Origin of the sequence: Breznakia sp. PF5-3, assembly GCF_029504745.1 — a bacterium.
Taxonomy (GTDB): domain Bacteria; phylum Bacillota_I; class Bacilli_A; order Erysipelotrichales; family Erysipelotrichaceae; genus Breznakia.
In genome coordinates, this window is the sequence record NZ_JAQFIQ010000011.1 from 1 (window position 1) to 54,606 (window position 54,606).

The 54,606-nt window shown below is 29.7% G+C and carries 50 protein-coding genes, 1 pseudogene, 1 CRISPR repeat array and 1 riboswitch; of the genes and pseudogenes, 34 read left to right on the plus strand and 17 right to left on the minus strand.

What is annotated here, in order from left to right; translation table 11 throughout:
• From M2475_RS03920 to M2475_RS03930, 3 genes are all read left to right on the plus strand, one after another.
• On the plus strand, positions 1-951 hold a 951-nt coding region (locus M2475_RS03920; protein ID WP_277489703.1), incomplete at its 5' end, for a papain fold toxin domain-containing protein.
• A gap of 13 nt (positions 952-964) precedes the next feature.
• Positions 965-1,669, plus strand: a complete 705-nt coding sequence (locus tag M2475_RS03925; RefSeq protein ID WP_277489705.1) for a hypothetical protein — start codon at positions 965-967, stop codon at positions 1,667-1,669.
• A gap of 269 nt (positions 1,670-1,938) precedes the next feature.
• Entirely contained in the window at positions 1,939-2,184 is a 246-nt protein-coding gene (locus tag M2475_RS03930) for a hypothetical protein (RefSeq protein WP_277489707.1), read from the plus strand.
• Between the two features lie 255 nt (positions 2,185-2,439).
• On the opposite strand, the gene M2475_RS03935 is transcribed toward M2475_RS03930, so the two are convergent.
• From M2475_RS03935 to M2475_RS03955, 5 genes are all read right to left on the minus strand, one after another.
• Entirely contained in the window at positions 2,440-2,916 is a 477-nt protein-coding gene (locus M2475_RS03935) for a hypothetical protein (protein WP_277489708.1), read from the minus strand.
• 10 nt (positions 2,917-2,926) lie between these two features.
• Entirely contained in the window at positions 2,927-3,694 is a 768-nt protein-coding gene (locus M2475_RS03940; protein WP_277489709.1) for a hypothetical protein, read from the minus strand.
• Between the two features lie 142 nt (positions 3,695-3,836).
• Positions 3,837-4,715 carry an HNH endonuclease gene (locus M2475_RS03945; RefSeq protein ID WP_277489710.1) on the minus strand — a complete coding sequence of 293 codons (879 nt, stop codon included), beginning with the start codon at positions 4,713-4,715 and terminating at the stop codon, positions 3,837-3,839.
• A gap of 222 nt (positions 4,716-4,937) precedes the next feature.
• A complete protein-coding gene (locus M2475_RS03950; protein ID WP_277489711.1) occupies positions 4,938-5,330 on the minus strand; it encodes a ParB N-terminal domain-containing protein in 393 nt (130 codons plus the stop codon).
• A 52-nt stretch (positions 5,331-5,382) separates the two neighbouring features.
• Positions 5,383-5,832: a hypothetical protein gene (locus M2475_RS03955; protein WP_277489713.1), complete on the minus strand. Its 450-nt coding sequence runs from the start codon at positions 5,830-5,832 to the stop codon at positions 5,383-5,385.
• A gap of 172 nt (positions 5,833-6,004) precedes the next feature.
• Between M2475_RS03955 and M2475_RS03960 the strand changes: the two genes are divergently transcribed.
• Both M2475_RS03960 and M2475_RS03965 read left to right on the plus strand, forming a co-directional pair.
• On the plus strand, positions 6,005-6,508 hold the full coding sequence (locus tag M2475_RS03960) for a hypothetical protein (protein WP_277489715.1): 504 nt from the start codon (positions 6,005-6,007) through the stop codon (positions 6,506-6,508).
• 20 nt (positions 6,509-6,528) lie between these two features.
• Entirely contained in the window at positions 6,529-7,566 is a 1,038-nt protein-coding gene (locus tag M2475_RS03965) for a hypothetical protein (protein ID WP_277489716.1), read from the plus strand.
• Between the two features lie 18 nt (positions 7,567-7,584).
• On the opposite strand, the gene M2475_RS03970 is transcribed toward M2475_RS03965, so the two are convergent.
• A complete protein-coding gene (locus M2475_RS03970) occupies positions 7,585-8,040 on the minus strand; it encodes a GAF domain-containing protein (RefSeq protein WP_277489718.1) in 456 nt (151 codons plus the stop codon).
• Positions 8,041-8,221: 181 nt separating this feature from the next.
• On the opposite strand from M2475_RS03970, the gene M2475_RS03975 reads away from it, so the two are divergent.
• From M2475_RS03975 to M2475_RS04015, 9 genes are all read left to right on the plus strand, one after another.
• Positions 8,222-8,761 (plus strand): DUF402 domain-containing protein, encoded by a 540-nt coding sequence (locus M2475_RS03975; RefSeq protein WP_277489719.1) that lies wholly within the window; start codon positions 8,222-8,224, stop codon positions 8,759-8,761.
• A gap of 1 nt (position 8,762) precedes the next feature.
• Entirely contained in the window at positions 8,763-9,971 is a 1,209-nt protein-coding gene (locus tag M2475_RS03980) for an aminoacyltransferase (protein WP_277489721.1), read from the plus strand.
• An 8-nt stretch (positions 9,972-9,979) separates the two neighbouring features.
• Positions 9,980-10,420, plus strand: a complete 441-nt coding sequence (tsaE, locus tag M2475_RS03985) for a tRNA (adenosine(37)-N6)-threonylcarbamoyltransferase complex ATPase subunit type 1 TsaE (RefSeq protein WP_277489722.1) — start codon at positions 9,980-9,982, stop codon at positions 10,418-10,420.
• Positions 10,420-11,004, plus strand: coding sequence for a tRNA (adenosine(37)-N6)-threonylcarbamoyltransferase complex dimerization subunit type 1 TsaB (tsaB, locus tag M2475_RS03990; RefSeq protein ID WP_277489723.1), 585 nt, complete (start codon positions 10,420-10,422; stop codon positions 11,002-11,004). The genes tsaE and tsaB overlap by 1 nt, the downstream gene beginning before the upstream one ends.
• Position 11,005: 1 nt before the next feature.
• Positions 11,006-11,455 carry a ribosomal protein S18-alanine N-acetyltransferase gene (gene rimI, locus M2475_RS03995; RefSeq protein ID WP_277489728.1) on the plus strand — a complete coding sequence of 150 codons (450 nt, stop codon included), beginning with the start codon at positions 11,006-11,008 and terminating at the stop codon, positions 11,453-11,455.
• Positions 11,452-12,465 (plus strand): tRNA (adenosine(37)-N6)-threonylcarbamoyltransferase complex transferase subunit TsaD, encoded by a 1,014-nt coding sequence (gene tsaD / locus M2475_RS04000; protein ID WP_277489732.1) that lies wholly within the window; start codon positions 11,452-11,454, stop codon positions 12,463-12,465. The genes rimI and tsaD overlap by 4 nt, the downstream gene beginning before the upstream one ends.
• A gap of 49 nt (positions 12,466-12,514) precedes the next feature.
• Positions 12,515-13,147, plus strand: a complete 633-nt coding sequence (locus tag M2475_RS04005) for a redox-sensing transcriptional repressor Rex (RefSeq protein WP_277489734.1) — start codon at positions 12,515-12,517, stop codon at positions 13,145-13,147.
• Positions 13,148-13,149: 2 nt separating this feature from the next.
• Positions 13,150-14,532, plus strand: a complete 1,383-nt coding sequence (asnS, locus tag M2475_RS04010) for an asparagine--tRNA ligase (RefSeq protein ID WP_277489736.1) — start codon at positions 13,150-13,152, stop codon at positions 14,530-14,532.
• Positions 14,533-14,670: 138 nt separating this feature from the next.
• Positions 14,671-16,098: a hypothetical protein gene (locus tag M2475_RS04015; RefSeq protein WP_277489737.1), complete on the plus strand. Its 1,428-nt coding sequence runs from the start codon at positions 14,671-14,673 to the stop codon at positions 16,096-16,098.
• A gap of 13 nt (positions 16,099-16,111) precedes the next feature.
• Here M2475_RS04015 and M2475_RS04020 read toward each other — a convergent pair whose 3' ends face one another.
• The 7 genes and pseudogenes from M2475_RS04020 to M2475_RS04050 all read right to left on the minus strand — a co-directional run.
• Positions 16,112-16,489, minus strand: coding sequence for a GNAT family N-acetyltransferase (locus tag M2475_RS04020; protein WP_277489738.1), 378 nt, complete (start codon positions 16,487-16,489; stop codon positions 16,112-16,114).
• 10 nt (positions 16,490-16,499) lie between these two features.
• Entirely contained in the window at positions 16,500-17,726 is a 1,227-nt protein-coding gene (locus M2475_RS04025; protein ID WP_277489739.1) for a LacI family DNA-binding transcriptional regulator, read from the minus strand.
• Between the two features lie 64 nt (positions 17,727-17,790).
• On the minus strand, positions 17,791-18,897 hold the full coding sequence (locus M2475_RS04030; protein ID WP_277489740.1) for a metallophosphoesterase: 1,107 nt from the start codon (positions 18,895-18,897) through the stop codon (positions 17,791-17,793).
• A gap of 53 nt (positions 18,898-18,950) precedes the next feature.
• A complete protein-coding gene (locus M2475_RS04035) occupies positions 18,951-19,400 on the minus strand; it encodes a DUF1307 domain-containing protein (protein WP_277489742.1) in 450 nt (149 codons plus the stop codon).
• A gap of 55 nt (positions 19,401-19,455) precedes the next feature.
• Positions 19,456-20,193: an amino acid ABC transporter ATP-binding protein gene (locus M2475_RS04040; protein ID WP_277489744.1), complete on the minus strand. Its 738-nt coding sequence runs from the start codon at positions 20,191-20,193 to the stop codon at positions 19,456-19,458.
• 1 nt (position 20,194) lies between these two features.
• Positions 20,195-20,890 (minus strand): amino acid ABC transporter permease, encoded by a 696-nt coding sequence (locus tag M2475_RS04045; RefSeq protein ID WP_277489780.1) that lies wholly within the window; start codon positions 20,888-20,890, stop codon positions 20,195-20,197.
• A 39-nt stretch (positions 20,891-20,929) separates the two neighbouring features.
• Positions 20,930-21,739, minus strand: a pseudogene (locus M2475_RS04050) (transporter substrate-binding domain-containing protein); the annotation flags it as partial.
• Between the two features lie 65 nt (positions 21,740-21,804).
• Positions 21,805-21,971: riboswitch (Lysine riboswitch) on the minus strand.
• Positions 21,972-22,155: 184 nt separating this feature from the next.
• Here M2475_RS04050 and guaA point away from each other — a divergent pair.
• The 3 genes from guaA (at position 22,156) to M2475_RS04065 (ending at position 25,569) form a co-directional block, all read left to right on the plus strand.
• Positions 22,156-23,697 carry a glutamine-hydrolyzing GMP synthase gene (guaA, locus tag M2475_RS04055; protein ID WP_277489745.1) on the plus strand — a complete coding sequence of 514 codons (1,542 nt, stop codon included), beginning with the start codon at positions 22,156-22,158 and terminating at the stop codon, positions 23,695-23,697.
• Positions 23,698-23,975: 278 nt separating this feature from the next.
• On the plus strand, positions 23,976-25,106 hold the full coding sequence (locus M2475_RS04060) for a DUF262 domain-containing protein (protein WP_277489746.1): 1,131 nt from the start codon (positions 23,976-23,978) through the stop codon (positions 25,104-25,106).
• Positions 25,090-25,569, plus strand: a complete 480-nt coding sequence (locus M2475_RS04065) for a HEPN domain-containing protein (RefSeq protein WP_277489747.1) — start codon at positions 25,090-25,092, stop codon at positions 25,567-25,569. Before M2475_RS04060 ends, M2475_RS04065 begins: the two co-directional genes overlap by 17 nt.
• Positions 25,570-26,073: 504 nt before the next feature.
• Here M2475_RS04065 and istB read toward each other — a convergent pair.
• Together istB and istA are read right to left on the minus strand one after the other, a co-directional pair.
• Entirely contained in the window at positions 26,074-26,826 is a 753-nt protein-coding gene (gene istB, locus M2475_RS04070) for an IS21-like element helper ATPase IstB (protein ID WP_277489748.1), read from the minus strand.
• Positions 26,808-28,304, minus strand: a complete 1,497-nt coding sequence (istA, locus tag M2475_RS04075) for an IS21 family transposase (protein WP_277489749.1) — start codon at positions 28,302-28,304, stop codon at positions 26,808-26,810. Before istA ends, istB begins: the two co-directional genes overlap by 19 nt.
• A gap of 51 nt (positions 28,305-28,355) precedes the next feature.
• On the opposite strand from istA, the gene M2475_RS04080 reads away from it, so the two are divergent.
• The 13 genes from M2475_RS04080 (at position 28,356) to csn2 (ending at position 46,384) form a co-directional block, all read left to right on the plus strand.
• On the plus strand, positions 28,356-28,664 hold the full coding sequence (locus tag M2475_RS04080) for a phage integrase SAM-like domain-containing protein (RefSeq protein WP_277489751.1): 309 nt from the start codon (positions 28,356-28,358) through the stop codon (positions 28,662-28,664).
• Between the two features lie 471 nt (positions 28,665-29,135).
• Entirely contained in the window at positions 29,136-29,495 is a 360-nt protein-coding gene (locus M2475_RS04085; RefSeq protein WP_277489753.1) for a hypothetical protein, read from the plus strand.
• A 59-nt stretch (positions 29,496-29,554) separates the two neighbouring features.
• Positions 29,555-29,770 (plus strand): helix-turn-helix transcriptional regulator, encoded by a 216-nt coding sequence (locus tag M2475_RS04090; protein ID WP_277489755.1) that lies wholly within the window; start codon positions 29,555-29,557, stop codon positions 29,768-29,770.
• Positions 29,764-30,843 carry a DNA (cytosine-5-)-methyltransferase gene (gene dcm, locus M2475_RS04095; RefSeq protein WP_277489756.1) on the plus strand — a complete coding sequence of 360 codons (1,080 nt, stop codon included), beginning with the start codon at positions 29,764-29,766 and terminating at the stop codon, positions 30,841-30,843. The genes M2475_RS04090 and dcm overlap by 7 nt, the downstream gene beginning before the upstream one ends.
• A 13-nt stretch (positions 30,844-30,856) precedes the next feature.
• Positions 30,857-32,884, plus strand: a complete 2,028-nt coding sequence (locus M2475_RS04100) for a hypothetical protein (RefSeq protein WP_277489757.1) — start codon at positions 30,857-30,859, stop codon at positions 32,882-32,884.
• A gap of 10 nt (positions 32,885-32,894) precedes the next feature.
• On the plus strand, positions 32,895-34,100 hold the full coding sequence (locus tag M2475_RS04105; RefSeq protein WP_277489759.1) for an LlaJI family restriction endonuclease: 1,206 nt from the start codon (positions 32,895-32,897) through the stop codon (positions 34,098-34,100).
• 418 nt (positions 34,101-34,518) lie between these two features.
• Positions 34,519-36,945: a hypothetical protein gene (locus M2475_RS04110; RefSeq protein ID WP_277489760.1), complete on the plus strand. Its 2,427-nt coding sequence runs from the start codon at positions 34,519-34,521 to the stop codon at positions 36,943-36,945.
• Positions 36,946-37,110: 165 nt separating this feature from the next.
• Entirely contained in the window at positions 37,111-39,159 is a 2,049-nt protein-coding gene (locus M2475_RS04115; RefSeq protein WP_277489761.1) for a DUF4357 domain-containing protein, read from the plus strand.
• 74 nt (positions 39,160-39,233) lie between these two features.
• Complete coding sequence (locus M2475_RS04120; protein ID WP_277489763.1) at positions 39,234-40,205, plus strand: hypothetical protein; 972 nt, start codon at positions 39,234-39,236, stop codon at positions 40,203-40,205.
• A gap of 290 nt (positions 40,206-40,495) precedes the next feature.
• Positions 40,496-44,500: a type II CRISPR RNA-guided endonuclease Cas9 gene (gene cas9 / locus M2475_RS04125; RefSeq protein ID WP_277489766.1), complete on the plus strand. Its 4,005-nt coding sequence runs from the start codon at positions 40,496-40,498 to the stop codon at positions 44,498-44,500.
• Positions 44,497-45,363 carry a type II CRISPR-associated endonuclease Cas1 gene (gene cas1, locus M2475_RS04130; protein ID WP_277489769.1) on the plus strand — a complete coding sequence of 289 codons (867 nt, stop codon included), beginning with the start codon at positions 44,497-44,499 and terminating at the stop codon, positions 45,361-45,363. Before cas9 ends, cas1 begins: the two co-directional genes overlap by 4 nt.
• Positions 45,364-45,374: 11 nt before the next feature.
• Positions 45,375-45,680, plus strand: coding sequence for a CRISPR-associated endonuclease Cas2 (gene cas2 / locus M2475_RS04135; protein ID WP_277489771.1), 306 nt, complete (start codon positions 45,375-45,377; stop codon positions 45,678-45,680).
• Positions 45,677-46,384: a type II-A CRISPR-associated protein Csn2 gene (csn2, locus tag M2475_RS04140; protein ID WP_277489772.1), complete on the plus strand. Its 708-nt coding sequence runs from the start codon at positions 45,677-45,679 to the stop codon at positions 46,382-46,384. Before cas2 ends, csn2 begins: the two co-directional genes overlap by 4 nt.
• Before the next feature lie 52 nt (positions 46,385-46,436).
• A CRISPR array of direct repeats spans positions 46,437-49,899; the repeat unit is 36 nt; unit sequence GTTTTAGTGATATGTAATTTTGAATAGTAACAAAAC.
• Between the two features lie 34 nt (positions 49,900-49,933).
• Here the strand turns inward: csn2 and M2475_RS04145 are convergent.
• Positions 49,934-50,905 carry a WYL domain-containing protein gene (locus M2475_RS04145; protein ID WP_277489774.1) on the minus strand — a complete coding sequence of 324 codons (972 nt, stop codon included), beginning with the start codon at positions 50,903-50,905 and terminating at the stop codon, positions 49,934-49,936.
• 97 nt (positions 50,906-51,002) lie between these two features.
• Between M2475_RS04145 and M2475_RS04150 the strand changes: the two genes are divergently transcribed.
• Both M2475_RS04150 and M2475_RS04155 read left to right on the plus strand, forming a co-directional pair.
• Entirely contained in the window at positions 51,003-51,287 is a 285-nt protein-coding gene (locus M2475_RS04150) for a hypothetical protein (protein ID WP_277489775.1), read from the plus strand.
• Positions 51,288-51,350: 63 nt separating this feature from the next.
• On the plus strand, positions 51,351-52,142 hold the full coding sequence (locus tag M2475_RS04155; RefSeq protein ID WP_277489776.1) for a hypothetical protein: 792 nt from the start codon (positions 51,351-51,353) through the stop codon (positions 52,140-52,142).
• A 62-nt stretch (positions 52,143-52,204) separates the two neighbouring features.
• Here M2475_RS04155 and M2475_RS04160 read toward each other — a convergent pair whose 3' ends face one another.
• Complete coding sequence (locus tag M2475_RS04160; protein ID WP_277489777.1) at positions 52,205-52,642, minus strand: GyrI-like domain-containing protein; 438 nt, start codon at positions 52,640-52,642, stop codon at positions 52,205-52,207.
• Positions 52,643-52,954: 312 nt separating this feature from the next.
• Between M2475_RS04160 and M2475_RS04165 the strand changes: the two genes are divergently transcribed.
• Positions 52,955-53,689, plus strand: a complete 735-nt coding sequence (locus M2475_RS04165; protein WP_277489778.1) for an SIS domain-containing protein — start codon at positions 52,955-52,957, stop codon at positions 53,687-53,689.
• A gap of 60 nt (positions 53,690-53,749) precedes the next feature.
• Complete coding sequence (locus M2475_RS04170; protein ID WP_277489779.1) at positions 53,750-54,499, plus strand: sugar isomerase domain-containing protein; 750 nt, start codon at positions 53,750-53,752, stop codon at positions 54,497-54,499.
• Positions 54,500-54,606: the final 107 nt, after the last annotated feature.

Here is a 54,606-nt window from a genome sequence, read left to right on the forward strand (position 1 = left end):
GTAGCAGAGGTAAAAGGGGATAAAGTAAAACTTGCAAGTTATAGTGATTATGGGTATAGTAAACATGGAGAAGGACACTATTACAATGGAGAGCACAAAGAAGAAACAGGGCTAATATATTTAAGAGCTCGATATTATGATCCAAGTATAGGAAACTTCATACAGATAGATAACAACTATGCAGGAGAGAAGGAAGATGTAGGAACACAGAATCGGTATAACTACACCTTATCTAACCCGTATAAGTATGTGGATAGGGATGGGAATAAGGCAAAGAAACCGAAAAAAACTGCAAAGAAGCCAAATATTGCATCTTCTTTAGTAAAAGGAACTACCAATATAATAAATAAAGCAAATAATGCAGCAAAAGATGGTAAGAAAAAAGACCCTCCAAAGACGTTTGATACAACCATCGGAACTCAATTTGATCCAAGTATATTGGGTACTGTTGGTGGATTAGTTATTGGTTGGATAAACCCATTTGCACTTATAATTACAGCTGCAGTGATGGTAGCGTGTGTTGGGTTTGCAGGAAGTTTTCAAGATGCATCTAGGGCAACAGAATCCGTATATCCACCACATTCCCAAGATGGTGCTATACAAAATCGAGATCTTGGAAACTATAATATAATCAAGAATAAGTTGAAAGATATTGCAGGCAAGTTTGATACTTTTAAATGTGTAGAGGCTACTAAGGCGATGGTCAGTTATTTAAAGAATAATAAAATTAAGTATGAATTGATTACTATAGATTTTTCTGATAAAGGATTTATTTGGAGTGACATAAAGAAAATAAGTATTAGTGAAAATGGGCATCATGAGGGGATTGTCATTGATGAATATTCAGCATTTTGCAATGTACACCCATATGGATTGCCAGTAAAAAATTGGATTAGAGATTTTCATGGACAAGGAATAAAAACAGTTAATCCAGCAAAATACAAAGATTAGAAAGGAAGATTTTATGAACACAGAAAATAAAGAATTGATTAAACTACTAGAAATCAAAAGTAACTATTCTTCAGCATTTGATTATAATATTAAAAATATATCGGCATATCTCTCTGGTTATAATTATAGCCAAAGAGAAGCAGGATATATTCCTGTTGATCCATTCTCAAAGAATCTATTTTTTAATAGATTGGATTCTTATATACGTAATTATTATCATATAAATATGACTGCAAGTATGTATAGTATTATAAATTTTTTTACAGAGAACAATGAAGATGCATTCCATAATTTTTATGAAGCTATTGACATAGTTTTAAACCAGTCTTTAGAGTCATATGTACAATCTATAAAAGATAATGCTGCATATGTGCTTGTGTTTCCTAATAAATCTGATAAAGTAGATTTAAATAGATTAGTAGATTTATTACAAAAGATAAAAGAAAGACCAGGTATGTATTTAGGTGAAAAATCACTTACAAAATTGAGTTGGTTTTTGACAGGGTATCTTGTTAGTGAAGCAGAAGTTTATGAGAATATGAAACCTAACTATATAGTTGGTTCTTTTGAACAATATCTAAATAAAGAATATGGATATTGTAATAAGAAGTGGAATAAAATATTAGATTTTCATCAAATAACAGAGGCAAATAAATTTGATACATTTTTCAATGAATTATCGAAATATAAAGAATTGTTAAAAAAATCAGCTAAATAATTAAACTGAAATTTATGTAGATAGAATTATAAAGTGTCTATTTTTGAAAATACAAACTTAGGCACTTTTCTTAAATTGAAATTTCAATCATAAGACGTTTTGCTAAATAAAATTCTATCTCATAAAGAAGTGTAGTATCTATTTATGGATATGACAACAATGGAAACGTAATCAAAAAGGATACAACGAAGAACGGAAAAGCAATTCATACAACAAGTAAGAGTTGTGATGCCAATAACAACCTCGTAAAAGAATATGGAAGTAATGAAGTGTATACGTATGATGAGAATGACCAACTGATACAACTACAAAAGGGAGCATATGTGTATGATTACACATATGATGCACAGGGAGAGCGAGTAAAACAAATAAAGAGTGATATTAGAGAGTGTCCAATGACATTATGGTATGACTATACACTATCATTAGAATTTGATGATGTGAGTGAAAAAGAAGTAGAAGATAGCTTTGATATCTTAAGAGATCAAGTAAGAAAGAAAAAAGCGAAGAGATAGTAGTAAAAAAAATGTATAAAAAATATGATTTTTACTATTTTGCATAAAAAAACAATTTACTTTATACTTTAAACCATAATCAAGCAGACACATCTGTAAAGAAGATAATAGAATGAATAAAATAAAAATAGCCTATACTGGACTTGATTGACCAGTTGTAGGCTGCTTTTAATATATTAAATCGTAATTCGAACGGACTTCGGCAGACGAAAACAGCGCTCTGGGGGAAGAGTGCTTAGGCTCAGCAATTTCTAATTAATGATTGTCTAACTCTAAAAAACCATGCCAGCTTAATATAACGAAAAGAAAACCAATAATCATATACATGATTGTAAGAATCAATAGAAATACAAAATATATCGAGAATAAAAATAGTAGGTATTGTACCGATATTAAAAAGACTTGTATCAATAAAAAACTGTAATAAGTATTAATCAAACTAGTGCCTTCGGTAATAAATATTCCCTTTGTTTTTCTCTGAACGCTTAACTTTTTTAGCATTTTCTTAAAATCTATATTTTCCATGCCAAAAAGAAAAAAAGTAGATAAAATACTAATAGCATTTAAAATTTCTAAATAATTATCAGTAATGTTTTTTATAATAGCATCATTTTTAATTAAGAAAAAAATAACAAAAATAAGAATACTGATTATCCACGGAATAAAATGAATGCTTTTATAAGATTCTGTAAATATTTGTCTTATTTTCTTTAGTGTGCTAAAGACCAGCATAATAAACCTCCTAAATATTCTTCTTTAATTCCATTACCAAATGAACTAAAGATAATTCTTTTCTAGTTGTATAATCTTTATAAGAATCAGCAGAAAAAATTTCGATTTTTTTAGCAAAAAAACCATCTTGATAAGCGATAGCTTTGCCATTCTTATCGATACCATCAAATGAATATTTAACTAATGGATTATCCCTTGTGGATAGGAGGAAGGATTCTAAATCTTTATGTCTTCCAAATTTCTTTTCTCGAAAGTAATAGACGTGTTCCTCTTTATCTCGAACTAACTCAGAAAATATCTCTTGAACCTTAATAGGCAATGGTTCTTCTTCTCTTTTTTCAAATAATTGTATTTGATTTTTATTAGTACCTTTATATTTAGTTACCCTTAATTTTGTGACTTCCATAAAATCATCAACGGAAACTAGACTTTTTATCATTTTATCTTTAATATTAAAATAATACTTTAGTATTATTGCAATATTTTTCTTTGAACCTGTATAAAAACCATCACATTTTATATAATCTAATATAAAAAAGTCACAAATATATGCACTTTTTGCGCCTATTTTTTCCTCAATACCCACAATATCATCATTTATAGGAACTCCATATTTTACTACTGCATCATCAAGTCTTGTTATTCTAAAAACAAAAAATTGATTATCATAATCATAGATTTCAACAACTTGAAAATCTCCAAAGTCATTCTTTACTAAATCCCTTACTTGTACTAGCTCATTATTATTAGAATCTATATATAGACATTTTAATTCCATTTCGCTTCCTCCCAATGATTATATATAATATATCATAATATTGAAGATAAGAGCTAAAATAAGTTTAACATTACAAACTTACATCATTTATGTTAATATACTAAATTATAGTGAAAATATCTTATAATAGACTAATTTTAAGTCACCAGTACATTTGATATTTATAGTTAGGCATATATAGCTTATCTCCCTTTTTTAGATTACAATTATCGCATAATATTTGGAAATTAGTTGCATCATTTGTTCCCCCTTTTTCTAATGGAATAATGTGCTCTAAATGCAATTCTTTTGATTTAGTAATAGTTAATAACCCTGATAATTCTTTTCCACAATGTTGGCATTTTCCGTTATCTCTATAAAGAACACCTTTCTGCAGCCATTTTGATATATATTTTAATCTTTTAATATGCTTATAATTATTAAAACAATCACTGCCTAAATAGTTACTATTTACATATTCAGCTAAATAACTGTTAAATTTAAATAAAAAGTTTTTATTATTAAACAATAAATAAAAAACTGAATCTACAATATCCAATTCTATTTTGTCAAAAAATACTAAAATGTCATCAATTAACCATTTTATAAAGCAACGATAATTTTTTTCATTGCTATAATCTGTAAGCTTGTATTCATTGTCTAGAACCAGAATCTTTTGAATATAATCGTTACTATAAAACACTCCATATTCATCAAGAATGCTTACAATACTTGAAATGTGCTCTATCAATATTTTAGCATCTAAGTCATCACAAAGCTCATCTATTAAATAGTATTTTTCATTCATTAAATAAAAATATAAATATTGCTCACAAAACGAATGTAGTAATGTATACTTTAATGGCTTTATAGCAACATTATCTATCTCAAATGTTTTTTTAATTATATCTTTAGAATTTAAACTATGAATGTAACCTAGCATATCAATTTCTTCAGAAATATTGCTACTATTGAAGCAGTCAATAATATTAGAAGCTAAGCGATAATTAAATTTCATTTGAAGTACTTTGAAATTATCCATTATTAAAGTCCTCTTTTTTATACTAATTATACTACAAAATCATCAATTAAAAATTGCTGAGCCTAAGCACTCTTCCCCCAGAGCGCTGTTTTCGTCTGCCGAAGTCCGTTCGAATTACGATTTAATATATTAAAAGCAGTCTACAACTGATTAATCAAGTCCAGTATAGGCTATTTTTATTTTATTCATTCTATTATCTTCTTTATAGATGTGTCTGCTTGATTACGGTTTAAAGTATAAAGTAAATTTTTTTTGTAAAATAGTAAAGGTCATATTTTTTTTTACATTTTTAAACATATTGTTTAATAAGTTTTGTATTGTTCTTCCATAATTAATAATTTGATTTTCATGAATATATTTAATAGGTATTCTTTCATAACCTAATTCTACAAATGCTTTATACCTGGGATGTCTATCCATAATTAGAGCTTGTCCATTGTGTACGCGTACTGGAATTGGATCAACGACATTTGGACCTTTGGTTTTAATACTTTCTTTTCTACCTTCTATTGTAGACCTATTAGCATGGCTATCTGGTTGTGTTTTATATAATTGTTTAGCATCATATGAAGTACCACTTATTTCTGTATTCCCTAACCCTTGTCTAAGAAACATTAATCCCAATATTGAAGTAAGAGTAACACCTCCAATTTCTGTTTTACAAACCTTATTTCATTAATAAATTAAAACATTTCAACATATCTGATAAATTTTTTAATGATTCCTGTAAAAAGGTTTGATCAGTCTTAAACTTAAAAGAAAGGTTTAGTTGGTTTTCACTATATTCTGAATAGTCTATTTCCACTTCTGCATGACCTTGCCCAATCATTTTAATGTTAATTTTCAAGTTGTCATCATATTCAGGGATATAGGAAGCTTCTCCACACAAGGTGTTATAAATTTGTTTTAGATTATCGTGAAAATTTTCAATTATTATTGTAGAAGAATAGAAATTGTTTTCACAGAATGTTAATCCGTTATATTTGATATAAAGTGCACCTCTAAGAGAAAATCCTCCATTCCAATTTTGAGATTCAGAGAAAATTTCATGTATAGTTAATTTTATATATCCTTTATTTCCTTTTAATTCAAAGGATTGTGGTTTTTCTAAAATCATATTATCGCTCCCATGATTACAGTATATATTCCTAAATTACTTTGAATTCATTTAAAATGATAGTATAGTCGATTCTAAGTTTTTTAAGTAATGTGATATACTAATTCTAATAAATATTATATGCAAAATATAAAAAACTCTCAATGTTTATATTTTATATAGGAGGGGAATAATGTTTGAAATTAATGTGAAAAATTTAAGCTGGATTAGAGGAGCGCAAGATAATCCTAATGATCTATGTGCACATGGAACAGTGACAGCAATTATAGGCAATGAAACTTTTTCTTACAATGCAACAGTAAGTTCCACAGCATTATCTTTGTTAAGGACACTAAAAAACAATCATATAATTGGTAAAGAACATAATCAAATGCTGCCATGCTGTGGACATAGTTTTTTTCAAAATGAGGAGCAAACAAAGGCTGTAATTATTGGATGTAATAATGGAATAGACTGGAGTGTTCTTCATGAAGATGAAGAAATAAAGATAGTAACTGAGTCAAATAAAGTTACATATGTAACTTTTAATGTTTATAAAGAAGTAGTTTTTAAGTTTGCGGATGAAGTGAAATCAATATATGATAATTCATCTGCTAAAATATTACCAAATGATACTTACCTTAAGGATGGGTACTTATTATTTTGGGAAGAGTGGAATGCGTTGCGGAATTTATAGATTTTAATAGGAGAAAAAGAATGTTTAAAAATACAATTGATTTAGAAAAATTGAATATTTTTTATACTGCATTTCCAATGTCTTTAAAAAATGATGTGGAAATAGTTTTGAAGAAAATATCTAAGACAGTAAAAAATCAAAAAAATATATATTTAGATAATTATATTCGATACAGATATCTTAATGAAGATATTTATATTCCATATAGAATTTGTTTTAGTGAAATCCCAACAAAAAAAATAAAAAAACTAACATCAACGCAAAAGATGATATTGTTTTGCATTTACTCTAGACATCATAATGGGTATGTTAGAGAAAAATATATTAATAATATATTAGATACAAATTTTTCAGATTGGTGCATTCCGTATATTTTAAAGATAATAGACGAATATGTATATCCTATTATAGTTCAAATTAATGATAAATTAAATATTGAAAATGAAGAAAGAATCAAGAAAATATGTATGCAAAACACTAATGAAATGTGTTTAAGTTTTAATCGAATGATAAGCTATTGGAATGAATTTTATAGGGAACAATTTTCTAATATAAATGATTATGCAGGTTTCAAATTATTTTGTCGAATAGGCTACAACAAAACTATTGTTAATGAGCATTTTGAGCAATTGCATTATAGTAAACAAATTTTAGATAACGAAATTGAGCGATTAAAAATTGTTATTGTTGGTAGGGGATATATCGATATGATTACTCCCTATAGTGTAATAAAAGATTTTATAAATGTTTTAAATAATTTGAATATTCGGATTGATGGATTTACTTGGTGGTGTCATGCAAAAGATGAGCATAAAGCTTGTGGTTTTGGAGGACCACCAGATTATGATGGAAAAGGGTATTATTCGGAAATTCAAATGGGAAGTGTAATGGAATTATGTAATGAATTTGATGTATTAAAATGTAACAATACATATTTAAATTTCTTTTTGAATGAATACCCTTATAGGAATGATTATAAAAAATGTTATGTTCCAGGATTTTGGATTGACATTCCTAATAGTTGGAAAAATATTACAGGTAACAAAAAAACACATTGAATTATATCAATGTGTCTTTTAATAATCACTAGATAGATAAGTTTCTAAAAGCTTGACGATTGCTTCCAACAATATTTGATCATCTTTTTTGAAACGAGCAAAGCTTGTTGAATCAAGGTCAAGAACACCATATAAGTAATCATCTACAAGAATTGGAATGACGATTTCACTGTTAGATGCACTATCACATGCAATGTGACCTTCAAATTTATGAACATCTTCCACTAGTAAAGTTTCCTTTTTATAAGCGCTGACTCCACAAACACCTTTGTTCATTGGGATTGAAGTACAAGCTATCTTTCCTTGGAAAGGCCCAAGAATGAGCTTCTCATGGTCGTAAAGGTAAAAGCCAACCCAACTAACATCTTCTAAGATTTCGTTTAAGAATGCGCTTGTATTTGCTAATACACTAATTTCATTATCAATACCTTCAATTAAAGATTGGTATTGTTTTAATATTAAATCTTTCTCCATATATATCACCTTCTTTATTATACAAATAATTATCATTGTTCGTAAAGTGAATTTATAAAATGGAGGAAGATTACAAATTCTACTAGTAAGTATTTGATAAACTTTAAGAAGTGTAGGAAATATACATTAGTTAGTGAAGAGTGAGGTGAAATTTGCTATAATAAGTTAGTTGAGGTGTAGTATGTTACCAAAGGAAAATGAATATATTTATATACAGAGTTATAAACATGATAAAAGTTTACATCGTACTTGGTCTAAGGGATTTGTGATTGAATCAAACGAGGATCGAATTGTAGCGATTACAGATCGTTCTTATGTAATTGAAGCAGATGGAAGAAAATGGCTTACTAGGGAACCAGCAATTTGTTTTTTCTATCCTGATAAGTGGTATAATGTCATTTGCATGATTCGAAAAAAAGGAATTTTTTACTATTGTAATCTGGCTAGCCCAAGTATTTATGATGGCGAATCTTTAAAGAATATTGATTATGATTTGGATATTAAAGTAAATAATGAATTTGAATATATCATCTTAGATGAAGATGAATATGAAGAACATAGTAAAGAAATGAAATATAGTGATGATTTAGATAAAGTAATTCATAAGCAGATGGATGATTTAATTAGTCATATTAAAATGCGTGTTTCGCCATTTGATCATGATGAGATTAGAAAGCTTTATAATCGTTATTTAATTATGAAGGAAAGTAGAGGTAAATAAGATGTATCAATTTAAAGTAGGTGTTGATGCGAAAGTTCATGATGATTTTGTGGAAAGTCATGAATTGTGTAATTTATTGCAGTCTTCATCATGGGCAAAAGTAAAAGAAAACTGGGACTCTACGATTGTTGGCGTTTTTGATGATGATACGTTGATAGCTTCAAGCTTAGTACTAATTAAACATTTACCAATGGGGTTTACGATGTTTTATACTCCTCGTGGACCTATTATGGATTATACTGATAAGCGAATTGTGAAATACTTTCTACAAGAATTGAAAAAATATGCAAAGAGTAAACGTTGTTTATTTATTAAGATGGATCCAGGAATTCATATCAATGATTATCCGATTGGAGAACCTAATGATAATCACTATGATGTATCTACAGTACTAGAAAATATGAAACTTGCTGGAGCTATTCATCAAGGATATCCAAAGGAGATAGCAAAGGTGATTCAGCCACGTTTTCAAGCCAATGTGTATAAAAGTGATACTTTTGAAAAAGATTTACCACGTCATACAAAACGGTTGATTAAAGATGCTTTAAAACGTGATGTGCAAGTGGAAATAGCAGATAAGAATCGTATTGATGAATTTAGTGAGGTTGTTGCATTAACGGAAAAACGTAAAAATGTAAATTTACGAAATCATGAATATTTTCAGTTGTTAATGGATACTTATGGAGATGATGCATATTTGTTTTTAGGAAGTGTAAATATTCCTCAAAGTCTTGAGAAGTTAAAAAAACAATATGCCGAAAATGAACAAGAATTAAAAATGGTAGATGAGAAATCACGTAAGAAAATAAATCGTTTACAAGATATTAAGAATTCTTTGGAAAAGAGTATCAAAGAATTTGAAGCTTTCGTTGGGATGAATGAGAACACAGTGATTGCTGGAGTGTTATCGATTAAATTTGGAAACACGATGGAAATGTTATATGCAGGGATGAATGATGATTTTAAAAAGTTTATGCCACAATATCATATTTATGTTGAAAATATGAAGTATGCATTTGAACATGGTTGTGATTTTTGTAATATGGGTGGTGTTGAAGGTGATTTGCAAGATGGACTTACGAAGTTCAAAAGCAATTTCAATCCAATGATCAATGAGTTTATTGGTGAATTTGATTTACCTGTAAATACATTGTTATACAAAGCGAGTCATCGCTTGTATGAGCAAAGAAAGCAGCGGATGAACGGATAGAGGTTATTATGAAAGAGATAAAAGCACGTACAATTGAAGATACGAATAAGTTAGCTGAAAAGATTGCTATGCTTTTAAACGGAAATGGTTGTATTTGTCTATCTGGTGATCTTGGAGCTGGAAAAACTACTTTTACGAAGGCACTTGGTAAAGTGTTGGGAATTGAAGAAGTAATTACTAGTCCAACTTTTAATATTTTGAAGATATATGAAGGAAAACATAATTTATATCATATAGATGCATATCGTTTAGAAGGGCTTAAACAGGATTTGGGTTTTGAAGAAGTGTTTGAAGAAGATGGTATTTGTGTAATTGAATGGTATGAGTTTGTCAAAGACATAATTCCTCAACAACGCTTGGAAATAGAAATCGTTTTAGATGGAGAAATACGTGTTTTTAAAATCCATGGTACGTCTTCAAGATATGTAGAAATAGAAGGTGAAATATAATGAAAACATTATGTATGGATACATCGCATCGTTATTTGGTTTTGGTATTAATGGAAAATGATGAAATCAAAGCTAGTAAAAGTATGTATGCATGGAAAAAACAAAGTGAAACAATATTCGTGGAGTTGATTAACTTAATGGAAGCCGTATCATGGCAACCAGATGATATAGATGAAGTTGTTATTACGGTTGGTCCAGGTAGTTATACAGGGATTCGTATTGCGATGAGTATTGCGAAAGTATTTTGTTCAAGTAAGAAGAAAACTTTATATACAATATCAACCCTACAATTATATGCTGGATTAGATACATGTAGTGTAATGTTAGATGCACGAAGCAATCGTGTATATTATGGTAAGTATCAACAGGGAAAATGTTTAGCAGAAGGAATCAAAACATTGGATGAAATTAAAGCTTTATCAGAAAATATGATTGGTGATGTAAGTTTGATAGGAAAAGAAGATAAGAATCCAGATTTTGTATTAAACTTTAAAGAATTAAGACCATATTATAAGAAAGTAGATAATATTCATGGATTGGTACCAAGGTATTTAAAAGAAGAAAGTGCATATTTGGTGAAATAAAATGATACGTAAAGCAACGATGGAAGATTTGGATATAATCTTAGAAATAGAGAAGGAAAACTTTCCTTTCCCATATACAAGAAAACAATATGAATATGAGATTGAAGCAAATCCTTGTGCTTATCTATATGTATTAGAAGAATGTGATGAAGTGATTGGTTATATTGATTATTGGATTACCTTTGATAGTTGTCAACTTTGTAAGATTGCAGTAACAAAAGAATGCCAACGCAGTGGGTATGGGAAAGAAATGCTTGAGTTTATGTTTAAAGATGCACTTTCTAAAGCATGTGAAACAGCGTTTTTGGAAGTTCGTGTTTCAAATAAAAAAGCGATTTCTTTTTATGAAACCTTTGATTTTTTAGAAGTGAATCGACGTAAGGATTATTATCGTGATCCCAAAGAAGATGGGATTATCCTTGGTAAAGTGTTAGTAGGTGATGTAGATTGAAAGATGTAGTTATATTGGCAATTGAATCTAGTTGTGATGAAAGTGCTTGTGCAATTGTGAAAAATGGAAAAGAGATATTATCTAATGTTGTGGCAACCCAAATTGAAGTTCATGAAAAGTTTGGTGGTGTACTTCCTGAAGTTGCTAGTCGTTTGCATGTGGAAAAGATTTCAGCCGTTGTGGAAGAGGCATTAGAAGAAGCAAAGCTTTCGGTTGATGATGTTGATGCGATTGCGTATACACGTGGACCAGGACTAATTGGAAGCTTACATGTCGGTGTACAAGCAGCGAAGACCTTAGCTTGGGCATATCAAAAACCATTGATACCAATTCATCATATCAAAGCTCATATCTTCGCAAATCATTTGATTACCGATTTAAAGTTTCCATTACTTTCACTAGTTGTTAGTGGAGGACATAGTGAAATTGTTTTGATGAGTGATGAAGGTTCTTATGAGATTCTTGGTCAAACCCAAGATGATGCCATTGGTGAAGCTTATGATAAAGTAGCAAGAGTACTTGATTTAGGTTATCCAGGTGGTCCTAAGATTGATAAGCTGGCAAAGGATGGAGAAGCTGTTTATAAGCTTCCTCAACCGAAAACAGAAGGCATATATGATTTGAGTTTTAGTGGACTTAAGAGTGGTGTCTTACAATTTATTGATCGAATGAAACGCAAAGGGGAAGTAATTGTTGATGCTAACCTAGCGGCTTCGTTTCAAGAGACGGCCTTAAATGAGATTATGGAGAAGCTTTTATTAGCAGTTGACCACTATGATGTAAAGCAAGTTTTGCTTGCAGGAGGAGTTGCTGCAAACAGTGCCTTGCGTAAAAAAATGGAGACGGCATTTGAAAATCGTCAAGAAGAATTGGTATTGCCACCACTTTGGTGTTGTACGGATAATGCGGCGATGGTAGCAGTTGCTGGTTACTTTGCATTTATAAACGGTGAGCGAGGAACATTTGAACAATCAGCAAAGCCTAGTTTACGCGTAAATGAAGAAAATTAATTATTTCACAAGTAGGTAAGTTATGATACAATATCTACAGGTGATATAGATGAACAAAAAGAAAGTACCAAAGGCAACATTACAGCGTTATCCAATTTATTTGAAAGCTCTTAGAAGACTTCAAAAGTATGATCATAAACGGGTGATGTCGAAAGAGTTAAGTGAGTTAGTAAATATTGAATCAACGACGATTCGTCGTGATTTTTCACTATTAGGAAATCTTGGTAAACAAGGTTATGGATATGACATTGATTCATTGATTGAAATCTTTAATCAGCAGTTGGGTGTTGATTTTGATGAGAAGATTATTTTGGTAGGTGCTGGTAATTTAGGTAGAGCTTTACTAAAATATAATAAATGGGATCATGTGGTTGGAGAAATTGCTTGTGCGTTTGATATCAATCCAGATCGCCAAGGGGTGCGCTTTAATATCCCTGTATATTCCATGGATGAATTGGAAGAGAAGATTCCAAAAGGGTGTCGCATTGCCATTTTGGCAATTAGTGATAATGTACAAACAACTGTGGATCGTTTGATTGCTTGTGGCATTCGTGGGATTGTTGATTTTACACATAAACATGTACAAGTTCCAAGTAATGTATCGCTAAAGATTGTGGATGTTGTATCCAGTGTACAGGAATTGGTATTTGAAACGAATAGTTTAGATAATAAAGGAGAATAAGTATGTTTGAATATATGACAGTAAGAGAACTGTATGAAATGATGTTAAACGGTTCTACAATGGAAATCGATAGTTTAGAATATGTTCAATTGGAAGGATGGATCCGTACCAACCGTTGCAATGGTAAGTTAGGGTTTATTGAATTAAATGATGGATCTTATTTTCGTAATTGTCAATTAGTGTATAAAGATACATTGAAGAATTTTGCTGAAATTGAAAAATATGCAACGGGTAGTGCTATTTCGATAATTGGAAAATTAAAAGCAACACCAGAGGGAAAACAACCATTTGAAGTTGAAGTAACGGAAAGTGAATTGGTAGGGGCTTGTGACTCTTCTTACCCACTTCAAAAGAAACGTCATTCTTTTGAATACATGAGAGAGATTGCACATTTACGTCCAAGAGCAAACACATTCTATGCGATTTTCCGTTTGCGTTCTGTATTATCAATGGCAATTCATGAGTTTTTCCAAAACCAAGGGTTTGTATATGTGCATACTCCAATTATTACAGGAAATGATGCTGAGGGTGCAGGTGAATCTTTTACCGTTACAACACGTCAAGATGGAGCGTATGAGAAAGATTTCTTTGGTAAACATGCAGCGCTTACTGTATCTGGCCAATTGCATGCAGAAGCCTTTGCTTTAGCGTTTAGAGATGTGTATACATTTGGACCAACGTTCCGTGCAGAAAACTCAAATACCTCACGCCATGCGAGTGAGTTTTGGATGATTGAACCAGAGATTGCTTTTGCAGATTTGGATGATGATATGGATTTAATCGAAGATATGGTGAAATTCTGTATAGACTATGTTCTTGAGAATGCACCAGAAGAGATGAAATTCTTTAACTCGATGATTGATAAAGAAGCGATTGAGCGAATCACAAAAGTAAGAGACTCTGAGTTTAAACGTATGACATATACTGAAGCTGTTGAACATTTACAAAAAGCAGATGTGAAGTTTGAATATCCAGTTGAATGGGGAACAGACTTACAAAGTGAACATGAACGCTATATTTGTGAAAAGATTGTGGATGGGCCAGTATTCTTAACGGATTATCCAAAAGATATCAAAGCTTTCTATATGCGTATGAATGATGATGGAAAAACGGTTGCAGCATGTGACTTGTTAGTTCCAGGTGTTGGTGAACTTGTTGGTGGATCACAACGTGAAGAACGTTATGATGTACTACTTAAGCGAATGAATGAAATGGGAATTGAAGAAGAATCATTGGATTGGTACATGGATCTTCGTAAATATGGTGGATGTAAACATGCAGGATTTGGTCTAGGTTTTGATCGTTTCTTGATGTATATTACCGGAATGCAAAACATTCGTGATGTACAACCATTTGCTAGAACACCAAAGAACTTAAACTTCTAGAATAATAGAAAAAACAAGGTTGAAAACAGGTTGGTTTTCAACCTTGTTTTTTATCATTTAAGAAAGGTATAGCAAGCAATGAAACTTTTCTTCAAGATAAAAAGTATATATAATAGATACAGATAAGGGGAACAGAAGATGAAACGCAATTGGATAATAATCATGATTTTTTGTATCTTCCTAGGTGTTGGCGGATGCGATAAAGGAAGAGAAGAGCATTTTACCAAACAAGAAGCGCAGACATATATAGAAGAAAAATATGGAGAAGCTTTTACTTTTGTAGAGGAAAAGAATAACCAAGATGAAGATAAGAGAACCTTTATTTTTCAAGCAAAGGAACAAGATAACCTTGAATTTGAAGTTTATAGTAATCGTGCTAGTGGAGGCTTGTTTGGCTGTGCTGGAAAAGGTTGTGAATATAAGTTGAGTGATACTTATATTGAAAAAAGTGAACAGACAAGATTGGCAGAGTATCAAAGTGAAGTAAATGATGATACGATGCAATTCGATGTGGAAAATTATTCCATAACGATTGTATATAAAACATATGCTGATATTAAGCCTAGTATTACAAAAGCAAAAAAAGTTTATAAAAAACTGAATAAAGGTTTACCCAAAGGAGCGAATATCTTAGTGGATATTAAATATTCTCAAAATTCTTTTGGAGGAATATTTCCAGATACGTATGTGAGTAATAAGAAATTTAATGTGGATAAGGAATCAAACAAAATGCAAGAAGCTTATGTACGAACATTGTATACATATCGATTAGCTGATACGAGTGTTCCACAAGAATTTTTAGAGAAGATAAAGGGTAAGAATTATGTTGTTCATTTACAATATGGAGATACTTATAAATTGTATTCTTTAAAAGCTTCTTCTGAGATTACATATGGGGTATTGTTTGAAATCTTTAGTGATTTAGGATATCCAATAGAAGGAAATGCAAGTGACTATAAAGTTACTTACAATAGTGATGTATATCATTTTAGTTATGAATTTTATGATTCTGAAAATAAAAATACTTACTATTTAAAAAATGGTGAGCAAGTACAATCTAGTTATTTTGGTGTAAACAATGTTGCAGGAGTCACAATTTCATTGCTTGATAAAAATGTTTGTGTATATGATGAAACAAAGGGAGAGAAAATTTCTATTTGTTTTGATAAAGCAAAAGAAGTTTATGTGAATAATAGAAAGAGTAATCTTGATACAGCAGGGAATTTAATTAGTGAATTGGATTATGTAATTGAATATTCAAATAATTGCGCTAGTACTTGTAATAAAGAAGAACGTGAACGATATAATAAGTATCTAAAATTGGAGGAAGAATTTGGATCTTCTTTAATTTCTTATAATGTTTATGAAATTGATGAAGATGTTTATATTATTGATGATTCTTTCAAAGATAAAAAAGGTTTTTATTTCTATAAGAATTTAGAAAAGATATATTTGCCTGAGAAATCAAATTATGAATCAAAAGAGAATCTAGAAGTTTTATTTGCTTGTGATATTGTTTATGATGAGAAAAGTAATACGTTTAGAATACATAAAAAAAGCAAGTAAGGTTACTTGGTTTTTATAGTTTTACTTCAAAGACACTGCCTACTTTTTCGCATCCTTGTTTTTCGTAATATGGATCTACATCACTTGTTACATAGATGGTTTCTTTAGGATAAGCATCACAGATAGTTTTCATCAGTTTGCGTCCATAGTCTTTTCCACGATGTTTCTTACTAACAAGTAAGTCAAAGATATAAATCCCATATCCATCATCTTCTTTACAGCGGATATATCCACTTATCACATCATCAATGAGTAAGACATAGGCAATGGAATGTTCCATTGCTTTTGCATATTTATCAGGATGTTCATAATAGTCAGCCCATTCTTCACTTTCTTCACGCATTAAGTGGAAAAGTGCTGCTTGGTCTTGTTGCTTATATTTTCGTATCATATTAACTCCTTTATGGTTGTTTTATTTTTCGTTTGCTAGAACTAAAGATGAAATTACTATCACGATATTTTGCTACGGTTCTACGAGCGATGTGAATTCCTTCTTCTTCCAACATTAAGCGAAGTTGTTCATCGCTTAATGGCTTGGTTTTATCTTCTTGTTCAATCATTTCTTTAATTCGTTTCTTGATATGATTTTGCGAATGCTCTTCACTACCACCACTAGATAAAAATGAATTTAATAAGTAATACTTATTTTCAAATTCACAGCTTTTGTTGCTAAGTGCACGACTAACGGTTGAAATACTAACGCCAACATTGTCGGCAATCATTTTCAAGGTACACTTTTTTAAATCTTTGTGGTAGAGAAAGAACTCTTTTTGAATATCACAGATACTTTGCATGATTTGAGTAAGGGTGACATTACGGCGTTGTAAATAGTTCATTAGCATATTTACTTGGGCACGTTGTTCTTTCATAATCGTTTTCATTTCTGAGCTATCTTCTTCATTTACATAAACTTTTAAATCATCATTTAGAAGTTGAATCTTAATCTGTTCATGTTCAACACTAATTTTAAATTCAGGATTTGCATATTGAGCTTCACTGCTGTAATTCGCAGCAGGTTTTGGATTTAGTGTTTTAATGAAAGAGATGGCATCTAAGATGGTTTCTTCATCTAATTTTGTATGAGCTTTGATTCCATCAAGATTACTAGTCGCAATTTCTTCTAAATAATCACATAGTAGAAGTGCAGAGTGGGAAATCTTTTTTGGTGAAAGAATACATTGTAGTTTTAAACATTCTTCTAAAGTGAAAGCAAAACAACCATAAGGTTCACATTTACGTAAAATGGTTAGATTGCGTTTATATTCTTTATCATCTGTGGGAATCATCATTCGTAAGTCTGTTTTTGAAGGTTTAAAATATCCATTGCTATCAAGATTGGCAAGGAATATTTCACAAATATTAATATCTGGATTTTCTTTACTAAAACGTAATTGATCCATGATTTCATCATAGAGTGAAAGCTGGGTATGATCATAGTTTAAAAAAGCATCACTATCTTCATCACGTGAAGAGTAAAAACCAAGAAACGGAGAATTAGAAATTTGGCTTTTGATATAGGTAAAAAGCTCATCATTGTTTAATTCTAAGATCTTAAGTGATGCAGCTTTTGATGTATTAAATGCTTTTGTTTGCTTTAATTGCTGTTTTAGTTTTAATTGTTGCTTCATATACTCTTATTATAGCAGTTTTATTTGGGAAAAAGACAGTAAAGCAGCTTTTTGAAAATAGATATTATTTAAAGGTTAGTTTGATATTTACAATTTCTGCATTACTACCAATACGCATGGGGATACCCCAAGTACCTGCTCCAGAGCTTGTGATTAGAGGATAGGGTTCTTTATCGAAACCATAGCCATTTTTATATACCAATGGAACAATAAAGTTAGCAGGGAAGATTTGACCATTGTGAGTATGACCAGATAATTGTAAATCAATTGCATCATATTCATCCACAATTGGTTGATGGTCTAAAACAATTATTGGCTTTGATACATCAATGTCTTTTAATAGGGTCGATAGAGATTTACGGTTTTTATGTTTACGGATATCCAAGCGACCAACAATTGTAAATGCATTCTCAATGGTAATACTCTCATCTTCTAAAATATGAATATTACTTTGTTTTAAAATGTTGTTGTAGCGACTTTGGCTTTCACTATAAAATTCATGATTTCCATAAATATAATAACTTCCATATGTTGCTTTCATTTGCTTGAAGTAGGGAATAGATGATTGTAATTGTTGTTTACTAGTATTTTCATCAAATATATCACCACCATATAAAATAATATCTGGATGTATAGAATTTACTTTATCAACGATGTTCTTTAATTCATCATGATGGATAGAATTACCTAGATGAAGATCACTTATATAAATAATGTTTAAAGCATCTTGTTTACTTTGTTTTTCAATTTGATAAGTATATGTAGTCACCTTGATTTGCTTTGCATGGATATTTCCATAAATTGAAACAATAATAGAAATACATACACATAAAAACATATATCGTTTTGCTTGAAAGATAGAGAAAGTACGTCTTTGTTTACGATAGATGAAATGTAAGATATCACCAAGGATAAAAAACAGAAAAGAAAAAATAATCAAAGCTAAATAAATCCCTGTGGTAAATAAAACGGTTTGCATCAACCATGAAGTTGTTTCAATGATTGAAAGGTGAACAAAGCGTAAGACAAAGATAATTTGTAAAGTGATGAAAGCGATATAGATTCCATAGTACATCATAGAGTGTCGCTTACATAAGCGGGTATATTTATTAGCTGTATATAACGTTATTAGTAACAATACAAATAACGTTCCTAATTTGAATAAAAACATAAAAACTCCTTTTTCCTATAGTAACATAAAAGAAAAACTGTTTTACAACAGTTTTACTTACATTCTCCACCTTGAACTTCTTTGAAATTCTTTTTTGCTGCTTTTAAGCTAACATATTTCTTGTCGCCATCTTCTTTGATGATTGCTTCAGAAATAATACCTTCTTGAACAAGGTCATCCAATTTACCTTCATCTAAATCAATGTCGATTGAGATGGTCATCTTATCATCCGTTACTTTCGTCGTTGGTGTTACACCTTTGATTTTACCTAGACCTTCTTTAGATGTTTTCGCAAAAGTTTTTGCTTCTTTTTTGGTAATGCCTGATGCTTCTAAATCAAAGGCTACCGTTTGTTTGATTGCAACAACTTCATCATCTTTTGCCTCGTATTCATTAACGTACATATCGTCGTTGAATGAACAAGTTGTTGTCTTTGTATTACTTCCACAAGCTGCGACAAAGAATAAAGAGACAAAAAGTAATTTTATAATATTTTTCTTCATACTATTCTCCTTCTGTACTATTATACCAAAAAAAATTGAATTGTATAATTATTTTTTATGTGTGGAAGCGGGTTAAGAAGGCTTTTGTTCGTTCATTCTTTGGAGCATGAAAAACTTCTTCAGGAGTTCCTTCTTCGGCAATGACACCTTGATCCATGAAGATAACACGGTTGGATACATCTTTAGCAAATTGCATCTCATGGGTAACAATGGCCATGGTTAAACCTTCTTTTGCTAGATCTTTCATAATCTTTAAAACATCACCAACCATTTCAGGATCTAAAGCACTGGTTGGTTCATCAAAAAGTAATACTTCAGGTTCCATGCAAAGCGCTCTAGCAATTGCTACACGTTGTTTTTGACCACCAGATAGTTGAACACTACCAGCATTGGCAAATTGCTTCATACCTACTTTATCTAAGTAATAGAGGGCTTTTTCTTTTGCTTCTGCTTTACTTCGTTTTAATACTTTTACTTGCCCAATCATACAATTTTCTAAAACGGTTTTGTTGTTGAAGAGATTAAAACTTTGAAATACCATTCCTACATGAGTACGCAATTCATTTACTTCAATTTCATCTTCAATAATATTTTTACCATGAAATAATATTTCTCCATGATCTGGTTTTTCTAATAAGTTGATACAACGTAATAACGTTGACTTACCACTTCCACTTGCTCCAATAATCGTAATCACTTCACCTTTATCAATATGAAAGTTAATATCCTTTAATACTTTTAATTTATCAAAATGTTTTTCTAAATGGTTAATCGTAATAATTGTTTCAGCCATATTATGCTTCCTCGCTTTCGATATTTTGGGGTACATGATTTAATCGTTTTTCAACAAAATTCAAAATCAATGTTGCAACCGAAGTTAAAAGTAAATAAATAATACTTGTGATAAAGAATGTTTCTGTAAATAACATCACACTTCCAGCTACTGATGAAGATTGGAAATATAATTCAATAAGACCAATTACATTCAACATACTACTATCTTTGATATTTACGATTAATTGATTTCCAATTGAAGGGAAAGAGTTTTTAATCGCTTGCGGAAGAATGATATTAAACATCGTTTGTGTATTGTTCATTCCAATACTACGTGCTCCTTCACTTTGTCCACGATCCACTGCCTGAATACCAGAGCGGATAATCTCTGCCATATAAGCACCTGTATTGATGGAAATAATTACAATTCCAGCAGTCAATGCATTCCAGTGGAGGATTGGTCTAAAGATAGAATATAAGAAGATTGCTTGTACCATCATAGGAGTTCCTCTAAAAATCCATACATAAAGACTTACAAAACCATGGGCAATTCTTTTTAATCCTTTAACAAGGGTACTATCTTTGTCATCTACTTCTACTGCACGAACTCCACCAAGGATTAAACCAATGATAAGACCACATAAGGTACCAACAATGGATAACAATAAAGTAATTTGAATTCCATATAAGAATAGTGACCAGTTGTTTTCAAAAATCCATCCAACTTTACCAAAGAAGTTTGTTGGAACTCCTTCTTTTGGTTGTAGTTTTGTGGATAATTTCATCATTTCACTACGATCAGCTGCTGATATTTTATCTAAGGAAGCTTGGACATCGTTAAAGAACTTTGTACCTCGTGTACCATCTTTTAAACCAATGGAAACAGATGTATCCACATTGAATCCTTTTCCTTTAGCAAAGGTAGTAATGGCTAAATCATCGTTGGTTTCAAGAACTCCTTCAGCTACTGGCATTTCGGCTGTAATCCCATCTACTTCTTTGTTTTGTAACGCCAAAAGCATTTCTGGATACGTCGCTTTTGGAGTAGCATGATCAACGCCTTTAATCTGATCGATGATTTCATCATAAGTTGTATTTTTTTGTCCGATTACGGTTTTACCACTAAAATCTTGAATCGATGAAGCTTTTTCCTCAGCACTGTCTTTACGAACAATCATAACCATTTCAGATTCATAATATGGTGTTGTAAAGTCAATTCCATTTTCACGCTCATCATTGGCTGTCATACCAGCGATGATGGCATCGATTTCACCAGATTCAAGCGCTGGTTGTAAACCATCCCATGATAATTTCTTAATCACCAGTTCACGATCTAAATCATCGGCAATCTTTTGGGAAATCATAACATCATACCCATCACAGTACCCAGCGCTACCAATCGCTACCGCACTCTCTGTTTCGGTGTTTGTCTGCCAGTTGAATGGTGCATAATTACATTCCATTCCAACCGTGAAAGTTTCTTGTTTCTTTTCTGCTGCTACAAGTTGTATGAATCCTGTAAAGAGAATCCCACAAACAAGTAAAACTTTTGTTAGCTTTTTCATTTCTATTCCTCCCAATCATTAAAAAACGTCAATAAGAACCCACTCTTATTGACGTTATCAACCTCATTTAAGATAGTGCTCCTACAAAATGTAGACAGTGCTATAGATATTCTCTATAGTCCCACAACTCATATATGCCTATGTGAATCATTCGGCAGATAACTCCTAAGTAATGTGTCTAACGAATGCCTTCTTCACATCACGTCTTAGTATCTGCGCCTCTATCGATATTTAATTGTTAGGTTTATTATAGCAGTTAATGAAAATAGTGCAAGGATTTCAATGGTAATGAGAAAACTTAGATTTTATGAATATGTCTTTGTATTTTTAGTATCTGAGAAATTGTGTACATATTCATGGAAAAAAATGATGATAAATGATATTATAATAACGTTTATAAAACGAAGGAGATAACAATGGCAGATAAGATTATTGTGTTAGACTTTGGTAGTCAATATAATCAGTTAATAGCTCGAAGAATACGAGAGTTTGGTGTTTATAGTGAATTGCATTCACATGAGATGACACTAGCAGAAATAAAAGCTTTGGGTGATGTAAAAGGGATTATTTTTAGTGGTGGTCCCAATAGTGTATATGATGAAGATGCGTTTAAGTGTGATCCAGCAATTTATGATTCAGGGATTCCGATTTTAGGAATTTGTTATGGAATGCAAATGACCCATTTCATGAACGGAGGAAGTGTAAAAGCTTGTGCTTCTAAAGAGTATGGAAGAACCGAAATAGAGATTGAAACAGGTTCTTTATTGTTTAAAGGATTGCCTAAAAAACAAGTTGTTTGGATGTCACATGGAGATCAAGTATCAAGTTTAGCTAATGGTTTTCAAAAAGATGCTTTCAGTGATACATGTGTGTTTGCAGCTACTAGTAATCCAGAAAAACAAATCTATACATTGCAGTTCCATCCAGAAGTAAGACATTCTGAGTATGGGAATGATATTTTAAAAAACTTTGTATTTGAAGTTTGTAAAGCAAAAAATAACTGGTCAATGCATGATTTTATCGATGTGGAAATAAAGAAGATTCGTGAACAAGTAGGAAATGATAAGGTGTTGCTTGCCTTAAGTGGAGGAGTAGATTCATCGGTTGTTGCAGCACTGTTGCATAAAGCAATTGGTGATCAATTGTATTGTATGTTTATTGATCATGGATTGTTGCGTAAGGGCGAAGCAGAAAGCGTTATGGAGATGTTTGGGAAAGAGATGAATATTAACCTTACCAAAATAGATGCCCGTGAGAGGTTCTTATCTAAGCTTAAGGGAGTAAGTGACCCTGAACAAAAAAGAAAGATTATAGGTAATGAGTTTGTGTATACATTTGATGAAGAAGTAAAGAAGCTTGTAGCTGGTGAAGATATTAAATGGTTAGCACAAGGAACTCTGTATACTGATGTAATTGAATCAGGAACAAAAACAGCTCAAACAATTAAATCACATCATAATGTTGGTGGTTTACCAGAAGATATGCAATTTAAGTTGATTGAGCCATTGAATACATTATTTAAAGATGAAGTTCGTGAACTAGGAAGTGAGTTAGGTTTACCTGAATCAATGGTTTGGAGACAACCATTCCCAGGACCAGGACTTGGGATTCGAGTATTAGGAGAAATAACCGAAGCGAAACTTGAAATCGTAAGAGATTCAGATTTAATCTTAAGAGAAGAAATAGCAAAAGCTGGACTTGAAAGAGATATTTGGCAATACTTTACATGTCTTCCAGATATTCGCTCTGTTGGTGTCATGGGGGATCAAAGAACATACGATTATACAGTTGCAGTTAGAGCAGTTACTTCGATTGATGGAATGACATCAGATTGGGCTAAGATTCCTTATGAGGTATTAGATGCTATATCTAGAAGAATTGTAAATGAGGTGGTTCATGTGAATAGGGTAGTGTATGACATTACAAGTAAACCTCCTTCAACGATAGAGTGGGAGTAGAAAAAGCCAATTTTTAAGTTAAATAGGAGTCTATAATATGAAAAAATGTAGAAATGACACCGAACGACGAAGTTTCGGATTAGTATGTCAGAGACTCTCTAATTTAAGGGATTATGTGAATTGTACTATTAACAATGGAGAGCTAAATGACTAGAAGAGATAACGATACAAGGTTATAAGAATATAAGCATTTATAAAGTTAGCAGAAGAAGATTTGAAATAATTGAATTATTTTAATATGGTATAATAAAGCAAATGAAAATTGAGGAGGACAGAAAATGGAAACAGAAAATTTTGAAGTGTTAGAAGAAGAACAACAACCATATTCTAATGACGATTTATATAATATAAGCTCATGGGGAGCAGATTTAACGTTTAGAGAACTTATTCAAATGTACGACGAGGGCGATTTGATTAAGCCGGAGTTACAGAGAAAGTATGTTTGGACCAAGGATGAAGCAAGTCGTTTTATAGACTCCATTTTATTAGGACTGCCAGTTCCAAGTATTTTTTTAGCTGTTGATGATGATGAAAGAAGATTAATTGTTGATGGATATCAACGTATAATGAGTGCTCGTGATTATGTGCGAGGTGTTTTTACATCAGATGAAAAATTATTTAGATTATCGGATAAGGAAATTATTAATTCTAGGTGGCGTGGGAAAAGCTTTGAAGAACTTGAAGCTGAAGAAAAAAGAAGGATAAGAACTACAACAATTCATGCAATTATATTTGAGCAAAAATATCCTAATAACGATACAGGAATGTATCAAATATTTGAAAGAATAAATACAAGTGGAAAAACTCTTAAACCGCAAGAAATTAGAAATTGTGTTTATCAAGGGAGTTTCAATGAACTATTGTTTGAATTGAATAGATTGTCAGTTTGGAGAACAATTGTTGGGTCTGAAAAAGAAGATCCAAGAATGTACGATATGGAGCTTATACTACGTTTCTTTGCTATTTGTGACATAAAAAATAGTGATGAGTTTCAAGAAAAGCAGATAAACTTAACTAAATTTTTGAATGTTTACATGGGCAAAAACAAAAATTTGAATGACGATTCATCAACAGCTTTAAAAAATCGTTTTTTATGTGTAATGACGATTGCTAGAGAATTATTTGGTCAGAGTGTTTTCAGAAGGTATAATGAGAAAACTTCAAAGTTTGCTAAGTCGATTCACCCCATTACTTTTGAGGCTATATCAGTAAGTATTTATTTTGCTCATAAAGAGGGATACGATTTTAATTCAATTGATAACTATTCCGAAAGATATCACGAATTATTGCAAAATGATGCTTTCATTGATGCTACTAGTGTAAGGACAACTAATGTAGAGAACATTAAGCAAAGAATTAAAATTGCTTTAAAAATATTATTTGGTATGGAATATGACTGGGGAAATTAATAATGCTTTCAATGATGTAGATAACGAGCTGAAAAATATTAGAAAATACATAAATAAAAATAAATTTGATGTTAATACAAAATATCTCATATCATATGCGGTTGTTAGAGCATGTGGTACAATAGAGACTGTTTACAAAAAACTCGTTCATGATTTTTTGACTGATGGAGCGAAACCTGAAACAGGTCAATATTTATCGAAAATAATCATCGATAGCTCAAGTAATCCTAAAACAGGGAATATAGAAAAAATGTTAACTGATATAAATTCTAAACTATGTAATGATTTTAAAAGTAGAATTAGCAACCAGGAAAAATCTGACCTAAACTCATTAGTTCAGAATAGAAATGACTTTGCTCATGGAAGAACAGTTACTATTTCGATAGAAATAGTAATAAAGTATTTTGCATCATCAAAAAAAATTATAGTTGACTTAAAAGAAACACTAGATAAAATAGTGTGATAGCAATTTGATAACAATCAATAATAGTGTAACGAATATTAAAGAATATAAAATGGTGTATAACATCATAAACTCGTTTATATCCATTCAATATACTATAATATTAATTGGAAGGAAGTAATATAAAAGTTTTATTTTTAAGCGTTATTTAACTTCAAAGTGGAACACCTAGGTAGTTATGATTATTTACTTAAATGCAGGTGATTCTAACTCCCCATTTTTATTTTGCAAATCAGTTCATGATATGCAAAAAACAGTAGGAATGACATTAAAAGAGGAGTTGCAAAGTTTCGTGTAGGAGCATTAGAGAATATTTTGTTTAGTGAGTTGTGTGAACTTTGTTACAAGCAATGTAGAGTAAAAGGATTAGAAGAGGTTACATTGAAAGTGTTTATGTCAAGTGAAAAGTACCCCACCGTTGCCGTTGAAAAAGGGACCACTACGTTTAAAAAAGAACCCATATCATATGGATTAATGGCTTCTTTTTTATAAGATTAGATTATTCTATTTTTGATTATTATCCACACCTAACCAATCTTGTGTCTTTTTGATTCGATAGCTTTCTCCACGCATATCTATAACGTGTGACTTATAAGCTAGTCTGTCAATAATCGCACCAGTTAGCACTGGATCCTTAAATGTTTCTTCCCATCTATCGAAAGCTAAATTTGTAGTGATGATAATGCTCCCTTTATCATTTCGGTTAGAAAGCAGATTGAAGAGCATTTCGCTTCCATCCTTATCAAAGGATACATATCCTAGTTCATCTAATATCACCAAATCATATTTTTCGAATCTACGTTTAAATAATGTCATTTGACTAAGGCTATATGCTTCCTTCATTTCTGTCACTAAATTTGGAACACTGGAAAATAATACAGTATGCCCTTTCGTACACGCTTCTATGCCAAGTGCTACTGCATAATGTGTTTTGCCTGTTCCTGGATTACCTATCAATATGATATTCTCTTTCCGTTTTATAAATGACAGATCAGTAAGCGTTTTTAGCTTTTCTTTTACCTCTGCTTTATATGGTTTGAATTCAAAGTCCACTATGTATTTTTTGTTAGTGAATCGTGCTCGTTGTATTCTTTTTGTAATTCCTGTTTCTGCTCGTAAGTCTATTTCATTTTGCAGTAATTCCTCTATAACTTCTTCAATTTCTAATCCTCTCTGCTTTGCTTCTTCAATAAATTGTTTGTGATTATGCCGTGTATACGGTAATCGCAAATCATATGCTAATGTTTCAATTGACATGTTTCTTCTCCTTCCTTTTCTTGCTGTAAACCAAACATTTGATTCAGTTTTATTAACTCCGTTTTTACTGCATCCTTTACTTCATTTGATTTGCTAACCATGACTTTATTCGTTGCTTTATTTACCAGTAAATCTGGTAGTTCACTAATGTGTTTGTCTGTGTTTTTTAATAATATCTCTATGAATTCTCTTTCATTTTGTTTAAAATAGGTTTGATAGATGGATAATAACTGTGGGCATTGCTTCAGTGCCAATGAATGCTTTAAGGCCCCCGGTTTGTTGCGTAATGTCTTTAGATAATGTTGTAATTCTAATTGATATTGACCAACTCCATCTATTTTTTTATGCGATTCAACATAGTTATTATTTGCATAGATATCATAATGATCATGATACTTCTTTACTTTAACGTTTTTCCCAACTAAGTAATCAGGGACAGAATAGTGGTTGTTATCCAAACATACGCAACTATATTTATCCACTTTAGATTCCACGAGTACTGCTAATTCATAGGGTACTTTGTATCCTCTTAAACATTTCTTTTCTTCTTCAATTTTACAGTTTTGATTCATCATCATTAGTCCTTCATGTAAATGTTCTTGTGCATGCTCCAGAGAAGTAAACTTGTACTTTTTTGTAAATAGTCGCTTCCTTATAATTTCTACCGTTCTCTCAACACTCCCTTTTTCATTTCCTGCGTATGCATTCGTTGTAGTGATATCAAAGCCATAATAGAGTGACATTTGAATCAATTGCGGATTCAGCTCCTTTTTATGACCAATGAATTTAGATACAACATTGCGCATGTTGTCATAAACAACTTCTGCATATACTCCTTTCACCATTTTAAAGAAACGAACATGTGAATCCAAGAAGATATCCATTTTTTGATTCTTATATAAGTATCCCCACCGAAAACCACTAGCAGGGGCTGCAAAAGTAGCTAAGTGATATTTCACAACTTCTCCATTGATATATAGTTTAACTTCTCCAAAATCATATTCAACTCGCTCTCCATACTCATAGTCTTGACGAATGAAAGCTTCCTGTGCCTTTTCAATAATAGTTTTCCAGTAAGACATCATCGTTCGATAAGTAATATCAAACCCTTCATCAGTAATCATCTCATGCACACGACAACCATCAAGTTGCTGCTTGTGAGTCTTACCAAGAAGATTTGTTTTTTTCACTTCACCTTTCGCAATTTCTTCAAGTCGTCGAAGCAAGTGTGCTGTCATCTTCCGTGGTTTTCGGTTTGTGCTATCATATGATTTTACTTCAACTATGGTACGTATGATTTCATCTTTTTCTTCATTTGTTAGTTCCTCACTTTCTAATAGTTTTTGATTTGCATCGTATTCCTTACAAGTTCGCGTAATCGTTTTTCTGTTAATTCCTGTTTCCCTTTCAATGAATCGATAGTATTTCCCTTGTAAGTGCAACATAATAATTTCTCGTTTCTTCATTAATTTCGTCACTCCTTCACCTCCGGATTTTATTATTTCATAGTCCAGAGTATAAAAAAACAAGTGGTCCCTTTTTCAACGGCAACATACCGTGAAAATGGTCCACTTTTAAATTACAACAAACAGAAAGACTATAAATTTTCTTGTGATTATTTTTTGAAGTATGCAGGAAAGGGATTGGTATGTTTAGAAATCAATCAGGAATTAATTGATGATTATATACTTCACCATAAAGAAAAAGTTAGTGATGAATCAGTAAACTCTTATCAGTTTAAGATATCTCCTGTTATCCATTATGGCTACGATAGAGGCTCCATAAGAGATGAAATAACTAAACTAGGAGAAGATAAAAGAGGTTTATACAGGCTATGAGCTAAAACTATTATTAAAGAAACCAAAGAAGAAAAGTTTTGCTCAGTATAGAACCTAGGTAATTATCAATATTTTGATTTCTACAGGAATTAGAGCAAAGAAATTAAGAGAGTTATTAGTGTCAAGTATTGATTTGGAGAATAAAGTAATTTGTTTACCACATACAAAGAATAAAAAGGGTACTTACCTATAATTTTAACACTAAATGATTAGGATATTTTAAAAAAGTTGAATTATCCGAAAGGTATGGAAAAGGTAAAGTAAAACTATTAATTGATGAATTAAGAGAAAATGGACAACTTAAAGAAGGTACTGGTATTGAAAAAGAAGAAAACGATTTAGTAAATGTTGTGGGTAATATTATTGGAGAAGTTGAAGTAGTGGAAAGAGAAAATAAAAATGGAGGACCATTCAAAGTAGCGACTTCTCTATTGTGTCAAATGATGAAAACGGAGAGAAGTTTTATACAAATTGCTTTGCCTATGGAGAAAATGCGATATTTCAAAAAATTTAAAGCAAGGAAATTCTGTAAAAGCGTTTGGTCAAGTTAGAACTTCAATGGATGACGATGGTAAAGTTTATAGTAATATAAAAGTATTGCTTTCAAAGCTTTCAAAAGCAAAAGAACAGATGGAGCTCGTGGAAGAAAAAAAAGAATCTGTTCTTGGTGCTATCAAGAAATATAAGGTTGAAGAAAAAGGAAAGAATCTAAGAAAAAAGAAACATCAAAAGAAACTGAAAGATAAGATGCGTTGGTGTGGTCTTATAACTGCACCGATATTTTTTTGTATGAAAGTTCGAGAAAACGTAATAATATACTGTGAAAAGTGAATATATTATGCTATAATGTAACAGACTAATTTTGAAATAGAGTAAGGATGGAGGTTGCTATGTCAAAATTAAGCTATAAAAAGTTATTTAAAATATTGATAGATATTGATATGACAAACGCAGAACTTATGGATAAAGCAAAAATCAGCAAGAGTACATTTTATAAAATGAAAAATGGTGAAAACATTACCACTGACGTATTACTTCGAGTTTGTGATGTGTTGAAATGTGATGTTTCTGATATTGTTGAATGTGTGGAGGTAAAAAAATGTTAAAAGTAGCTACAGGTTTTAGTGGAATTGGTGCTTTTGAACAAGCTTTAAAAAGATTGAATATAGACCATGAGATTCTATTCGCTTGTGATAATGGAGAAAGATACTTAGATTTAGATAAAGATGAAATTATTGAAAATTATGATTTAAAAAAATATGACACATTCGAAGATTATATAAGAGATTTATATGATAAAACTGGAAAAGAAAACAATGTTAAGAAATCATATTTTGCAAATTATGATATTGATGAAAATAAATGGTATGAAGACATTAGGTTTATGGATGTAAAACAGTATAAGGATCAAATTGATATTTTTGTTGGAGGTAGTCCTTGTCAAAGCTTTTCTACATATGGTTTTAGGCGTGGCTTAGAAGATACTAGAGGAACTCTTTTCTATGATTACGCAAGAATTATACAAGACACTCACCCAAAAGTTTTTATTTTTGAAAATGTTACTGGTCTATTAAATCATGACAATGGTAAAACTTGGGAAATAATAAAAAGTACATTTTTGGAGTTAGATTATGATATAAAAATGGAAATATTGAATGCTAAAGATTACAATTTGCCGCAACTTAGAAGAAGAGTATTTGTAGTTGGAATAAAAAAAGAATTCGACATTAAAGATTTTACATTCCCAAAGAAGGTTGAATTAACAAGAAATAGTTCTATGTTCCTTGATAAACATGTGGATAATAAATACTATTTGGGTGAAAAAGGATTTAAATTCGTTACTGACCCGTCTCGAAATGGCAGACGAGCAAGAGTGAATCAGGAAGTGATTGGATGCCAAACAGCAAATCAGCAATTTAATTGGGTAGGTGATTTCAGGGTAGAAAAACCAACAAAAGGTCAACTTGAGGATGATAAAATATATAAAGGTATGTACGAAGGGGAAATATCAGTGGCAAGGAAGATGACACCGAATGAGCTTTTACGCTTAATGGGATTTGAAAAATTTAATATTGTAGTTCCAGATAAAGTTATTTGGAGACAAACTGGAAATTCAATAGCAGTCGATGTTTTAATGGCATTAGTAAAAGAAATACTCGACCAAGTAGATTTGATATAGGAGGATGTGAGATATGAATGAAAGTCTTAACGATTGGTATATAGATCGAGCTAGTAATGTATATGTCGATGGATTTGAAGATATGCTAATCTTTTTTTATAAAAACTGTAAAGAGAAAATTAGTAGTTCTAGTTTATCCAATTTAATAACTTTAGATAATAAGCTTAAATTTTCTAAAGGCAACCCAAATGCAACATTAACACACTATAGAGATATTGGGGTATTAAACAAAGAGAATAAAATAGGTTCATCGGCAAGTGAGTTTGTCAATGGAAAACTTGATTTATCTTCACTTATAATTGATTTGTTTTTTAGACGATTTTCGAAAAAACAACATACTAGTAAGGTTGTCCGTCCTTTTGTTGTTATATGTAAATTTTTTGATATTTTATTCAAAATGGAAATTGATAAAGATGATGTATTTTTAAATAGTAGAGAATGTATAAAATATTTGTATCTTATAAATGAGTATGCTGAACTAGATTTTGAGTATGTTGAAGATATGCTTTCTAATCGAATATATGATGCAAAAAATAATAAAATAGGTAGCTATGAATTTAAATCCAATGAGGCAACTAATATAAATATATGGTTTAATGCTCTAAGGGAAACTCCATTATTTTTGCCAGTAGATGGAAACAAGGAAAATTTATTCCCTAATGTTGATCAAAGAGAATTTTTTGCATTTGTAGCAGCCAATGGAGAATTTGTATCAAGTAAAAAAATTGAAAACAGTGAAGATTTATATAATTATTATTGTAACAAAAATTTTGGAATTACAGAAATATTGCCTAGGGTTATTTTAAAAGAGGCAAAAATTACAGATGAAAAAGAAATAGAAAAAATATTTGATTATTTATTCGGTTATAAAATGTTTAAAGATTTTGAGTATTTTAGATATTTCAAATACCCTTGTTTTGGAGTGTATTTTCCTTTTATTTCAGTCCCTCAAATTGCTATTAGACAAATAGATTATGATAATCCTAATATTGGTAATAGTTTGTATCAATATTTGAGAGATTATAAGAAAGTAATACAAAGAAGGGAGAATTCAATGAGCAATTTGTTGGCAGATAATTCTAGTGTATTTAATGATATTAAATGTAATAAATTGGATTACAATATTCAAAATTTATATTTTGGTGCTCCAGGTACAGGTAAAAGTCATAGAGTTGATGAACTTATAATGGAATGTTATCCAGATGTTAAAATCAAAGATAATCCATTTGTGTTCAAAACAACTATATATTTAGATTATTCTTACTATAACTTTATAGGAAATATTATGCCTACTTCCCAAAATGGTGAAATTGGATATGATTTTAAGGCTGGTGTTTTTACACAATCACTTGCAAGAGCTTGTGAGTATAAGGATAAAGAAATATTTTTGATTGTTGAAGAAATGTCTAGAGGAAATATAGCAAGTATATTTGGAGATGTATTCCAATTGTTAGATCGTGATGAGAATGGTAATAGTGAATACTCTATAAATAATGATTTAATTTCAAAACATTTGGATGATGAAGAAATAAACATTGGAAATAAAATCTATTTACCTAGAAATTTCCACATTATGGGCACTGTAAACACAAGCGATCAAAATGTAAATGTTATAGATACAGCATTTAAACGAAGGTTTGAATTCATCTATGTTGATGTAAGCCCTGTCTACAATGCTGATAGAACTTTAAAGAATACATATAAATTTAAATTAGCTGATAAAGAATTTGAATGGAATAACTTATATATGGCTTTAAATGAATTAATCACAACTAAAATGGAGCTGAGCGAAGATAAGCAAATTGGGCAGTTTTTTATAAAATTCAACAATTATCAGAATGATGAACAGAAATTTAAAGCAATACAAAATAAATTATTACATTATTTATGGGATGATGTTCAAGGAGCAAGTATCTCAGATGAATATTCGATATTTGATAAAAATTATAAGACTTTCTCATTACTATATAAAGATTTTGAAGGAAAGAAAAATGTATTTAGTGAAGAATTGATTGCTTTATATGATAAACAATCATTATAGAGGTAGAACTATGAATCAACAGAAAATAGAAATAATTAATGATGGTCATACTGTTGATGAAGAATTCGTGAATTCATGGGAAATTCTTGATTATTGTGATCAGTATAATGGTAAGATAACAATATCGTTTGTAGGAGTAATAATTAAAAATAAGAACATTTTATTTTCTTTTCCAAAATATTATAAAGTTGCAGAAATAAAAGAAGAACAAAAATTCTGCATGGAGCAAATATTATATATTCTATCAAAGAATAAAGCTACTTATGGAAGTTTTGATAAAGGCTTAAAAGGAGAATTCCCAGTAAAATCTTATCATGATATCTTAAATTATTATAAAAAATATGGATTATATTTATCGAATGAAAGTTATTTTAAAAATGGTTACGAAGGCAATGTGGATTGGAGCGGAACAATAAATAAGTCTAATAAATTAGTTCAAAAAAATGGTGTGATTTTCTTTCCTTTTGTAATAAAGAAAACTAGAAATAAAAGTGTTTTTATAAGTGAGTGTATGGGCTATGTATTAGCAGATGCGAGTAATTATAGCGATTTCATCACAACTATATTTCCTTATGAATATGAAAATAAAAATCCTATGTTTAGAAATTTAAGATATATAATAAGTGAATTGAAAAAGATGCGTAATCTTTATTTCAAAGACATCGAAAAGAAACTCATCAATAATCTAATCAATTATCTTGAATGGAAAAGCAGATCTAAAGATAATGTTAGGTTATTGACTCTCAAATTTGAAAATTATTGGGAAACAATGATTAACGAATATCTTAATGATAGATTTGTTAAAATTCGTAATGACCAAATTGTTTGGGGAAAATCAAAAGGTGTTATATTTTGTAAACCTGATAAGGAACATGTAGAAAGCAATGAAACGGTCAAAAAAGCAAAGAATAGAAATCTATATAAAATACAATATGATCATTTTTCGCTCGACAATAAAAATAAAAAGGTATTAATTTTTGATTCAAAGTATTTTAATAACGAAGTGAATAAGTTAAATTATAAACAATTATTTTACCATTACAATTTAATGAAACAGTACAAAGGTTACACAATCTATAATGGATTGTTAATCCCTGCTAATAAAGAATACTATACAAAGGTTCATATTGATAGGGTAGACTTAGACGGAGTAAGAATTATAGAGCACTATATAAATCTTAATGATGTTTTAAATCATTATTTAAAGAAAATATAAACAGAGATAAATTTGTTTGGAAGCATAAGAATGGGAAATGTAACAGTTTGGTTGACAAATAGTTAAGATATATGGGATTAAATAAAAAATCAATAAGGCACTTCATGAAAAGAATAAACGATAATAAAGCATACTAAAACACATCGAGAGTGTAAAATATTTTGTGTAACTCATTAGCCTATTGGAAAATTTTCAATGGTCATTTATTAAGACATAATCGTTTACGACTTATACTAGCGTAAGCGACATAAATTACACATTGATAAATTAGGCTTTATAGTATATAATTCTCGTTATAGGGCAAAAGGGATATCAAATATTAATAATATGAGTAAGGGCAATATTTATATTTTGAATAAATATTGCTTTTTTGTGTGTTTATAATTTATATATTTGCTAAAAAATTATGGAGGAAAAAATGAAAAAAATAATAGAAAAAATAAAAATAAGTGGGGGAAGAAGTTTCCTTATTACTCTACTAGTATGTGTGGCAGTAGTATTTTTGCTATATTTGATTGCAGTATTAATTTCTTTTGACGAGAATAGCAGAACTTCTTCAAACACAGCGTTATTGAAAATATTCATATTTACTATATCTTCTTTTTCATGTGTAATAATAACTTTTGGATTGCATGTGTTAAGTGAGAAAATAAAAATAGACTTTAAGTCTTTTACCTCTACAGTAAAAAAAATGTTATTTAATGAATATAAGAACTTAGTAATTTTGGTACCGCTTTTGTTTTCAATACCATCATTCATTATGTTAATTTACTTATGCTCTAAAGTAGATACAAATTATTATTTGTATACGATTTACATAATATTTACCCATTTTATTTTATGTGTCGTAGGAATGGATTTTTTGCATTTTAGACGACTTTCAGAAAAAATATTACAAATAAAAAAACAAGAGAAGCCAATTAGTAATTCTTTGTTAAGCAAATTAAGGCAAGGTTTCAGTTCGTTTATATACTTTCTATTTTTTCAATTAAAAGCATATTTTAGATTTTGTGTTTTATTATTATTAGTAGTAATGTTTTTTTTGTATTGTTTTTATAATAGGTTAGCTAATGATTTATCCAGCGGATGGAGTGAGTATTTTTTTGCTACATTAATTATGATTATATTGATGTACATAATTATCTATCTTTTTAGCATTCGTAAGCATCCACCATTAAAGCATCAATTGGAAAAAATGCCTATAAAAGGATTTAATATTGATATTGATACACTTAAAAATGAACCTATTTATGTAATGGAAATCAGTAAAGAATCTAATCCTTACTTATTTGAGGTTAATGTAGACTCACTTTTTGGTGAAAATGCAGTAGATAGAAACCTACACATAGAAGGAGCATATCAACCTTCATATATCGACAATGCCAACAATGGAGAAATAAAGGTTAATGATAAAATATTACTTTTATGTGATATAAATGAGAGTGAAAAGCATAATATTATTAGATTAAAAATACATTTATCATATAAAAATCAAAATTACCAAAATAGAAAATGCTCATCTTTTCTAAAAAAAAGAAATTATGAATATAAATATTATGAAATTTTATTGGGATTTACTATATATTCCACATTGTTGATCCCTTCCGAGAAGTATCAAGTGGAATTTAAAAAACATAGTTTCAAGAGGAAAAGTATCAATCAAAAAATAGCAATGCTTAATAAGGGTGAAGTTGATGATAAGTATTTATTTAGAAAATTGATACTTAACTCAATTTCTAAAATTTATTATTTTAATGATTTGAGCAATACAATCGATTTAAATAAAAAAGTATTAGACAATCGTAAAGTTTTGCTCCATGATAGTTCTTTTGGAATGGGAAAAACTACCTATGATGTAATGTCTATTGTTAATCAAGAAAAGATTCCAATTGTTGTTTCTCCATGGGAATCAAATTTTGATCATGATATATTATATTTGATATTTGACTCAGTCAGAACAGAAACTTCAACAAAGAAATTTTCAACTTTTAGAGATGGCATTATGTTCTTTTATCTTATTGTCACTGCAATATATCCATTTTTTGTTGATCACTTTACAACGGTTTTTACTAATACAGTGGAAATAGTTAGTGAAGCATTTGTAATGTTTTTTAATTTAGAAAAATTCGAAATATATAGGATTATTTCAAGAAAATTTGATGAGATAATATCTGCGTTGCATAGAGTTATGCCATTTATCATAGGAATAGTGATGTATTTTGTAATAATACTTATAGCAAGATGGATATTTAAAAAAATTATACCTAGTTTGATAATTTTTAAAAAAGATTATACGAAGATTTATAAGACTTTTTTCATTGATTCAATTATGGAAATGTTAAGCAAAAATCCAAACTATATCTTATTAGTGGAAGACGTTGATAGATTGGAAAATAATGCACAAAACGAAACTTTCAGAATTTTAAGCTCCATTAATACACTACTTCCAAAATATTCAGAATTATTTTGTCTTCTATCTTATGATACAAAGGAAGCAGATAGTCCTAACAAAATTGATTATAAAGTGATAAATAATAAAATCATTTATAGAAAATGGGGAGAAAAGTATGAAAAAGAACAATCTATGAAAAAGTATATATCATTTATTTTTAATATGATTGCTTTGTTATATGAACACAATGAGGGGTATAGTGTTCAAATAAATAAATTGGAGGAAGAAGTAAAAAATAGTGGTGATGAAAGTGGGATTAATTTTCGAGATATACACTCAATTTTACAAGCTATTTTAAATGATCTTGACGAAAAAGGTACTTTGGATTTGTCAGTTGATGAAATGAAAAATATAATGGATATTCATATTGATAAGTATATTGCATCTAATTAGTAAAATTATTATGTATGATAGGATTCAGAGATTAATGATGAAAAGGAGTAAGAAAATTTCTTCTTATTCAATAATCTAATTCCTTTTTGATCATGTTTGAAAAATTTCTATGCTATAATATATTGATAAAAACTATACATTTAAAAATAATAAGGAGGAGGGACTATGGAATCAAACCCAAGAAAATTACTAGATGAATTCATTCCAGAGGCAATGGGAAAGCAATTTGTCATTCCTGTTTATCAGCGAAAATATACGTGGACAGTGAAAAAGCAGTTAGTACAATTAATGAAAGATTTGCTTGATCTCATTAATGATGAAACAAAACAGAAACAGCATTTTTTAGGCACAGTTGTGTATCTTGAAAATGTCGTTGAGTATAAAACAGAACGATCAATAGTGGATGGACAACAACGATTGGTAACGATGTTTTTAATTGCTCATGCTATGAAATCAATAGCTGATAATGAATACCGTTCAAGGGAGATTGATGAAACATATTTACAGAATTTTGCTGAATCAGAAGGAAGTAGATATCGTCAGCGACTATATCCATCAGTAGCAGATGGAAATGATTATCTTATTATAGCTGAAAGTAGGTATGATGAAATTGACAATAACAATAGGAGTAATATTGTCCAAAATTTTCTATATTTGCAAGAAGAGTTAAAGAAGTTAGTTGAGGAATATACTTTTGATCGTGTTTTATATGCTTTGAAGAGATTTTCAATTGTTTATATCAAATTAGATGACCGAGATAATGCCCAACAAATTTTTGAAAGTATTAATTCAACTGGAGAAAGACTTACCGCATCAGATTTGATTCGTAATTTTATCATGATGGATAAGTCAAACGAAGAACAAACTATTCTCTATAATAAGTATTGGCGCAGACTTGAAGAAATATTTGATAACTCAAAGGGAATGGAAGATTTTTTTAGATATTATCTTGCAGCTATCACTGGTGAATATTCAGCAAAGCATGTTCTTTATCAAGCATTTAAAAACTATTGGCATGAAGAGAGTAATCTATCGACTGATGCAGAGTTACTACAAAAGCTTGTTAGATATTCAGATTATTTTGATAAACTTTATTATCAAGCGCCTGCTGGAAAATATGCGGAAATTTTAAGTGATTTCCAAAATATGGAAAGTATGATGCCTGCTCCATTTGTATTAGGACTCTCAGAATGGTATTATCACGATGAAAAAATAACTGAAGATCAATTTTATTCAGTTATTAAAATAGTAAATAATTATCAAATTCGTAGATATTTTAATGGAGATGATACAAGCAGAGTTTCAAAGGCTTTCCCTTCATATCTAAAAAATGTAAGAAAATATGCTGAAGTAAATGGGTTTGATAATATTGCTGATATTGTAATTTATGTATTAGTTACGAGAAATCAATCTAATAATATGGCTCTTCCTTCAGATAAGGCATTGAAATCTAATTTGATTAATGCGAATGCATACTCAATGAGGCTATTACGGTGGTTACTTGAAAAAATAGAAAATAGAGATAATAGTGCAAAATTAGATATGAATAATTTATCAATTGAACATATTATGCCACAAACTAGTACCCCATATTGGGAAGAAAAAGCAGGTGTTAATGGGGAGGAATATACAGGTCTAGTGAATACAATAGGAAACTTAACATTGGTGACGAAACCTGATAATTCAGCAGCAGGAAACAAGGATTTTGAAACTAAAAAGAAGATTTTTGAAGATACACTTCATATTCATATGAATAAGAATTTATATGATATGGATGAGTGGACGTTCAACACCATTTTAAAAAGAAGTAATAATTTTGTTGATGAATTAATTGAAATGTACCCATACCTTCGTTCTGAAACAGATTACAATGATGGAGGAAATAGAATAATCTTCCTTGAAGCACAAGGAATTAAGGCAACAGGATATTTAAATGAAGATGAAACGGTTGTTATCTATTCAGGCTCTGAAATCTATTCAAAAATAAAAGATATAGGTTCAGACTCACTTGGTGAAACTAGGCAGGAGCTTTTAGATAATGGAATTATAGAAGAAACAATCGGAGGTCTACAATTTGCACAAGATTATATCGCTTCATCTGTTTCAAATGCAGCAGATTTATTGCTTGGTGGAAGTAGAAACGGCTGGACCTATTGGAAGGATGAAAATGGCAAAAGCATCGATGAATTATTTCGAAAAAATGGAAGACAATAATAAGAAATAGGAAGAATCAGTTTCGTTTTATAATGAAATGAATAATCTTTTTTCTTGGTAAAAGGAGGGAAACAATGGAAAAGGAAGCAACAATTTTAGTGGGGAATGGTTTTAATTTTTTTATTAGTAATTATGTTAATAATTCTTATTATTATGAAGAAATTATAAAAAAATTAAAAACTTCATTAATTTATCACAGCGAGGAAAAGTTAAAAGAAATTTTAGAAAACATACAATGTGTTTTAAAGGAATATTGTTCTTTACTTGATGGGATAACATTATCAACTGATTATAATAAAACAGGAGAATATTTATTACAACAATTATCAGATTTTTGCGATAAGATAAATGATCCTTCTGGATTGGTATCTATTGAAAAAGCAATATGTGAGAAAATAAAAAAGGATATGTATACAAGTGAGAAAGATTCGAATATTCAAAGCATACCAGTTACAATCAGAACCATTTTCAAATATTATAATGAGTATTTTTCAGAAAAGTTTGTGGAGCTTATGAAAAATCAAGAAATAGCAAAAACGAATGTAATAACTACGAATTATGATGGTATTGTAGAAGAGGTGTTTAAAAAGAGTTTAAGAGGAAAAACAATACATGAGATAAATTATATTCCTCTACATGGGGAGTACTATAATAAAAATATTATTTGCTCAGCACCAGCATTTAAAGAGGGGAAAATTAATTCTGATTTATTAAATCAACTAGATGATGGATTAAATAAGTCAGAAATAATAATTCTGTTTGGTATTGGATTAACATCAGATCCGCATATATTGAAGCGGCTTAATGAAGTCTATGAAAAGAAAATTATAATTATTGATGCTTGCCGCGAGCAATATTTGCAACGAAATTATTATCTATCAGATTCAGAAAAATTAGGGTTTGATTTTCTGTTTAATAATTCAATTTATTTCATTAATACAGGAAAGCCTACATTTACCAATGATTATATGGAAAAGCCAATAGAAACACCTATTCAATTATTGAATAAGTTATCGAATATTTTAAATAATCAAATGAAAGGATAAATCATTTGAGGATAATAGTTTTTTAGGCACATTTTTTGCTCTATTACTATGTTAATATTATATATCATAGTGATATGGCAAACAAAAAAAGGAACATTTGTTCCTTTGTAATTGAAATTGGTTGTCAGCACAACCGTCATTTAATGACATTTAAGTAAAAACTTTATTTTAACTTGATATGTAATTTTGAATAGTACCAAAACTTGGTACATGCAAATATTAACATACACATGGTTATTTGTAAAGTGTTATTTAAATAAATGATCGTAAAGGAAAAGGGAGGACTAAAAATGTCGAAATACGATAAAAATGAAAATGAAGCATATGTGATTGGTTTAGATATTGGAACTAACTCTGTTGGTTGGTCCATTGTAAATGAACGAAGTAAATTAATGAAGAAAAAGAAACATAATTTGATGGGGGTTACATTGTTTAGTGAAGGGGCGACGGCTGCTGAAAGAAGATCATACCGCTCCAATCGACGAAGAATGCAAAGAAGAAAACAACGAATTACGTGGCTTCAGCAATTGTTTGAAGATTTAATAATGGATAAGGATCCTAATTTTTTTCATTATTTAGATGCAAGTTATTACCACTTAGATGATCAAGTATTGACGACTAAAAGAAGACGCGAGAATAAATATAATATTTTCAATGATGACGATTTTAATGATATTGATTATTATACAAAGTATAAAACAATTTATAATCTTCGCAATGATTTAATGGAGTCAGATGAACAAAAAGATATACGTCTAATCTACTTAGCTATCCATCATATTATTAAATATAGAGGAAACTTTTTGTATGAAGGAAAATCTTTTGAAACAATTGAAAATTCAGCAGAGGAAATATTAGAAGCATTAGAATTAGCATATCAAGATAACAGTTCAGAAAGCTTAGCTTTTATTGATAAAAATAAAGTCATTTTAACACTCAAAGATAAAACTCTTTCGCGTAGTGTTAAGGTGAAAGAAGTATTAACACAAATCAATGGGTTACCTCCAAAGGCAGCAAAAGAAATGGGGAATGCTATTGTAGGGTTAAAATGTAATTTTAGTAAGTTGCTTGAAGATGATTCAGTTGTAATAGATGGAAAAGAAGTTAAGGTAGTGTTAAATAGTGATGCTTATGTGGAAATTGAAGAACAATTGTTAGCACTTATTGGTGATGAAAAATTTGCAATCATTGAACAATTAAAGAGGCTAAACAGTTGGTTTGAATTACAATTTTTGTTAAAAGGAAAACCAAATATTAGTAAGGCAATGCTTGCAAAATATGCGCAGCATCAAAGCGATTTAAAAATATTAAAAGCAGTATATAAATTACTAGATAAAAAGGTATATAATAAAATGTTCTCTATTGAAACAGATCAAGCTGCAAGTTATACAATGTATATAAAAAATGGGAAAGGTAAGAAATGTGATTTAGAGGCACTAAAGAAACAAATCAAGAAAGACGTTAAAGAATTATCAAATAATCACATAGACGAACTTTCGTCAAGACTTGATTCTGAAGATTTCATGCCTTTAATAAATAGTAAGGAAAATGGAGCAATCCCATATCAATTGCACGAAAAAGAACTTATAGAAATACTTGATAAACAAGGAAAATTCTATCCAGAGCTAAATGAGAGAAAAAATAAGATTTTGTCTTTAGTATCTTATCGTATACCATATTATGTAGGACCATTGATTTCTCACCAAAAAGATAATTCTAATTATGCTTGGATTCAAAGAAGCTATGAAAAAATAACACCTTGGAATTTTGATGATGTTGTAGATAAAGATTCATCAGCAGAGAAATTTATCAAACGATTGACCAATTTTTGTACATATCTGCCATCAGAAAAAGTAATTCCAAAGCATTCTTTACTATATAGTGAGTACTGTGTTCGTTCTGAGCTTAATAAAGTAAGAGTAAATGATAAATTATTAGAAACAGATACCAAGAATAAAATTATTAATGATTTGTTTAAGGTAAAGAAAAATGTAACAAGTAAAAATCTACATGATTGGTTGATAAAAGAGAATTATCCTACTATAAATGGAGAATATAGCATCAAAGGCTATCAAGGAGAAAAAGGATTTGAATCATCTTTGAAATCATATATAGATTTTAATAAAATTTTTGGAAATATTAATCAACATAATTATCAAGAAATTGAAGAAATAATTTCTTGGATTACAATTTTTGAAGATAAAAAGATATTAGCTCGAAAACTTGAAATGAATTATAAGAAATATATGGATAAATTTGAAGAAATAAAGAAATTAAAATACCAAGGGTGGTCAAGACTATCTAAAACTTTTTTAGAGGATTTAAAAACTGATGTGAATGGTGAGGATAAATCAATTATTGAAATACTACGAACTACCAATTTGAATATAATGCAAATAATTAATTCGCCAAAATATAAATTTAATGAGATTATTGCTAATTTTAATAAAAATCAAAATAGTGAATTAAGCTTGAATGAAAAAATTGAAAACTTAGCAGGGTCACCAGCAATAAAGAAAGGGATAAGAGTTGCTTGTAATGTAGTAGATGAATTGCGAAAGGTAATGGGATATAATCCAAAAGCAATTTATTTGGAGTTTGCAAGAAGTGATGAAGCTTCTAAGAGAAGTGATAGTCGATTAAAACAGATAGAAAAACAGTATAAAGAAATTTCTTTAAAGGATTCATTATATGGTGAAGCAAAACAAAATCTAAATAATGAAGAGAGAAGTTCCATGCAAGATTTACGAAGGTATTTGTATTATATACAAGGGGGAAGATGTTTATATTCAATGAAACGATTAGACATTGAAAATTTATCACTGTATCAAATTGATCATATTCGTCCTCAATCTTTAATTAAAGATGATAGTATAGAGAATTTAGCCCTTGTTTATTCAGAATATAATCAAGATAAGGGGGATTATAATACAGCTTTAGATGTTGTTCCTCAAAATAAGATTTCTGAAATTCGACAATATTGGGATTATTTATTTCAAAAGAAGCTAATAGGCCCTAAAAAATATAAATCACTAACTACGGCTAATTTTACAGAATATGAAGTCAAAGGTTTTATTAATCGTCAATTAGTAGAAACAAGGCAGATTGTAAAGCATGTAGCTAACATCTTAAAAGATACTTATAAAGAAACTAATATTGTAGCGATTAAAGCACAATTAAATAGTGATTTTAGAGATTTATACAATCTTCCTAAAGTACGAGAAGTAAATGACTATCATCATGCGCATGACGCATATATTAGTTGTGTAGTAGGAAATTACATATTAGAAAGATATCCTAAAATAGAAGCTGAGTTTGCTTACAATGATTATTTGAAAGCTAAAAGAAAATCTGGGAAAGTAAGCAAAGACAAATATGGGTTTATTATTAATTCGATGAAAAATGGATATGTTTCCCCAGAAACGGGAGAAATCATTTGGGATCAGAGCAATATTGAAGAAGTAAAAAGAACGTTGGAATATCGCGATTGTTATTTTAATCATCTAACAGAGCAAGGTAGCGGTGTATTCTATAAGCAGAATGCAGAGAGACATGACACAATAAACAGTAAAGTACCAATCAAAAAGGGACTAGACCCAAATAAATATGGCGGATATAGTGGTGTAGAGAGCGCTTATAGTGCGTTAGTTTCATATACGGATAAGAATAAAGAGAAAATGATTGTAGCGCGAATAACAGTAGAGGATTCAAAATTAATTGAAAATTCTCAATTGGAGTTGTTAGAAGCAATAAAGAAGGATGATAGATTAAAAAGCGGAGAAAATATAAAAATTTTACGTACAATGATGAAGTACCAACAACTAATAGTTAATAATATGAATGTATATATGAGTAGCCCTAATGAATGGATAAATGCAAAACAATTAAAGTTAAGTTGGAAGCAAATGCAAAATTTGGATTTGCTATTTAATATTAAAAAAATAACAGTTAAGAAAAAAGTAGAAGAAGAAGGAATAGACTTAGATGATATTGCTAGAGAAAGCTACTGTGGACTAATAGAAAAAATGAAATCAGAGTATTCACTATATTTAAATATAGTGAAAAATTTGGAAGAACGTATAGATACCTTCTATGAGCTTACCTTGGGAGATAAAGTTGAAATTTTAAAACAAATTTTAATAATCATGAAAAGAGGTCCAGAAAATGGAAACTTAAAAATGATTGGATTGAGTGAACGAATTGGTAGAATGGGAAAAAAGTATACCATTCCTAAAAATACGTTAATCATTGATTCTTCCATCACAGGGATTTTCACTAAAAAATATAAAGTATGAGTTGGCGGAAAGTTGTTGTAACAAATAAGTGTAAGCTATCGTATAAAGAAGGATATATGATAATTCGAAATGAAGAAACTAATATGATACATATCTCTGAGATACATACATTAGTTATTGATACAACGGCTACAAGTATAACTACGCATTTATTAAGTGAATTAGTAAAATCAAAAGTGAAAATTATTTTTTGTGATGAAAAAAGATTACCGTATTCTGAAATAGTTCCCTACTATGGAAGTCATAATTCAAGTAAGAAAATTAGGCAACAGATACATTGGGAAGATGAGAATAAGATATTGGTGTGGACAGAAATTATAAGACAGAAAATCAAAAATCAATCAATATTGTTGAGAAAGCATAAATATGATAATCAAAAATTGAATACTTATATTGATGAACTGCAATTTGCGGATGTTACAAATCGAGAAGGACATGCATCAAAAGTATATTTCAATAAATTATTTGGGCATGGATTTACAAGAGATGATGATAGTGGAGTAAATGCAGCATTAAATTATGGCTATAGTATATTGTTATCAAGTTTTTCCAAAGAAATAGTATCATTAGGATATTTAACTCAATTGGGTTTTATGCATAGAAATGAATATAATCATTTTAATTTGGCAAGTGATTTAATGGAGCCATTTCGTGTTTTAGTTGATGAACTGGTATATAAAAATAAAAAAGAAGAATTTAATTTAGAATATAAAGTTAAATTAATATCTATTTTAGATAAAAAAATGGAATATAAAGGTTCTCAACAATATATATCTAATATTATTCCACAATATCTGGGCAGTATCTTCAAAGCGGTAGAATCAAGTGATATTAACGAGTTGCATATGTTTGAATATTTATGAGTCACAGACAAATGAGAGTCGTTTTGTTTTTTGATTTGCCGATGGTTACAAATGAAGATAAAAAAAGATATAGAAAATTTCGTAAATTTTTGATTAAAGAAGGATTTATTATGGTACAAGAATCAGTATATTCGAAATTGGTATTGAATTCAGGTAGTGCTAGATTTATTTATAAAAAAGTAGACCAAAATAAACCGACATATGGACTTATACAGTTATTAACAATTACAGAAAAACAATATAATAACATTGAATTTGTATTGGGAAAATCAAGTTCTAATATTCTTGATGATATTGAAAGGGTGATAATAATATGAAACTTAAAAGTACACATTTTGAGAGCTGCTTAGAGTTCAATGATAATATTGTTTCCTTAATTGTTGAAGATGTAGCAAAGTTTTCCAATATAATTGAGAGATTTTATATGCATACAAGAAAACTTTCTGAAAAAAGAGAGTTTGTACTTTTGGATTACGAGGAAAATATATTGGATCCTGGGGATGTATGTTGTATCTTTGATGTGTTGAATTTTGATTTTAATCAGAGAAAACTAGTAAATAAGCTTTATTTGAAAATATATGAAGATTACTTTTTTGATGTAGATAATGAAGAAAGGTTTGATAAAAAAATCAATGATTTACAAAATATAGTATTACATGCAATTTCAGAATTTGATATGGATTTAGAAATCACAAATGAAATAGATTTTACTTCAGTTTTGAAAATGTTTAATTTGCGTATAGAACAACAAGACTTTAGTATTTATAATAATTTGATGCGAATTTTAGAATTGATTGTAGAGCTAGAATTATATGCATTAGTTATATTTCCAAATATTAAAAATGTATTAACAAAGCAACAATATGAAGAAATAATAAAATTTATAGTTTATCATAAAATAGGAGTTTTATTTATTGATAGATCTACCAAAACTTTAGAAGCTTATAAAAGTGTTGTTTGTGAGAATGAAAGAATATATTATATTGATGATGATTATGAAGAATATGTTATAATAAATTAAACTATTCACTGGAGTGATGCCCAGAAAACATATCACTAAAAATCTATTTGAGGTTTTAGTGATATGTAATTTTGAATAGTAACAAAACTCATTTACCATAATTGATACACCATCTGGTGTTTTAGTGATATGTAATTTTGAATAGTAACAAAACAGTACACGATCTCGTAGTAGAGGTCTAGAAGTTTTAGTGATATGTAATTTTGAATAGTAACAAAACATTAATAAGTTTATACCACTTACCTAGTGTGTTTTAGTGATATGTAATTTTGAATAGTAACAAAACTCTCCACCTCATAGTCGATTGTGTAAGTATGTTTTAGTGATATGTAATTTTGAATAGTAACAAAACTCTAACCTGGATTGAGAGTCACTTTTGTTAGTTTTAGTGATATGTAATTTTGAATAGTAACAAAACAGAGAGGAATAAAAAAATGAGTTTTAAAATGTTTTAGTGATATGTAATTTTGAATAGTAACAAAACTGGATAATCGTATATTGGGAAATCGAATATGTTTTAGTGATATGTAATTTTGAATAGTAACAAAACTGGCACTATCAAAGCTATTCACTATTGCCTGTTTTAGTGATATGTAATTTTGAATAGTAACAAAACTAAGTTAGTGGAAGATAGCGAAATAGTGTTGTTTTAGTGATATGTAATTTTGAATAGTAACAAAACCGGTTGGTTACAAATCATGGAAGGTGCTGAGTTTTAGTGATATGTAATTTTGAATAGTAACAAAACGACTGTGGAAGTATTTCGCGCGTGCGTGAAAGTTTTAGTGATATGTAATTTTGAATAGTAACAAAACTTTAATCATGATGAAATTTTAGAGTTCATGTTTTAGTGATATGTAATTTTGAATAGTAACAAAACAAACAGGAACCTATACAAATATAGATTTGTGTTTTAGTGATATGTAATTTTGAATAGTAACAAAACATTTGCAACAGCAAAAGCATCTATTGCAACGTTTTAGTGATATGTAATTTTGAATAGTAACAAAACTACGATTTTGATATAGAAACATTTAATACAGTTTTAGTGATATGTAATTTTGAATAGTAACAAAACTTATTCCGACAGAAATGGACGACGATATAGTTTTAGTGATATGTAATTTTGAATAGTAACAAAACATCCTTCTTTGTTGCTACTGCATAAACCTCGTTTTAGTGATATGTAATTTTGAATAGTAACAAAACACCACATATTAACATCTGCTCATGTTGATTGTTTTAGTGATATGTAATTTTGAATAGTAACAAAACAGTTATAAAAGAGCAAATGTATAACTTGCTGTTTTAGTGATATGTAATTTTGAATAGTAACAAAACTTTTTTCTGTGATACCCTTGCACTTCCGCTGTTTTAGTGATATGTAATTTTGAATAGTAACAAAACAACATCAAACACCATATAATATGTGTAAGTGTTTTAGTGATATGTAATTTTGAATAGTAACAAAACATGTGCATAGTAACTAATAATTTCATGCGAGTTTTAGTGATATGTAATTTTGAATAGTAACAAAACTTTAATCATGATGAAATTTTAGAGTTCATGTTTTAGTGATATGTAATTTTGAATAGTAACAAAACTCTATCAAAATTGTATCTCAATGGTATCTAGTTTTAGTGATATGTAATTTTGAATAGTAACAAAACTTATTCCGACAGAAATGGACGACGATATAGTTTTAGTGATATGTAATTTTGAATAGTAACAAAACAACGTCAACATCTAATCTCGCGTCTAGTTCGTTTTAGTGATATGTAATTTTGAATAGTAACAAAACCGTTTTGTCTTCACTTAGAACAATGTGGGTGTTTTAGTGATATGTAATTTTGAATAGTAACAAAACACAAACGAAGATGTTCTTAATGGCTTACGGTTTTAGTGATATGTAATTTTGAATAGTAACAAAACAAAAGATGGCGAAGATAAAGCTACCCCAAGGTTTTAGTGATATGTAATTTTGAATAGTAACAAAACATTCTACATCAATGATACAACTGTGATTAAGTTTTAGTGATATGTAATTTTGAATAGTAACAAAACGTGGTTTTCATTTTTTACCTCTTTCTTTAAGTTTTAGTGATATGTAATTTTGAATAGTAACAAAACAAGAGCAAGAGTATTTATGGCTTCGTTTTAGTTTTAGTGATATGTAATTTTGAATAGTAACAAAACTGATTAAATGTCATGACACCAATATTCCCGGTTTTAGTGATATGTAATTTTGAATAGTAACAAAACTAAGTTAATAGAAGACGCCGAGCTCGTCGTGTTTTAGTGATATGTAATTTTGAATAGTAACAAAACTCTAAATCGAATTTTATAATTGTATCAACTGTTTTAGTGATATGTAATTTTGAATAGTAACAAAACGCAAAAGCTTGAGGGATTGCCGTTAATAGCGTTTTAGTGATATGTAATTTTGAATAGTAACAAAACGCTATAATAGAAACAGTTAAATAAGGAGCTGTTTTAGTGATATGTAATTTTGAATAGTAACAAAACGTCGGTATCTTCCTTATTTAGTTTTGACCTGTTTTAGTGATATGTAATTTTGAATAGTAACAAAACGAAAGCATTAGGGCAATTATTTGCTTTAGTGTTTTAGTGATATGTAATTTTGAATAGTAACAAAACATCGGAAAACACACTTGACCCGTGCCGATTGTTTTAGTGATATGTAATTTTGAATAGTAACAAAACCAAAAGCTTGAGGGATTGCCATTAATAGCAGTTTTAGTGATATGTAATTTTGAATAGTAACAAAACGATAAATTAAGAGACGACCAAGCACAAATAGTTTTAGTGATATGTAATTTTGAATAGTAACAAAACAAAATCAATTAACAATGCTTTCGCAACAAGGTTTTAGTGATATGTAATTTTGAATAGTAACAAAACTCTTTACCAGTGTTACTAGCTGCTGACTGAGTTTTAGTGATATGTAATTTTGAATAGTAACAAAACTGAACAAGAAGAAAAAGAAGTTGGAATCTTGTTTTAGTGATATGTAATTTTGAATAGTAACAAAACCAAGAGTGAGGGTAAGTTTGTTGCCCCATGGTTTTAGTGATATGTAATTTTGAATAGTAACAAAACAACATCAACATCTAATCTTGCGTCCAATTCGTTTTAGTGATATGTAATTTTGAATAGTAACAAAACGAAAGTCAACTTCTTCCATCCATCTGACCAGTTTTAGTGATATGTAATTTTGAATAGTAACAAAACTAAAAATCTAATCGTCATTTGTCCGCAAGAGTTTTAGTGATATGTAATTTTGAATAGTAACAAAACTCTATTGAAAAATTTTCATACCAAGTCGTTGTTTTAGTGATATGTAATTTTGAATAGTAACAAAACCATAAGAATGATTAAATGTCAAATATTTAAGTTTTAGTGATATGTAATTTTGAATAGTAATAAAACTGCAGTAAAAGATTTAGAAGATGGGGATTGTTTTAGTGATATGTAATTAATGAATATTTGAAAAAGAGGCAGTAATTTATTATAAATTACTACCACCATTTAATCATATTTTTTTATTGCAGATTTTAAAATGCTTTTAATTTCCGTTTTGATTTCTGCTGGCTCTAAAACAGTACAATATTTTAAATATTGCAAAGACCAGTAAATGATTCCTTCTTTACTAGATGTGATTTTGGCTATAAATGTGTTTTTATCTTTTTCTTCCTTAATAAATGTATTAGTACCAAATGTATCTATTACATCATCTAATATGGTATTGTTACAGCGGAGTAATACATTTACCTCATTACCACTGTACATGTATAATTTAGATGTTATATATTCATAAGAGTTAAATTCTTCTTCGTAGAAAAAGGATTTTTCTTTTTCTATGATAATATCTTTCATTTTATCAACTCGATAGTGGGATAAGTTTTTATATTTTTCATTGAATGATATTAAATAGCAACAACCATTAGCATAGACAATATCATAAGGAGATACTTCATATTGTTTTTCTCTACGTGGTATTCTTTCTTTTTTGTGATTGTATTTTGTATATATGAAATTGATGGGTTTACGAGCTTGTATCGCTTCTAGTAACAAATCAATATTTAAAAAGAATTGTTTATTTTGAGATTTTCTATAATTCTTTGCATATACTCTATTTTTAAAATCATTTGCAACATATTTATTTTGAGTAGACAATAGTTTATTAATTAAGTCTTTGCTTAAAGAGTCTGGAATAATATGAGAAGAGTGAATACTATGGCACAATAGGTTAATTTCACTTCTTTCAAATTGTCGATCAATCAAATAATAACCAATTCCGTTGTCTTTATAATCACTGATATCATACCCAAAATTCTGCAAGAGTTTTATATTGCTATATAAAGTTCTTCTTTCAATATTCATGGAATATTTTATTTCTAATAATTTAAGAATTTCTTCTTTTCTTAAAATATGATTTTCATCACTTTCATGTATTAAAATATCTAATAAAGCTAATACTAAAGACTTCTTTTCTTCCATAGTTTTACTCTCTTTCTGTTGTAATTATAAAATAACACATGGCACAAATAATGTACAGATGGGTTGATAAAATAAAGTGGTAAAAGGAGGATTTATTATGTTTATTACAATAGTTGGAATACAACAGTGTTTAGGGATAGATTTGTTTCGAGTTGGAGCTAATTTTCAATTGGAAAAGGATCCAACCAACATATATGATGAAGAAGCTATTTGTGTGAAAAATATAGATGATGTAGTTGTTGGATACGTGGCTAATAGTGTGCGTACGGTTGCTAAAGGGTGTAGAAGTGCAGGAAGAATTTATGATTTTATTGAGGATAATCAAATAATTGAAGTTCGCTTTATTGTAGGGAAATCAGTAATTGCAGAAATTAGACAATAGAAATTGAAATTTGATTTTGAATGAAAGTACTTAATTATATAATTATTTGAGGGGGATGATAATATGAAATTTTCAGAACTTATGTGGATTACAATAATTGGAGTATTAATTATGATAATTATTGCGTATATGGATTCGAAGTATTTAAAGCAAAGTATAAGTAGGCATATTGAATCTAATAACCCAATAATTGGATTATATTCAAAAATATTTATTGCAATAATAACCACTGCTATTGCAATACAAGCAAATTCAATAATGGAACAGCAAAATAGAGATAGTATTAAAGAAACAGCACCATTATTTGAAATATCTAAAATAAATAACTATGAAGACAAAAGATATGAAGAAGTTTTCAAACTAGAAAATTCAAAAGGAATAGCATCATATTTGAATTTTCGAAGATTTGATAGGTATAGTTTTTCATATCAAGGTAATAGTGTAGAACATACTATGCTAATAAGAAATATTGCTTCAGATAAGGATGATGGTGAAAATGAATGGTACTATATTCCTGAAGTGCAAAAATTAGATGAAAATGAAATAGTTGGATTGTTTGAAAAATACATATTGGAAAAAACTGGAGAGAAAATTATCATATATCATGAAAGATATTATCAAGTTGATTTTGTCGATTATAAAAACGAGATGTTTAATTACTATTTTACTTATAATAACCAAACAAAATTAGCCTTTATTGATAGTGAATCATATTATAATTATCATGGAATAAGGCAGGGAGCACCTTATGGAGGCGGTTTTGTGGTAACAAATAATGATGATATCGAAAAAGAAGTCGAATTTTTTGTTGATAATATGATTGCTTACTATAATAGTAGAAATTATTCTAATTAAGCAAAAAAGATAGTTTCTTTGATTGCAATCAATCATTAGAAGCTATCTTTTTATTAATGTGATTATTCAATTAAAGGTACACAAAATTCACACATGTGATTTTTGATTTTCCTCATAGTGTATCTTTCTAAAATTGGTCTTTGATAATCTATATTTAAATTAGCAGTTAATTCTTTTATATTTTCCCAAAAGCTATGAACGCCTTCTTGGGTATGTTCTACTTCAAAAATGGCATAGAGTCCATCATCAATTTTTCTAGTCTTTAATCCCTCTACTCCATCTTCACCTGTAATCAATCCGACATCATATCTTAGTTGATTGGGCGGGGTATTATTAGGATCATCCAATGCGATTCCTAAGATAACTAATTGGTCATTAAAAAGGTCTTTGGACTTTATATGTTCTTTTAATGATTCCATTAGTTCTATATTCTTTGAACCATAAGGTCCAATTCTTCGCATATAACTTATAGTTATATTTGTAAACTTTTCTTTTCTCATAAACTTTTCTCCATTTCTAATTTGCTGATGTCGACTTCAACAATTGCATCATAAGTGCTATTAAAATGAATTTCAACTTAATTTTTAAAAAGATGATTTATAATCAAAGGAAAAGAAGTAATGAAACTTAATAATTCAAATAAATAAAATATAAATTGACAAACTGGTTATAACCAGTTATTATGATGGTGAAGGCAGAGAAATATTATTTCTTTGAGTTTGTAGTAGAAAAGTTAGAAGTATTGAGAGAACAATCATATTTTTTTACATTAACTGGTTATGACGTTATGATGTTTAGAAAGGAGGTGTTGTATGAAAAAGCATTTGGAACTTTATGAAAAAGTGAAAAGTCAAATGGAGAGTCAGATGGCAGATGATGGTGGAATCGAAGAAGCAGCTAGATGTTGTGCAAATTCAATCATGAAAGATCGACTCATTCATGTGTATGGCTGTGGACATTCGCAAATGTTTGCGATGGAGATTTTCTATCGAGCAGGGGGACTTGTGCCTGTCAATGCGATATTGTTACCGCATGTGGCACTTTCACCCAAAGCAAAGCTTAGTACTTTCCAAGAGCGTGTTGAGGGATTCTCTCAACTAGCTTTAGAGCAATATGATACACATGAAGATGACACAATGATGATTATTTCTATTTCAGGTAGAAATGCTTCGGTTATCGATATGGCTTTGGCTGCTAAGGCAAAGGGAATGAAAGTTATTGCTTTAACTTCAAAAGCATTTAGCGATAAAGTTACATCACGACATTCAAATGGGAAAAACCTTATTGATGTTGTTGATGTTGTAATTGATATTAAATGTGAATATGGAGATGCATGTTTGAGTTTGCCAAATTATAAGAGCAAGTTTACGGGAACAAGTACAATTCTTGGAATGTTGGCAATGGATTGTATCACTTCAAGAACAATCGAACTTTGTTATGAAGAACATGTTGAACCACCAGTGTTCATAAGTTCTAATACAGATGGGGGAGATGAAGTAAATCTTGCTCACTTATCTCGATATAAACATATGGTTGATGGATTTTAACTTGTATTAAATACTACTATAGGCTGATGAACTTCAGATGAATGAAAGAGGTGAATAGGGATGAAAGCATGGGAATCGTATTTTGACGTCATGCAAGGTGTAATTGATAAAATTAAGCAAACGCAAGGAGACAATATTATGCGTGCTGCTGAGCTTCTTGCAAAGACGACTGAACAAGGTGGATTAATTTATGGCTTTGGTGTTGGTCACTCGTATCATGTGATTGGTGATGCGTTTTGGCGGGCTTCAACACCAGCAAATTACTATGCCATTGTTGAGCAGAGTGCTACTGGTAGTACAGAGATTACCAAAAGTAATTGGGTAGAAAATACATATGATCTTGGTAGATATGTTGTAGATTATCATCGTATTACACCAAACGATTGTATGATTATTATTTCTAACTCTGGTAATAATATTATGCCAGTAGATGCAGCAATACGCGCAAAAGAGAAGGGAATACCAGTGATTGCCATTACCGCAGTAGATTATAGTGAATATTTAAAAACGAGACATCGTGATAATGTGAAACTAAAAGATATTGCAGATGTGGTATTGGATAACTGCTCACTTATAGGTGATGCAGCAGTTGAAATTGATGGATTTGGAATGAAGGTAGGTGCTACAAGCACCATACCAAATGTGTTCTTACAAAATGTTATTTTATGTCAAATGGTTGAATTGCTAGTAGAAAAAGGGATTGAACCAGATGTTTATTATAATGGACACTTGACGCTTATGGATGAAAAATACACAAAACATAATCAAAAAATGGTGGATAAATATTTCTATAAGATTCGTAATCTATAAAATGAACTTTTGAAAGACAAACTATTAGATGTCAATAGCTAAATAAAATTAACTATAATCTATCAAAAAAGTGCAATTGTCTTGCTTCAGAGGTGAATCCTCTATAA

Bases quoted from the DNA above. Each gene is read 5' to 3' on its own strand.
- M2475_RS03925 (WP_277489705.1), top strand. From the start codon at position 965: ATGAACACAGAAAATAAAGAATTGATTAAACTACTAGAAATCAAAAGT.
- M2475_RS03935 (WP_277489708.1), bottom strand. From the start codon at position 2,916: ATGCTGGTCTTTAGCACACTAAAGAAAATAAGACAAATATTTACAGAA.
- M2475_RS03940 (WP_277489709.1), bottom strand. From the start codon at position 3,694: ATGGAATTAAAATGTCTATATATAGATTCTAATAATAATGAGCTAGTA.
- M2475_RS03945 (WP_277489710.1), bottom strand. From the start codon at position 4,715: ATGGATAATTTCAAAGTACTTCAAATGAAATTTAATTATCGCTTAGCT.
- M2475_RS03950 (WP_277489711.1), bottom strand. From the start codon at position 5,330: ATGTTTCTTAGACAAGGGTTAGGGAATACAGAAATAAGTGGTACTTCA.
- M2475_RS03955 (WP_277489713.1), bottom strand. From the start codon at position 5,832: ATGATTTTAGAAAAACCACAATCCTTTGAATTAAAAGGAAATAAAGGA.
- M2475_RS03960 (WP_277489715.1), top strand. From the start codon at position 6,005: ATGTTTGAAATTAATGTGAAAAATTTAAGCTGGATTAGAGGAGCGCAA.
- M2475_RS03965 (WP_277489716.1), top strand. From the start codon at position 6,529: ATGTTTAAAAATACAATTGATTTAGAAAAATTGAATATTTTTTATACT.
- M2475_RS03970 (WP_277489718.1), bottom strand. From the start codon at position 8,040: ATGGAGAAAGATTTAATATTAAAACAATACCAATCTTTAATTGAAGGT.
- M2475_RS03975 (WP_277489719.1), top strand. From the start codon at position 8,222: ATGTTACCAAAGGAAAATGAATATATTTATATACAGAGTTATAAACAT.
- M2475_RS03980 (WP_277489721.1), top strand. From the start codon at position 8,763: ATGTATCAATTTAAAGTAGGTGTTGATGCGAAAGTTCATGATGATTTT.
- tsaE (WP_277489722.1), top strand. From the start codon at position 9,980: ATGAAAGAGATAAAAGCACGTACAATTGAAGATACGAATAAGTTAGCT.
- tsaB (WP_277489723.1), top strand. From the start codon at position 10,420: ATGAAAACATTATGTATGGATACATCGCATCGTTATTTGGTTTTGGTA.
- rimI (WP_277489728.1), top strand. From the start codon at position 11,006: ATGATACGTAAAGCAACGATGGAAGATTTGGATATAATCTTAGAAATA.
- M2475_RS04005 (WP_277489734.1), top strand. From the start codon at position 12,515: ATGAACAAAAAGAAAGTACCAAAGGCAACATTACAGCGTTATCCAATT.
- asnS (WP_277489736.1), top strand. From the start codon at position 13,150: ATGTTTGAATATATGACAGTAAGAGAACTGTATGAAATGATGTTAAAC.
- M2475_RS04015 (WP_277489737.1), top strand. From the start codon at position 14,671: ATGAAACGCAATTGGATAATAATCATGATTTTTTGTATCTTCCTAGGT.
- M2475_RS04020 (WP_277489738.1), bottom strand. From the start codon at position 16,489: ATGATACGAAAATATAAGCAACAAGACCAAGCAGCACTTTTCCACTTA.
- M2475_RS04025 (WP_277489739.1), bottom strand. From the start codon at position 17,726: ATGAAGCAACAATTAAAACTAAAACAGCAATTAAAGCAAACAAAAGCA.
- M2475_RS04030 (WP_277489740.1), bottom strand. From the start codon at position 18,897: ATGTTTTTATTCAAATTAGGAACGTTATTTGTATTGTTACTAATAACG.
- M2475_RS04035 (WP_277489742.1), bottom strand. From the start codon at position 19,400: ATGAAGAAAAATATTATAAAATTACTTTTTGTCTCTTTATTCTTTGTC.
- M2475_RS04040 (WP_277489744.1), bottom strand. From the start codon at position 20,193: ATGGCTGAAACAATTATTACGATTAACCATTTAGAAAAACATTTTGAT.
- guaA (WP_277489745.1), top strand. From the start codon at position 22,156: ATGGCAGATAAGATTATTGTGTTAGACTTTGGTAGTCAATATAATCAG.
- M2475_RS04060 (WP_277489746.1), top strand. From the start codon at position 23,976: ATGGAAACAGAAAATTTTGAAGTGTTAGAAGAAGAACAACAACCATAT.
- M2475_RS04065 (WP_277489747.1), top strand. From the start codon at position 25,090: ATGACTGGGGAAATTAATAATGCTTTCAATGATGTAGATAACGAGCTG.
- istB (WP_277489748.1), bottom strand. From the start codon at position 26,826: ATGTCAATTGAAACATTAGCATATGATTTGCGATTACCGTATACACGG.
- M2475_RS04090 (WP_277489755.1), top strand. From the start codon at position 29,555: ATGTCAAAATTAAGCTATAAAAAGTTATTTAAAATATTGATAGATATT.
- dcm (WP_277489756.1), top strand. From the start codon at position 29,764: ATGTTAAAAGTAGCTACAGGTTTTAGTGGAATTGGTGCTTTTGAACAA.
- M2475_RS04100 (WP_277489757.1), top strand. From the start codon at position 30,857: ATGAATGAAAGTCTTAACGATTGGTATATAGATCGAGCTAGTAATGTA.
- M2475_RS04105 (WP_277489759.1), top strand. From the start codon at position 32,895: ATGAATCAACAGAAAATAGAAATAATTAATGATGGTCATACTGTTGAT.
- M2475_RS04110 (WP_277489760.1), top strand. From the start codon at position 34,519: ATGAAAAAAATAATAGAAAAAATAAAAATAAGTGGGGGAAGAAGTTTC.
- M2475_RS04115 (WP_277489761.1), top strand. From the start codon at position 37,111: ATGGAATCAAACCCAAGAAAATTACTAGATGAATTCATTCCAGAGGCA.
- M2475_RS04120 (WP_277489763.1), top strand. From the start codon at position 39,234: ATGGAAAAGGAAGCAACAATTTTAGTGGGGAATGGTTTTAATTTTTTT.
- cas9 (WP_277489766.1), top strand. From the start codon at position 40,496: ATGTCGAAATACGATAAAAATGAAAATGAAGCATATGTGATTGGTTTA.
- cas1 (WP_277489769.1), top strand. From the start codon at position 44,497: ATGAGTTGGCGGAAAGTTGTTGTAACAAATAAGTGTAAGCTATCGTAT.
- cas2 (WP_277489771.1), top strand. From the start codon at position 45,375: ATGAGAGTCGTTTTGTTTTTTGATTTGCCGATGGTTACAAATGAAGAT.
- csn2 (WP_277489772.1), top strand. From the start codon at position 45,677: ATGAAACTTAAAAGTACACATTTTGAGAGCTGCTTAGAGTTCAATGAT.
- M2475_RS04145 (WP_277489774.1), bottom strand. From the start codon at position 50,905: ATGGAAGAAAAGAAGTCTTTAGTATTAGCTTTATTAGATATTTTAATA.
- M2475_RS04150 (WP_277489775.1), top strand. From the start codon at position 51,003: ATGTTTATTACAATAGTTGGAATACAACAGTGTTTAGGGATAGATTTG.
- M2475_RS04155 (WP_277489776.1), top strand. From the start codon at position 51,351: ATGAAATTTTCAGAACTTATGTGGATTACAATAATTGGAGTATTAATT.
- M2475_RS04160 (WP_277489777.1), bottom strand. From the start codon at position 52,642: ATGAGAAAAGAAAAGTTTACAAATATAACTATAAGTTATATGCGAAGA.
- M2475_RS04165 (WP_277489778.1), top strand. From the start codon at position 52,955: ATGAAAAAGCATTTGGAACTTTATGAAAAAGTGAAAAGTCAAATGGAG.
- M2475_RS04170 (WP_277489779.1), top strand. From the start codon at position 53,750: ATGAAAGCATGGGAATCGTATTTTGACGTCATGCAAGGTGTAATTGAT.